The organism is Rhizobium glycinendophyticum, assembly GCF_006443685.1.
Classification (GTDB): domain Bacteria; phylum Pseudomonadota; class Alphaproteobacteria; order Rhizobiales; family Rhizobiaceae; genus Allorhizobium; species Allorhizobium glycinendophyticum.
In genome coordinates this window covers 224,545-280,635 of sequence record NZ_VFYP01000002.1, presented here as the reverse complement: position 1 = coordinate 280,635, position 56,091 = coordinate 224,545, and the positions used below count along the sequence as shown (strand labels likewise).

Genomic DNA, 56,091 nt, shown 5'->3' with positions numbered 1-56,091 from the left:
GGTCGCGGGCATTGAACGCCGCTTCCGAGATGCCCCAGGGAATGTTCAGGCGACGTCCGTGGTTCATCTGCTCGACCACAACCAGATTGTTGGTCTGGTTCAGTACGCCCCCTTGGCGCTCCTGCATGACGAGCGGCGGCATCAGGTATTCGAACATCGAACCCGACCACGAGATCAAGGCGGCCCGGGCACCGATCGGCACGACCTGGCGGCCGAGGCGATACCAGTGCTCGGTCGGCAGATCGCCCTTGGCAATGGCAAAAAGGCTGGTCAGGCGGCATTCCGACGCCAGAAGGTCGTAGCAGGCCTCGTCCAGCTCCCGGCCGTCGACGCGGTAGCCGATCGAGAGCAGTCGGCGTTCCGGACGGAAGAGGAAGGTGAAGTCCATCGAGAAGGCAATGCCGCGCGCCTTCTCGGAGAGCTGGCTCAGACGTTGGCGGAGCGGATCGATGTTCGACAGGTCGAAAGTGGTGTCGGCGATATGGGCTTCGCACACGGAGACCAGCGATTCCGTCCAGCGCACGACTTCGGCACTGGAATCGGCCCGAAGCTCGTGATGCAGGTTCGCGGCCAGCTTCTGAACGTCGCGTGCGAGAACCGCGAGATTGATGATGCGGATCGACGCGAATTCGTGCTCGCGCTTGACGGCGGCCAGCGCCGTGTTGAAGCCGATGATGCGTTCTTCCAGGCGGCGACGCAGCGGACGCACGGTCTTGCGATCATCCGGCAGCTTTTCCAGCACTTCCAGGAGGATGCCGCCGACATCGCCGATGCCGTCGATATTGCCCTGAAGATGGGCGGACGGGGCCTCGGCCCATTCGCGGCACGCTGAGGCGATGGCGATCAGGTGACCGGCAAGGTTGCCGCTGTCGACCGCCGAAATGTAGCGGGGGCCAAGTGGCTTGAGCGTATCCGTGTAGTACCAGTTGTAGAGGTGCCCGCGATATTTCTCCATCCGGTCGATGGTGGAGATCGTCTGCTCCATGCGCTCGATGGTCTGCTCGAAGCTCAGCCAGCCGAAGTGACGGGCGGAAACGACGGAAAGCAGATAAACGCCGATATTGGTCGGCGAAGTGCGATGAGCGACCAGAGGTTCTGGCGTCTCTTGGAAATTGTCCGGCGGCAGGTAGTTATCGCCGGCCGTCGTGAAGGTCTCGAAATAGCGCCAGGTGCGCCGGGCAATCTTGCGCAGTTCGGAAGACACGTGGTCGGGAACTTCGAGGCTGTCTTCGGTTTCCGCCGACTGGCTGACATACCAGGCGACCAGAGGAGACAGGACCCAGAGAAGCGCGAAGGGCAGACCGATCAGATAGCCGTATCCCCCCGGCAGGGCGGCAACCCCAACGGAGAGAATGGCCAGAATCGGAGCGTGGCGCATGTTCTGATAATAGGACGTGATCGAGCCCTGAGCTGCGGACTGCACGCTGGCTGCAGTGCGCCATTCGAGCAGCAGCTTGCGGCTGACCAGCATACGATACAGGGAGCGCGCGATCGCATCGGCCATCATGCAGGCATTGTCTGCGATGAAGACGATGCGCAGCGCCACTTGGGCGTTGATGGACCGGACTTCCGACCACAGTGTCTGGAAATGGGCCGCCGGCACGATGTCGGTCTGTCGCGGCACGATGCCGGAGAGAAGCGACAATGTCGGAGCGACAAAGAGGCTGAAGATCAGCAGCAGTTGCCAAATGGTGGCGCCGACGGGTTCCATGGTTGCCCAACCGAGGACGGAGGCCATGAACCAGGCGATCGGGGTCAACGAACGACGCAGGTTGTCGATCATCTTCCAGCGGCCGAGCGCGGTGATACCGCGGTTCGGGTCACCGATATAGGGAAGGAGTTGCCAGTCGCCGCGTGCCCAGCGATGCTGACGCGAGCTTTCGACCTCGTAGCGCGTCGGAAAGTCTTCAACCAACTCGACGTCGGTCACCAGCGCGCAGCGGGCGAAGGAGCCTTCGAGAAGGTCGTGACTGAGAACCGAGTTCTCGTCGATCCGGCCCTTGATCGCGGTCTCGAAGGCGTCGATGTCGTAGAGGCCCTTGCCGGTGAACGTGCCTTCGTCGGTGATGTCCTGGTAGACGTCGGAGACGGTGAAGACATACGGATCCAGGCCGCGGTTCATCGAGAAGATGCGCTGGAAGACGGAAGCGTCCTTGCCGGTGGTTAGTGACGGTGTGACGCGCGGCTGGAGAACGCCATAGCCGCTTCCAACTCGTCCGCTTTTCGGATCGATGACCGGGCGGTTGATCGGATGATGCATCTTGCCGACCAGCTTTGTCACGGCGTCGCGCATGAGGCGCGTGTCGGCATCCAGCGTCATGACGTAACGGACGTTTTCCGGCACCATGTTGGCACCGGTCAGATAAGACGTATCGCGATCGCCGCGCAGCAGGAGGTTCAACTCGTGCAGCTTGCCGCGCTTGCGCTCCCAGCCCATCCAACAGCCTTCCGCCGGATTGTAGAGCCGGCGGCGATGCAGGAGGTAGAAACGGGTCTTGCCGTCCTGGTCATAGCGGCTGTTCAGCTGGGCTACTTCGCGTTTTGCGTAGTCGAGAACTTCCAGATCAGCAGGCGTCTCTTCGACCTGGCTATCCTTCCAGTCGCTAAGCAGGGCGAAATAGATCTCGCCATGCGGATTTGTCAGGTGGTGCACCTCGACATTGCGGATCAGTTCGTCGACGTCATCGCGCTTGGATATCATGCAGGGGACAACTACCAAGGTGCGTGCGTCCTCGGGAATGCCTTGCTTGAACTCGTAGCCCGTCAGCCGCGTCGGCTTCATGAAGAACGTAATCAGAGTATTGAAAAGCCCGGTCGCGCCCTCCGAGACCGGAAGCGAGACCATCACCAGAAGCACAAAGACCAGCGGCGTCGATACACCCGCCTGACCCAGGTAATGCCCGATGATTGCCAGTGCCACGATGGTCAACCCGATGACGGGTGCGGCGATGGAGAGCCAGTTCAGCTTCTTGATGGCTCTGGTCAGGACGCGGGATAGCGGTTCGCTGTAGCCAATGGCCGCCTCAAGTTCGGTCCGGCGGGAACCGACCAGATAACTTCCGACGTCGAGCGTGCCATCAGGCTCTGCAGTTGCGGTGGCCAGATCGATCGCCGTCTGGGCAATCTCGATTTCGCTGAGGTCCGAGCGGCGTGCCAGCTTTTCGATCGTGTTGCGATAGGCGTTGCGCGACCCGAAATCGAGTTCCCGGTAGTCGGTATGCTGGCCCAGGATGTGGTCGACCTGGCTGACCTCCTCCACCCAGACTGACCATTCTTTGTCATCGATCTCGCGCAGACCGCGCACGATATTGCCCATCGTGACATTGCCCGAGGACAGTCGGTTGTGCTCCGCGTCCATTGCTTCCTGGGCGGTCCGGCCAGCCGCTTCCAGCCGGCCCTCCAGCCACTCGACGGCAAAGCTCGTGTTCTGCGAGCCGTTGCGGAGACGGTAGAGGAATTGGGTGGCGAAGGTGTTATCGTCGGCCAGTGGCTCGATCTGGCGCAGATAAGCGGCTGCGGCCATGGGGTCATTCAGGCGAATGATCTCGTCGGCTACCTCATTGGCCTTGCCGCGCATGCGGCGCGAACGGTCGACGCGGGTCGCGATCCGCCGCAGGTTTTCGACCAGCACGAAACGCACGATCGAGGGCAAGGCCCAGAGCTCGCCAATCTCCAGCGTCTGATGTCGCTGATAGCCATTGACCAGCGCCGTCATGCTTTCCTGGCTGACGGTCGAGTGCGTGTGTGCGACATAGAGCCAAGCCATGGCCATGGTGCGCGGAATTTCGCGGGCGCCGACCTTCATGGTCGGCAGTTGCCGGTAGAATTTCTTCGGGAAGTCGCGGCGTACTTCCTGGATGGCTTCTTCAATGACGTAGTGGTTGTCGAGCAGCCACTCGGCTGCCGGTGTAATGGTCGCGCCTGCCTCGACGTCGGCCGCCGTTGCCCGATAAACGCGCAGGATCTCCCGTTCGTTTTCCTTGTGGCGGGCGAAGAAGTCGAAATCGATCAGCCCCGGCAGTTCGTCAGCACCGTTCAGCGCGAGCGATGCCGCGCTCTCCTGCAATTCCTCGATAGTGAAATAGGCAGATCTGATCGAATCATTATGGTCGATCTGCTTGGTTTCGAGGTCGCGCGATGGGACATGCAGCGTCATGAAGGATTGAATCTCGGTTCAAAGATGGTTGATGGATCGCCCGGGCAGACCGCAGTCGTCGGAACAGTTCACGAAGCCCGGCTTTTTGGATGACAATCGAGGCAGAAAAACGCCACAATGCGCCTGAAACCTTTGGCGGTTCAACTCTATCGACTTGCTTTGGGTTCCCGGACGTTGGATTGGGCTTTTTATGCCTTATTTCAATCGGGTGGCCAAGCCCCCCACGGCCGGCCCCCTCTCAACGCACCACGGATGCCTCCCCCATCCAAGCCTGCTGTGAAAAAGGTTCAGAGAGCCAGTCTCTTCGCCAAGCATACCATTCTTCGCGCCGCCTCCTCCAGGCGTATTTCCGGTACGGTCAACGATATGCGAACGAGATCGTGGGCGCCCTCGCCAAAGGATGAACCCGGCATCACGGACACGTTTTCTTCCTCCAAGAGACGCGTTGCGAAGTCATCGCCGCTCAAGCCGGTCCCAGAGACGTCGAGCACGATAAACATGCCGCCTTCCGGGCGGTGAGGGCGAAGGGCCGGATGGGCCGAAAGGCGATCTACCATGAGATCAGCGCGGGACTGATAATTGCCGCGCATGATCCGCGATGTTTCAATCGGCTGTGTCAACGCCATCGCCGTCATGTCGGCGATGAAGGGCTGGACGCCGAAAAGCATGGTTTCAGACACCGGCAGGAGATGGTCAAAGAAGTCTGCGGGGCCCGCAGCCCAGCCGCTCCGGAAGCCGGGTGCGGCATGGGACTTCGAAATCGAGGACACGACGATTGTCCGATCGGCGAGATCGGAGTTGTCGAAGGGCGAGGCGAAACGGTCCCCAAAGGTCAATTCCTCATAAACTTCGTCGCAGACGATCCAGAGATCGTGGCGTCGACAGACTTCGCCGATGTCCGCAATCTCCGCTGCTGAAAGCACGGCGCCTGTTGGATTGTGCGGCGTGTTCAGGAGAACTACGCGGCTGTTCGGTGTGATGGCCGCCTCAAGATCGGCAGCCTGCATGTGGAAACCGTTCTCGGCTCGCAGCGGGACGGGCATGAGACGCGCTCCGGTCGCGGCTGCGACGCCTTCATAGGTCGCATAGGCGGGGTCGCCTGCCAGCACCTCGTCGCCGGCGTCGAGCAGCCCCATCATGACCACGAAAAGCGCGCTTTGCGTGCCGGGAAAGCACAGGATGTTGCGCGCCGTGATGCCCTGCCTGCGCTTTGCGTATTTCTCGACGAGTGCTTCCACCACCGAGGGCTCGCCACGGCCGTTGGAATAGCGGGTGCGGCCGGCATGCATGGCGCGCGCGCATTCCGCCAGAAGCGCCGGGTCCGGCGGAAGATCAGGCTCGCCTATGGTCAGCTCGATGACCGGGATCCCCTCTGCCGCCTTGCGCCGACCTTCGATATGCAAAGCCCACTTGCCGGAGCCAAGCCCGGCCAGACGTTTGGTTATGGCTGCGTATTTCATGGAAATTTCCGTTCAGTGCTTGTCTGCTGCAGGTCTGAGAGCAATACCGCCCAATAGCGCCTCTACAGCGTCGAGTGCGATCTGTGGCAGGCGGCCTTCGTCGAACAAGTCGCTCGCAAGCGAGTTCTCCAGCCATAGACCGTCGATCAGGCCGTTGATGGCGATGGCAAGGTGCCGACATTCTGAGGGAGACGCCGTGCGGCCATGGCTGGCCAGAAGGGAGGCAACGAGGCCTTCCAGGATGTTGAGGAAAAGCAGGTAATTCTCCCGGTGGATGCGGGCCAGTTCCTCGTCCGACCTCACACGTCCAATGAAGGCTGCCCAGAGCGAGAGCGCCTTTGGATCGGCGACTGGCGGGCTGACATTGGCAACGATGAAGCGGTGCAGGCGTTGGTGCGCATCCTCGCCTGCTGCGGTCATCGCATCGACCGCCGTCTTCGTCATGGTCGCCAGCATTTCGCGATACGCCGCCTGTACCATCTGGTCCTTGCCGGTGAAATAATGGCGGATGAGGCCGCCGGTCACTCCGGCTCTCGCGGCGATATCGCGGACGGTCGCACCTTCCAACCCATGGTCGGAAATGCTGTCGAGCGTGGCGGATATCAGGTCCTGCCGCCGTTCAGCCTCTCCGGCCCGCTGGAATGTGCGTCGCGTCATCGGCATTTCCCAACGGCGTTAAGTGACGACAAACTGTCGTCCGGTGATCAAGCGGCTTTTTATACGGTTGAACAACAAGGCCGCAAGTGCGAAAGTCGCGGCCGTTCATTTCGCCTCGTCGTCGGCCATGTCAGGAGTTTCCATGTCAATCCAGTTTGCCAATGTCATGGCGGATGTTCTGGCAACGCGGCGCCACCTTCACCAGTTTCCCGAGATCGGTCTTTCCGAATTCAAGACCTCCGACTATATCGCCGAACGCCTACAGTCACTCGGCTACGAAGTGACGCGAGGGCTCGCCGGAACGGGTGTCGTCGCGACCCTCCGTAACGGCGCAAGTTCGCGCAGCGTCGGCATCCGTGCGGATTTCGATGCGCTTCCGATTCTGGAGGAGACCGGGCTCGACTATGCCAGCAAGGTGCCTGGCGTAATGCATGCCTGCGGCCATGACGGGCATACCGCCATGTTGCTGGGTGCAGCCCAGATCCTGGCCGAGCGGCGGAATTTCGACGGGACCCTCCATCTCATCTTCCAGCCAGCGGAGGAGAATTTTGGTGGTGCGCGCATGATGATCGAAGATGGGCTGTTTGACAGGTTTCCGTGCGATGCAGTGTTCGGCCTTCACAATGATCCTGATATCGCATTCGGCCACATCGCCGTGCGCGAAGGGCCGATCATGGCCGCGGTCGATGAGTGCAAGATTACCGTCAACGGTCGTGGCGGTCATGGCGCCGAGCCGCAGGCGACAGCGGATCCAATCGTCTGTGGCGCATCGATCATCATGGCCTTGCAGACGATCGTATCGCGCAACATACATCCGCTTGATCCAACGGTAATCACCGTCGGCGGGTTCCACGCCGGTGCCGCCAGCAACGTCATTCCCGAGCGCGCGGAAATGGTTCTGTCCATCCGCTCTTTTGATGCCGCAGTGCGAGATCAGCTCGAACAGCGGATCCGGGCGGTGGCAGAAGGTCAGGCGGCAAGTTACGGCATGGGAGTCACGATCGACTACCAGCGCGGCTACAACGCGACGATCAATCACAAGGCGGAGACCGATTTTGTTCGGGATCTGGCGAAAAGCTTTGCCGGCGCCGACAAGGTTTTCGACCTGCCGCGGCCGATGATGGGGAGCGAGGATTTCGGTTACATGCTCGCCGAGCGGCCTGGTAGCTATTTCTTCCTGGGCACTAAGCGGACGGAGAACGACCCGCCGCTTCACCATCCACGTTACGATTTCAACGACGATGTGCTGCCCATCGGGACGACGTTCTGGGTGGAACTGGCGGAGCGTTATCTGCCCTTCGCCTGACGCCTGATCAGGCGGTTGCCCGCCGCCTTTCGGCAACCAGGATGATGACGCCGGCACTGGCAATCAGGACGGCGCCAGCCACCACGTTACGGCCGGGAATGTCACCCCAGATCGCGTAGCCGAGGGCGAAGGCCCATATCAGCGCCGTGTATTCGAAGGGCGCGATGATCGAGATCGGCGCGCGGCGCATGCTTTCGAAATAGGCCAGCTGACCCATCCCGCCGATCACACCGACTGCGACCAGAAGGATCTGCGCTCCTCCGGCCGGCATGGTCCAGTTGGAGAGCGCAACCGGCGCCGTCAGCGCGAGAAAGAAGACGTTGGTCATCGCCATCTGCACCATGCTGCTTGCGTCCTGCGAGGTACGGCGCAGCAGAATGGTTGCGATCGCCCAGCAGCAGGCGGCGAGAATGGCCAGATAAACCGGCCAACCGTCGGCCATGCCGGTGGGGTCGCTCGCGACGATGACGCCGACGAACCCGGTGACCACGGCGGCCCAACTCGCAAACGATACGTGCTCGCCGAGCATCGGGATTGATAAGACGACCGCGACGATCGGTGCGGCGAAGTAGAGGGTTGTGAGATCGGCCAGCGGCAGAAATTTGGCGGCATGAAAGTAGCAGAGCCAGGCTGAGAGGAGGAACAGGCTACGGATCATCATCGGCCGCCGGACGGTTGATGTCAGGGTTTCGCGGACAAGACCGCGCCCGCCCATGATCAGGCATCCGGTCAGGATGGCAATGCTGCGGCAGAACAGAATCTGCCAGACAGTCGTGGTTTCCACGAGCAGCTTTATCATACTGTCATGTACGGCAAACAGGAAATAGGACAGGCTGGACAGGACGATGCCAGCGCCGATGGTGGTCTTCACGGTTATAGAACTTTCAGGATCGGGGGGGCACCATGTCTGGTTGCCGAAGCAGGCGGGTGCATATCTGTCGCGGCTCCCTTGGTCGCTGTCAATTGCCTATGCGGCATCAAACGTTCATCATTGAGGGAAACAAAATGTTATGGCGAAAGAGCCACTCGGTGATTGTCGTTTAAATCGATTTAAGTAGAGTGCCGCCGGTTGCATGGAGGAAAACATGAACGACACAGCATCCGTCACGGCGGCGTCCCAGAGGCCTGCTCCGATCGTCACGCGGGAGAGGGCGGCGGTGGCGCTGCTATTCTTCCTCAACGGTATGGTGATGGGTGCTTGGGCACCGAAAATCCCATTCTTCTCGCAAGCACTTGGCCTGACAGAATCGATGCTGGGCCTTATGCTGTTCGTTTTCGGCGTCGGGTCGCTGGTGATGATGCCGATCGCCGGCATGCAGATCGCCCGTTTCGGATCGCGTCACGTCGTCCAGATCACGACCTTGCTCTACATCCCGACAATCGTGCTGATCACGCTGGTCGATAGCGTCTGGACCGGCGCAATCGCCATCTTCCTCTTCGGGGGCCTGACCGGCGCCATGGATGTGGCGATGAATGCCAATGCAGTTGAAGTCGAACGGCAAATGCGACGCTCGATCATGTCCTCCTGTCATGCCTTCTGGAGCCTTGGCGGGCTGTTCGGTGCTGCGACCGGCGGAACACTGATCGCGACCGTCGGGGTGATGGGCCATGTTCTTCTGCTGGCTGGTCTGGCTGTCGTGCTGTTCCTTGTGGCACGACCTATGATCCTAGCTGACGCACCGCATCCGAGCGAGGAGCCGGTGCGGGCCAGGCTTCCGCTAACCCCTTTGCCATGGCTGATCGGCCTCATGGCGCTGTTCTGCATGGTTCCGGAAGGAACAGTGCTCGACTGGAGCGCGCTCTACCTGCGCAATGAACTCAATGCGCCAACGGAAATTTCCGGCTTTGCTTTCGCCGCATTCTCGCTCACCATGGCTGCCTGCCGTTTCGCCGGCGACTTCGTACGCGACCGTTTCGGCGGAGTGAAGACATTGCGGGTCTGCGGTGTGCTTGCGACAGTGGGGCTCTTGATTGCCGGGCGTTCGGACAGCGTCGCGCTTGCGCTCGTCGGTTTCGCCATCGCCGGGATCGGCATTTCTAACATGGTGCCGATCGCTTTTTCGGCAGCCGGCAATATTCCCGGTCTGGCGCCCGGTGTCGGGCTCTCCGTCGTCACCACCATGGGTTATTCCGGCATTCTGTTTGCCCCGTCGCTGATTGGGTTCGTCGCTGAGCATACAACACTTTCGACCGTTTATACGGCGATCCCCGCCCTGTTGCTGGTAGTGCTCGCCCTGTCGCACCTCGCTCGCTACGCCGACCGGGTCAACGCGGCTTAAGCGAACGTTATCTCGGCTGACAGGGGCAGGCGCCGGTGGCGCTTGCCAGTCAAAGCGAAGATCGCGTTCACAAGTGCAGGGGCAACGGGCGGAGTTCCGGGCTCTCCTGCACCACCCAGGAAGGGTGAGTTCGGCAAAAGCGCAATCTCGATTGCTGGACACTCCACCATGCGCAGCGCATCGTGGTCGTGATAGTTGGACTGCTCGACGGCGTGATCGGCAAAGCTGATCTGCTGCTTCATCGCTGCCGACAAACCGAACACAATGCCGGACATCATCTGGGCTTCGAAGTTGCGGGGATCGAGCACCGTCCCGGGGTCTGCAGCGCAGAAGACGTGGGCCACTCGGATCGCGCCGTCGCGCTCCTCGACTTCGACCACCTGGGCGACCCAGGTGCCGAAGGACAGCGCAAAGGCAACGCCGCGGGCGCGACCTTTCGGCAGCGGGGTGTTCCAGTTCGACAGCGCCTCGATCTTTTCCAGGACCCCGATGGCCGCAGGATGCTTGGACAACAGCGTCTTGCGCAGCTGCAGCGGGTCTTGGCCACCCGCATGGGCAAGTTCGTCGATAAAGCTCTCATGCATGAAGGTATTGTAGGAGAAGCCGACGGAGCGCCAGAAACCCACCGGCACGGCAAGGTCAACCTTGCGGCCATCGATGCGATAATTCTCGATGTCATAAGGTTGGTTATAGGCCCCGTCGATCAGCGTGTTGTCCGGACCGCCGATCGGCAGATCCGGATAGTAGCGACCGAGCGCGCTCGCGACAACGGACGGCGATGCGATCGAGCCGACCAGTGCCTTTGGCATGCCTTCCTTGGCCACGAGGCCCCTGTAGCGGGACTTGGCCATAGGTCGATACGGCCCGTGGCTCATATCCTCTTCGCGTGTCCAGGTCAGTTTGACTGGCCGGCCCGTTACGTGCGCCGCAACGCGGATGGCGTAGTCTGCGTAATCCGGTTCGATACGGCGGCCGAAGCCGCCGCCGAGAAAGGTGGTGTGCACGGCTATCTTCTCCGGCGGCAGGCCAGTGATCCTCTGCGCCACAGTCTGGATGAGCGTAGGCCCCTGGTTCGGTGCCCAGATCTCGACATTGTCTGCCGTCACCAGTGCCGTCGCGTTCATCGGCTCCATGGCAGCGTGCGACAGGAAGGGCACGTCATATTCCGCTTCGACCACGGAAGTTTGGTCAGCATCGGCGAAGGCAAGGTCGGGATCGCCGAGTGCGCGTAGCGAGAAGGCTTGCTTTCCGTCAAGTGCCGCCGTGTGCAGGCTCTCCATCTCCGCCGATGTCGCCGGAATGGGCCCCGTCTCCCACTCAATTTCGAGTGCGTCGGCTGCCTGGAAAGCGCGCCAGGTGTTGTTGGCGATGACGGCGACGCCTTGGCCGTAGGGGCTGTCTATGGCGATGACATCCTGAACACCGGTCATGGCTTTGGCCGCCTGCGCATCGAAGCGCTTCATGCCGCCGCCGGGGCTGGGGTTCATTCGGACTGTGGCATAGAGCATGTCCGGCAGATTGACATCGACGCCGAAGATCGGCGCACCAGTCACCTTGGCCATCATATCCTTGCGTGGTTGTGGTTTGCCGAGGAGTTTCCATTCGGCCTTCGGCTTCAGGCTCGGGGCAGCGGAAGGTGCCAGGGCGATGGCGTCGCCAGCGAGTTCGCCGTAGCTTGCACTGCGACCGGAGGCGGCATGGATGACACGACCATGCTGCGTGCTGAGGGTATCGAGTTCGACTTTCCATCGCGCAGCCGCTGCAAGCTTCAGGCTTTCGCGGGCCTGCGCGCCGGCGTGGCGCAGCTTCTCGAAGTGGTCGATCATCGAGCTCGAGCCGCCGGTGAATTGAATCGCAACCAGTTTCGCGACGACACCGATCGTGCCGCGCAGCGTTTCGGCAACGACGCCGTCCTCGAATTTGGGGACGGGCGCGCCATCGGTCATCGCTGCAGCATTGAAATAGGCGGCGGCGGCCGGTCCGTGTTCGATCGTCACCTGATCCAGTGACACATCAAGTTCTTCGGCGAGCAATGTGGCGAGGGTCGTCTGGACGCCCTGACCCATTTCAGCGCGCGGTGCGATGATCGTGATCCGGTTGTCCGGCGCGATCTTGAGGTAGGGGTTGAAGGTGACCTCCCCATTGGCAAGCCCGTCCTGCAACGGATTGGGAAGCGGTGAGGCATAGCGATAATAACCGAAGGCGACGCCACCCGTGAGGGCTACGGCGCCGAACAGGAAGCCGCGACGGGTCAGGGTTCCGAGCTTGCCCATGGTCATGCTCCCGCCCGCTCGCGAGCGGCCCGATGAATTGCGGCGCGGATGCGGGGATAGGTGCCACAGCGACAGAGATTGCCCGACATTGCCTCATCGATTTCGGCATCCGTGGGCCTTGGATTGTTTTCGAGGAGAGCCACAGCGTTCATGATCTGCCCGGCCTGGCAATAGCCACACTGGGCAACCTGCTCATCGAGCCAGGCCTGCTGCACCGAATGAAGACCGTCGCCGGCGGCGAGACCCTCAATGGTTCTAACCGGACCCGTTATGTCGCCAATTGCGGTCTGGCAGGAGCGCACGGCCTGTCCCTCGATGATGACGGTACAGGCACCGCACAGGCCTGCGCCACAGCCGAATTTCGGGCCGAGAATTTTGAGCTCGTCGCGCAAGGCCCAGAGCAGCGGCATGTCCGCTTCTGCCTCCAGCAGATGGTCCACGCCATTCACCGTGATCTTCACAGCCTTACTCTCCCTTGATATGACGGCGTTGACAGAATGACAAAAATCGTCAATTTGTCAATCATGGCAGATGGGAACGCAGACGGGCGGCGGGCGCTCATTCTTCAGGCGGCTTACGGCACCTTCGTCAACTATGGTTTCAAGCGTACCACTATGGACGACATTGCCCAGGCTGTGGGGTTGTCGCGGCCAGCCCTCTACATCCATTTTCGCAACAAGCAGGACATCTTCCGTGGTCTGATGCTGGCCATGATGGAGGACACGCGCCTGAAGGTCAGCGTCTGTCTCCGGCAGGACCTGCCGCTGGGGGACGCGCTTGCGCTTGCCTTGCATGAAGGCATCATCTTGCCGCACCAGCAAATCCTGGAGACAGCGCATGGGGCCGAATTGTTCGACACCAGTCATGAGTTGGCAGCCGACCTGTTTCTCGCTTGGATGAAGGCGGTCGAGGCGGAAATCGCGCTCGCGCTCAATCGTGCCGCAGAGACCAGAGAGATCACAATTCCGTCAGGACTTTCTGCCAACGTCATCGCTTCGCTGCTGATCGATGCCATCCAGGGGATGAAATCCCGCCGCCAGAGCATCGAAGAGGTGGCGGAAGCCATCCCGCAGCTCCTCGCACTGATCCTCGGTCCCATTCTCTCCCGCTGATTTGACTGGTCATCGGGGAGGAGGTCCGGTTGACAAGCAGCGAGCTTTGATCCACCTCCAGAGCAACGTTCGAAGGTGCGCAGAGATTGAGCCATGTTCGCAGGAACCATTCCATCCGCCAATGCCTATGATCCGAAGCCACGTCGTGCCTCTGTCGCCGTCGATGTCGGTGGCGTGATCATCGGAGGTGGCGCTCCCGTCGTCGTTCAGTCGATGACCAACACCGATACAGCCGATGTGGATTCGACCGTTGCCCAAGTGGCTGCGCTGTTTAAGGCGGGGTCGGAAGTCGTGCGCATCACTGTCGACCGGGACGAGAGTGCTGCTGCCGTCCCGAAGATTCGTGAGCGCCTGTTGCGGCTTGGCATGGATGTGCCGCTGATCGGCGACTTCCACTATATCGGGCACCGACTGCTCGCCGATCACCCCGCTTGTGCCGAAGCGCTGGCCAAATATCGCATCAATCCGGGCAATGTCGGTTTCAAGGACAAGAAGGACAAGCAGTTTGCCGAGATCGTCGAAATGGCGATCCGCTACGACAAGCCGGTGCGCATTGGCGTCAATTGGGGCTCGCTCGATCAGGAACTGCTGACTCGGTTGATGGACGCCAATGCCGAGAATGGTTCGCCGCTGTCGGCGCGCCAGGTCACGCGCGAGGCGATCGTGCAGTCAGCGCTACTGTCGGCTGAGCTTGCCGAGGAAATCGGTCTGCCGCGCAACCGCATCATTCTGTCTGCCAAGGTCAGCCAGGTGCAGGATCTGATTGCCGTCTATCAGATGCTCGCCGATCGCTCGAACCATGCCCTGCATCTCGGTCTCACGGAAGCCGGCATGGGCACGAAGGGCATTGTCGCATCGTCCGCTGCCATGGGCTACGTGTTGCAGCACGGGATCGGCGACACGGTTCGCGTGTCTCTTACGCCGGAACCGAACGGGGATCGTACCCGAGAAGTGCAGGTGGCGCAGGAACTTCTGCAGGTGATGGGTTTCCGTCAGTTTGTGCCAGTGGTTGCCGCTTGTCCCGGCTGCGGACGCACGACGTCGACCGTTTTCCAGGAACTTGCGCAGAAGATCCAAGACGACCTGCGCAAGAACATGCCGGTCTGGCGCGAGAAGTATCCCGGCGTCGAAGGCTTGAACGTCGCCGTCATGGGATGCATCGTCAACGGCCCCGGTGAGAGCAAGCATGCCGATATAGGCATCTCGCTGCCGGGCACGGGCGAAAATCCTGCTGCGCCCGTGTTCATCGATGGCGAGAAGGCGATGACCCTGCGGGGTCCCAACATCGCTGCCGATTTCGAAGCACTGGTCGGCGACTACATCGAGAAACGATACGGCCGACGCTCGGCAGCAGAATGAGGCTGTGCGGCAACTTTTTGTTGCCGTAATTTCCCTGTTCAGGAATCATCAGCCTGTTCTTGGAGGGACATCGAGCATGATCAAGAAGATCGCCATCGTCGCGCTGTGCGCGACCTATCTGAGTGCCTGCACGACGACGGACCCGTATACGGGACAGCAGAAGGTCTCGAACACTGCCGGTGGTGCAGCGATTGGCGCAGCTGTTGGTGCGCTGGGCGGTCTGGCCGTCGGCGGTTCGCCGGTGGGACGGCGCAATGCCGCTTTGATCGGTGCCGGTATCGGTGCACTGGCCGGTGGCGCCATCGGCAACTACATGGATCAGCAGGAATCGGAGCTTCGTGCGCAGCTGCAGGGCACCGGCATCTCAGTCACGCGCGTCGGTGACCGAATCATCCTCAACATGCCGTCCAACATCACCTTCGCCACGGATCAGGATGCGGTCATGCCGCAGTTCTACCCGACCTTGAACTCGGTTGCGATCGTTCTGCGCAAGTTCGACAAGACCCTGATCGACATCAATGGCCACACCGATTCGACCGGTAGCCTTGCGCATAACCAGGCGTTGTCGGAGCGTCGCGCCATGTCGGTCGCCAGCTACCTCAACGGCCAGGGCGTCGACCCGCGTCGCGTCTCCTCGCTCGGCTTCGGCCCGAGCCAGCCGATCGCGTCCAACGCTACCCCGGACGGCCGCGCCCAAAACCGCCGCGTCGAAATCCAGATCTCGCCGCTCAAGCAGGGCTGATCGAACCGTTTCGGTCAAAATCACAAGGGCGCTGCCACAAGCGGCGCCCTTTTTCGTATCAGTGCTGGAGAAGCAGCCGCGCGCCGGCCGCCGTGAACAGGACGGCAAGTGTACCTTCGATATAGCGGCGTGCGGAGCGGTAGGCTCTGAGTGCGCCGGGCAGGGAGAACAGCCAGGCATATCCCATGAATACGGTGAAGCCTGTCGTTAGGCATCCTGCCACGATCACTGCAACCGTTCCGCCTGTGGCGCCAGCCGGCAGTCCAAGGGACAGAATCGCGAGCCAGGCGAAGATCGCTTTCGGGTTGGTCAGGTGGATTGCGTAGCCGCGCAGGAAGGTGTGTCTGAAACTCTTCGCGGCGGTGTCCCTCGCCATCGGGTCCGTCGTACTCGCCGCCGAGCGGAAGGCGCGCAAGGCCAGGTAAAGCAGATAGAGGCCACCGACAATTCGCAACACGGTCACGGCATGGGCGTAATGGGTCAGGACGGTCGCCAGACCAGCCGAAGCGGCCAAGGCCCAGGTCATCGAGCCACAGAAAATGCCGGCAGCCATGGTAAATCCGTGCCGCCGTCCCTGACCAAGAGAAGCGGATGCAATCGCCATGGTCGCCGGACCTGGGCTGAGTACGGCTACCAGATAGACCAGATAGGCGCTGAAGACCTGCGGCAGGTTTTCCAGAATGACTTGCATGGAACGCTCCGATGGTCGGGAAAGGGCTTACAGACTAGCCCGCGTACGTTCCATGCACACGTCAGATGATTTGATCGATGGCGGTCAAAAACTGATGGCATTCCTCGGCAGTGCCAATCGTCACGCGCAGAAAATCGGAGATGCGTGGTTTGGCGAAGTGGCGTATCAGCACTGCGCGTTCGCGCAAGCCTCGAGCGAGATCGGCGCCCTGATGAGCCGGGTGACGGGTGAAGACGAAGTTGGCCGAGGACGGCAGCACTTCGAAACCACGCGCTTTCAGGGCTCCTGTTACCATGTCACGGTTGGCGATGATCTGGTCTCGGGTTTGCTTAAACCAGGCTTTATCCTCGACGGCCGCCGTCGCAGCGGCCTGGGCAAGTGTATCCAGCGGATAGGAATTGAAGCTATCCTTCATGCGCTCCAGCGCCTCGATCAGCGAACGTTGTCCGAGAGCGAAGCCGATGCGGAGGCCGGCGAGGGAGCGAGATTTCGAGAAGGTGTGAACCACCAGCAGGTTCTCGTAACGCGGAATGAGGCTTGCGGCCGTTTCGGCTCCGAAATCGACATAGGCTTCGTCAATCACCACCACCTGATCCGGATGAGATGCGACAAGTGCCTCGATCTCGGAGAGCGGCAAGGCAATGCCTGTAGGGGCATTCGGGTTTGCAAGGATGATCGCGCCGCAGGGCCGGTCATAATCGCCAATGTGGATACGCATGGCATCATCCACCGGCACTTCATCGACGGTGATCTCGAAGAGCCGGGCATAGGTCTTGTAGAAGCTGTAGGTGATGTCAGAGCAGAGCAATGGCTTGTCGTGCTTGAGAAGGGCTGCGAAGGTGAAGGCGAGAACCTCGTCCGAGCCATTGCCAACAAAGACCTGCTCAGCTTCAAGGCCGAAGTTTCGGGCAAGCGTTTCGCGCAGGCGCGACGATGACGGGTCCGGATAGAGCCGCAAACGATCATCGGAGGCTGCTGCAATCGCCTCGAGCACGCGCGGCGAGGGGCCGAATGGGTTTTCGTTAGTGTTCAGCTTTACCAGCCCCGGAATTTTCGGCTGTTCACCGGCCACATAGGGTTCCAGATCGTGGACGGCAGAGGACCAGAAACGGCTCATATCAGTTCTTCCTGTATGCGATGAAGCGGGCTGCTTCGATGAGGACCGTGGCCGTCTCTCCATAGGTGGCGAGTTCGTCGCTGGCAGCGGTCACCAGACGTTTGAGCTCGGCTTCTGCCCAGGCCTGACCTTTGAGGGCCACAAGCGTACCTTTGCCTTTTGCCGCGTCCTTGCCGGTTGCCTTGCCCATGGTGGCCGCATCGGCCGTCAGATCTAACAGATCGTCCGCCAATTGAAACGCGCGCCCGATCACTTCTCCAAACCGGCGCAACTTGGCCCGGTCTTCGGCGCCACGACCAGCGATGACCGCGCCGGCTTCGCAGGCAAACCGCAGGAGAGCGCCGGTCTTCATCGATTGCAGCAGCACGATCCCGGCTTCGTCGGGCGCTTGTGTTTCTGCTGCAAGATCGAGCGCCTGACCGCCTGCCATGCCGCCCACGCCGGCTGCACGGGCAAGTTCGAGCACGAGCGTTGCCTTCGCGCCATCCTGCAAAGGCGTTTCCGGTGACGTGATAATGTCAAAAGCATAGGTCAGCAGGCCATCGCCCGCCAGAATTGCGGTGGCATAGTCATAGGCGATGTGAACGGTCGGCTTGCCGCGACGCAGGTCGTCGTCGTCCATCGCCGGAAGATCGTCATGGACGAGCGAATAGCTGTGCAGACATTCCAGCGCGCAGCCCACTAGAAGAGCGGCTTCTTCATCGCCGCTGAACAGTCGCGTGGCCTCCAGAACCAGATAGGGCCGCAGGCGCTTGCCGCCGTTCAATGCACCGTAATGCATGGCCTCGATCAGTCTCTGTGGGCGTGCGATCTCTCCAGCGCGAGGCCGCGCATCAAGCAGCAAGCCGAGGCGCGCTTCCACCGTAGCAGCATGACGTGCAAGATTCTGTTCGAAAGTGGTCGAAGACGGGCTCATGCGGGCTATTTCGCACGGCACCCCGGGAGTGGCAACGGGAAATTCCGTCACAGGTATGGGAGTTTGGCCGTCCTCTACTGGTCAATCGTCAAGAGGATGCGTATGACAGACGAGCCCCCGGGACGAGTGGATCGATCTTCTTTGACAGTGGACGTGCAGACTTTGGAGCAGGAGACGGAGGAAGCCCCGGTCGAGGAAGGCCAGGAGCGCGCGAGACTATGGCGTCGGATCGCCATCGGTGTCGTCGCCTTCCTTTGCGCGCCCTATTTTCTGATCCTCGTCTACCGGCTCGATTTCATCCACCCCGTCTCCACCCTGATGCTGGCAGATCTCCTGACCTTCCAGGGTTATGATCGTCGCTGGGTGGATTTCGAAGATATCTCGCCGAATGTTGTGCGCGCCGTGATGATGTCGGAAGACGGCCAGTTCTGCATCCATAATGGCGTCGACTGGGGACAGCTTAAGGGCGTCGTCGATGATGCGCTCGCTGGCGAGGCAACCCGGGGTGCCAGCACGATCCCCATGCAGACGGCCAAAAACCTGTTCCTCTGGAACAGCCGCTCATTTGTGCGCAAGGGCCTCGAATTGCCACTGGCGCTGGCAACTGACGCCGTCTGGCCCAAGGAGCGGATCATGGAGGTCTACCTCAATATCGCCGAGTGGGGGCCCGGCATCTACGGCATTGAGGCAGCCGCCCGATATCATTTCAAGACCTCCGCCGCCAAGCTCAGCGCCCGCCAGGCTGCATTGCTCGCAGTCGCGCTCCCCAACCCGATCGACCGGGTGGCCAGTAAACCGGGCAAGGGCATGCAACGGCTGGCCAATGTCGTCGACCGCCGCGCAAAGCGATCGGGTGAATACATCACCTGTCTCTATGATTGAGATCAGAGTCTCGTTGGTCGTTTGCATCAGATGCGGCTAACGTCGCTTTCATCTGAAAGGGAAGGTGCCCATGTCCGATCTCGTCCTCTACATCGCCAACAAGAACTACTCGTCCTGGTCCTTCCGTCCCTGGATCGCCATGACAGTAGCCGGCATTCCCTTTCGTGAACAGTTGATCCCGTTCGGCCCTGGGGCGACGAGCCCGCAGTTTCGCGCACTGTCTCCCACTGGAAGGGTTCCGGTCTTGCACCATGGCCCTGTCAGGGTGTGGGAATCGCTCGCCATCATCGAATATGTTACCGAGCTTTTCCCCGACGCGGGTCTTTGGCCGGACGATCCTGCCCGGCGCAGCATGGCGCGGTCGATCTCGATGGAGATGCTGTCTGGTTTCCGCTCTTTGCGGGGCGCTTGCCCGATGAACATGCGCCGGCCGGTGAGGGCCATCGACCTGCCGGATGGGGTGAAGGCTGACGTGCAGCGGATCGAGGAGATCTGGCGAGAGATGAGGCAGATGTCAGGCGGTCCCTTCCTGTTCGGCGCATTCGGTGCTGCGGATGCGATGTTTGCCCCGGTGGTCAATCGCTTTGCCGTCTATGATCTGGTCAAGGATGCGGATACGCTTGATTACATGGCTGCCGTCAAGGCTCATCCGGCGTGGAGGGCATGGGAGACTGCGGCGCTGGCCGAAAGCTGGATCGTGCCTGAAGACGAGGCGTGAACCGCCGCTCCGGTGCGTCTGAAAAAATGACGGCAGGGACTGGTCAAACCCCTCCCGGACATGTATAAGCCCGCCAAAATCCGAGTTCGCGACAGGTTCTGTCCGGCCTCATCGAGGCCGCTCAACCTGTTTTGCACCGTCACGTGGAGTAACGAAAATGGCTGTACCGAAGAGAAAAACAAGCCCGTCGAAGCGCGGTATGCGCCGTTCTGCGGACGCCCTGAAGGCCGCGACCTATGTCGAGGACAAGAATTCCGGCGAACTGCGTCGCCCGCACCATATCGATCTGAAGACCGGTATGTATCGTGGCCGTCAGGTTCTGACGCCGAAGGAAAGCGCATAATTTCTGCGCGACATCCTGATTGTTGAAGGCCGGCCTTAGCGCCGGCCTTTACTTTTTTAGTCAAGGCATTGTTAACTCACGCAGGAGAAGGCCGCCGGATTGGCGTGAACTCCAGGTGAGGAAGGATGTCTGATGTTTGTCGCCATACCCCTGATGATCGTGCCGTTCGTGTTCTACAACGCAGTCATGCTGGGAAGTGGTCTGCCTTCTTTCGCTTCCACGCTTGTCACGGTGCCGATGCTCTCGGGCGCCCTCTGGACAATCACCCTGGGTGATGTCGTCATTCTGGTTGCTCTGATTGCGCTGTTTTTCGAAGTCCTGAAGGCGACGATGAGCAATCGAAACTCGTTGCTCAATCACATGCTCTCCATGCTGGTCTTCGTCGTTTTCCTCGTCGAGTTCCTGCTGGTCAGGGATGCGGCCACGCAGCTTTTCTTCACGCTGATGGTCGTCGCCTTCATTGACGTCGTGGCTGGTTTCACGATTTCCAACCGGGCCGCCGGGCGTGACGTGTCGATCGGGCTGTGACCCGATCGACAATCTAAAAAGGCCCCGGAGCGAGGCCTTTCGTTTCAGAGATTGTCAAGCTTGCTTTGCAAGGAGCGCAACTGCTCCTTCAATTCATCAATGTCTTTGGCCTCGGCCTTGCGAGTTTCCTTGGCAGGCTGCTGGCCGCCGAGGAAGGGCGAGAACATCTGCATCGCCTGCTGGAACATTTCGGTATTGCGCTTGACCTGCTCCTCCATCAACTGGATTGGCATTTGCAGATTCTTAGACAGCGGATGATCGCCAAAGGCCTTGGTCATCTGCTCGCGCATCTGGGTCTGCTGCTCGGTGAAGGCCTTCATCGAGTGCTCGAGGAAGCTCGGCACCACCATCTGCATCTGATCGCCGTAGTAGCTGATCAGCTGGCGCAGGAAAGAGATCGGGAGCAGCGTATTGCCCGTCTTCGACTCCTGTTCGAAGATGATCTGGGTCAGGACCGAGTGGGTGATGTCCTCGCCGGACTTGGCGTCCTGGACAATGAAGTCCTCGCCCTTCTTGACCATCTTGGCCAAGTCCTCAAGCGTCACGTAAGTGCTCGTGCCGGTATTATAGAGGCGTCGATTGGCGTATTTCTTGATAACGATTTCGCCATCGGCTTTGGCCATTGCGGTCTCCTAACCCGTCGTTTTTCGGTTATTTTTGCTCTTCCCAATGATGAATGTAAGCGCAAATGAGAGCTGGTGACAATCTCTTTGTGCAATGCACGAAACCGAATTGACGAAAGACAGGAGCTTGCAACCAAAGAACGATCCGGCGGGGTTTATCCTGTTTGACACCGGGAGCAGTCTTTGACAGTTTCTTTCGAAACACAAACATTTCGGAGGAGACGTCCATGACCAGTCCGTCCATCGTCATCGCCAGCGCCGCCAGAACGCCGGTCGGTTCGTTTAACGGCGCCCTGTCGTCCGTCGCCGCGCATGATCTGGGCGCCGTGGCCATCAAGGCTGTGCTGGAGCGTGCGGGTGTGGAGGCCGGCGAGGTCGACGAAGTCATCCTCGGGCAGATCCTGACGGCAGGCCAAGGACAGAACCCCGCTAGGCAGGCCGCGATGAAGGCCGGCATCCCGCAGGAAGCGACTGCCTGGGGCCTCAACCAGCTGTGCGGCTCGGGCCTTCGCGCCGTTGCCGTCGGCATGCAGCAGATCCTCACGGGAGACGCGAAAATTATCATTGCCGGTGGGCAGGAATCCATGTCCATGGCACCGCATTGCGCGCATCTGCGCAACGGCACCAAGATGGGCGACCTGAAGATGGTCGACACGATGATCAAGGACGGCCTGACGGATGCCTTTTACGGCTATCACATGGGCACGACCGCGGAAAACGTGGCGCGCCAGTGGCAATTGACCCGCGACGAGCAGGACGCGTTTGCTGTCGCCTCCCAGAACAAGGCGGAAGCCGCTCAGCTTGCTGGCCGCTTCAAGGACGAGATCGTGCCGGTCATCGTGCCCGGCCGCAAGGGTGACGTTACTGTCGACCAGGACGAATACATTCGCCACGGAGCTACCCTGGATAGCATGCAGAAGCTGAAACCTGCCTTTGACAAGGAAGGCAGCGTGACAGCCGGCAATGCGTCGGGGATCAATGATGGCGCCGCCGCCGCCCTGCTGATGACAGAGGCTGAAGCCTCGCGGCGCGGCATCGCTCCACTTGCTCGCATCGTTTCCTGGGCGACCGCTGGCGTCGATCCGAAGATCATGGGCACGGGCCCGATCCCGGCATCGCGCAAAGCCCTTGAAAAGGCCGGCTGGAAGATCTCCGACCTCGATCTGGTCGAAGCCAACGAAGCGTTCGCGGCTCAGGCCTGCGCGGTCAACAAGGACCTCGGCTGGGATACCTCGATCGTCAATGTCAACGGCGGTGCCATTGCAATCGGCCACCCGGTCGGTGCGTCGGGTGCGCGCATCCTCAACACGCTTGTATTCGAGATGAAACGCCGAGGCGCCAAGAAGGGGCTTGCCACGCTCTGCATCGGCGGTGGCATGGGCGTCGCCATGTGCCTCGAGGCCCTCTGAGGGCGATGGCGTGGCGTTTTCGCCGGCAGTTCATCCATTGATATTGTCCTTCCCGGTCGAGAACCGGGGGGCACCCTTGTGCCAAGGCGGAAGATATCGCCTGACACACACCACGGAACGGGAACGCTAAGAACCGATAAGGGGAGGACTGACGATGAGCAGAGTTGCTTTGGTGACCGGAGGCACGCGCGGGATCGGTGCGGCGATTTCAATTGCCCTAAAGGACGCAGGATACAAGGTCGCAGCGAACTTCGCGGGTAATGAAGAAAAGGCCAAGGCTTTCGAAGCCGAGACCGGTATTCCCGTGTTCAAGTGGGATGTCTCAAGCTACCCGGCTTGCGCCGAGGGTATTGCCGCCGTCGAGGCGGCGCTCGGCCCCGTTGAAGTCCTGGTCAATAATGCAGGCATCACGCGGGACGCCATGTTCCACAAGATGACGCCCGAGCAGTGGGGTGAGGTCATCGGCACGAACCTCACCGGTCTGTTCAACATGACCCATCCGCTGTGGAGCGGCATGCGCGATCGCAATTTCGGTCGCGTCATCAACATCTCCTCGATCAACGGCCAGAAGGGTCAGATGGGGCAGGCAAACTATTCTGCTGCAAAGGCGGGTGACCTGGGCTTCACCAAGGCGCTAGCCCAGGAGGGTGCCGCCAAGGGAATTACAGTCAACGCCATCTGCCCCGGATATATTGGTACGGAGATGGTGCGCGCGATCCCTGAAAAGGTCCTGAACGAGCGGATAATCCCGCAGATCCCGGTTGGGCGCCTCGGAGAGCCTGAGGAAATTGCGCGCTGTGTGGTCTTCCTCGCTTCCGATGATGCTGGCTTCATCACGGGATCGACGATCTCTGCCAATGGTGGTCAGTTCTTCGTCTGATCACAATCGGCCGCACGCTGTTAAGGAACAGGGGCCGAGGACTGCGGCTAGAACTCTTAATATCCACCAGGCCGTATGGTTAACCAATTGTAATTCCACATTATCTAGCGGTGAACGAAACGAGAAAACATCTGCGTCTGCGATTCGTCGCTGATTCGTTCCGGGTTTGGTCGAGAGGTTAACGTTAAAACAGAAAAGGCCGCCGAACGTCGGTTCGGCGGCCTTTTCTGTGACGTCAGCGCTGTTAGCGGCAACGAGCTTCGTAGGTGCGGCCGTAGCGATCGCGATATACGCAGTAGCCGGCACGTTCCTGCGAGTTGCCGATCAGCGCGCCGGCGACACCGCCGACCGCTGCGCCGACTGCTGCACCACGGACATTGCCGGTTGCGACACCACCGATGATGGCGCCGGAAGCGGCACCGATGCCGGCACCGCGTTCAGTCTGCGTGCAGGATGCGAGAGGGGCGATCAATGCCAATGCCAAAAGGGTCTTTTTCATCGTCGTTTCCTTTTCCCTAGAGTTTAAATTCGACCCATCAACATCAGGATGATGAGGATGAGCAGTACCAGTCCGAGACCTCCCGACGGTCCGTAACCCCAGCCGCGGCTATAGCCCCAGCTCGGCAGTGCGCCGATCAGCAGCAGAATCAAAATGACGATGAGAATTGTACTCATGGGGGGCCTCTCCTAGCCGATGTGGAACATTGCGTCTTGTGCGGAGTGAACGCGACCGGGAGAACTTTGTTCCCGCCGGCGCGCTGCCCCCGCAAGCAGCCGCAGCGTTTGGCTCGCAGCGTTGCGAGTGATCAAAGGGTTGTTGTCTTGAGGGGTCTGCGGGGACAGAACCTCCAGCCCATCGACGAAAGCGCCGATCACCTTGTCTGTCCGCTCCCGATGCTCCACCATGGGGAGGTGTCCGCAGCGGCTGAAGACGACGGTTTGAACACGTTGCATCAAGCGAGAAACCCGCAACTGGTGCTCCGGTGGAACAATGGCGTCATTGGCGCCAATGATGTTGAGAACCGGCACCCGGATGCCATTCAGATCCCTCAGAAGCGTGGTATCCGACATAAAACGGATGCAGGCAGCGATGTCTTCCGGCCGGGCCTGCGCCAGTTGCTGGCGGACCTCTTCCATCGCATTGACAGCTTCGTCGCCCTGCCAAGGACAATTGCGGTCAAAGACGCATTCGATCGAGCCCCAGCGAAACTGCTCCGGTGTCGAAATCCAGCGCCTGAAAAATTGGCGAAACAGGAACGGCCCTATGTGGGGTGCGCGGAGCAGGCGGGCGGCGAGCCTCTCCTGCCCCTCAAAGCGGCCGCAGGCAAAGCCGCCGATCATAACAACTGAGCGAACCAGTTCCGGATAATCGCGGGCGATCAGCAGTGCCACGAAACCGCCGGTCGAATGGCCGATGAGCGTGACAGGGGCACCTGCGAAATCTCGCCTGATGGCTTCGGCATAAGCTTGAGCGACCTCACGCGCTTCAGGCGGCTGGCCGGGCTCGTCGAGATGCCATGGGTGATGCCCGGGCAACGGATAGCCGAGTGAATGTCCTCGACGCACGACCTCGGGCGCATAGGCCTCCCAAAAAGAAGGAGCCATGACCATTCCATGGATCAGCACGAAGTTCTGATCGGTTTCTTTTGATCCGATCGAATGGGGGGGCGGGGGCGTTAGCGTCATGATCATCACCTCAACCCCGCAACGTACGGAACAAGATCGAGGTTCCCTAGGCGGAACGCCGTGCCGATCGATCTCCATGACTGGTCGTGCAGATTCAGCATCTGGTGGCGCAAAGACCGGCGTGTTTCCACATCTAGCCGTGAACAAAATCGGATTCGGACGAGTGAGCGATTCGTCTCCGATTCGTTCGCCCGTTGTTCCTTGAGGAAAATACCGAGTCGGATCAGAGGTTTGAGATCAATTGTCCCGCCTATGGGACAAGCAGCTTGCCTTTGCCGGTGATCGTCGCCATGTGTTGGCCAAGGTCTGCCGGTGTCGAGGAGACAGGCGTCCGACAAGTTGGAGCGGTCATTGAATACCCACCCCATGATTTTGAGCGGTCGCGGCGTCTCTGCCGTTCTGGGGCCGACAAATACGGGCAAGACCCATTTTGCGATCGAACGCATGGTTGCGCATGGCTCGGGCATGATTGGCCTGCCGTTGCGCCTGTTGGCGCGCGAGGTCTACACCCGTGTGGTCGAGCGCGTCGGTGTCAAAAATGTCGCCTTGGTGACCGGCGAGGAAAAGATCAGCCCTCCGAACGCACGTTTCTCGGTGTGCACTGTCGAGGCCATGCCCCGCGAGACAAAGGTCGCCTTTGTCGCAATCGACGAGGTCCAGCTCGCCGGCGATCTGGAGCGCGGACACATCTTTACCGACCGGCTCTTGCATCTGCGTGGCCGCGAGGAAACGTTGCTGCTCGGCTCGGCGACGATGAAATCGATCCTGCTCCAGCTCCTGCCCGGGATCACCATTGTCGAGCGGCCACGCCTTTCGCAGCTCTTCTATGCGGGTCAAAAGAAGATTACGCGGCTGCCGCAGAGAACGGCCATTGTCGCCTTCTCCGCTGATGAGGTCTACGCCATCGCCGAACTGATCCGCCGACAGCGCGGCGGCGCTGCGGTTGTGCTCGGCGCACTCAGCCCGCGCACCCGCAATGCTCAGGTCGGTCTCTATCAGGAGGGCGATGTCGAATATCTGGTTGCCACCGATGCGATCGGCATGGGCCTCAACCTTGACGTGGACCATGTTGCTTTCGCCCAGGATCGAAAGTTCGATGGCTATCAGTTCCGCAATCTGAACTCCGGTGAGCTCGGTCAGATTGCCGGTCGCGCCGGCCGACACATCAAGGATGGCACGTTCGGCGTCACCGGACGCGTCAATCCCTTCGATGATGAACTGGTCGAGCGTCTGGAAACGCATGTCTTCGATCCGGTCAAAGTTTTGCAGTGGCGGACGGCACAATTCGACTACTCCTCGGTTACTGCTCTGCAGCGCAGTCTCGATGCCGCGCCGAGGATTGAGGGGCTCACTCGGGCGCTGCCGGCGACGGACCAGCAAGCCTTGGAGTTTCTCTCTCGCTATCCGGAGATCGCGGATATCGCAGATCGCCCCGATCGCGTGGAAAAGCTGTGGGAGGCCTGTGCTCTGCCCGACTATCGGCGCATTACGCCGGCACAGCATGCGGACTTGATTCAGAGTCTTTATTTCGATCTGGTTCGGCGCGGCACGGTGAATGAAGATTTTCTCGCCGATCAGGTCCGCCGAGCGGATCGCACAGACGGCGAAATCGATACATTATCTGCACGAATCGCGCAGATAAGAACTTGGACTTACGTGTCGAATCGGCCCGGCTGGCTTGCCGATCCGACACACTGGCAAGAAAAGACGCGGGAAATCGAAGACCGATTGTCCGATGCGTTACATGAACGGTTGACGAAACGCTTTGTTGATCGCAGGACATCTGTGCTCATGAAGCGCTTGAGAGAGAATGCAATGTTGGAAGCTGAAATCAGTGTGAACGGCGATGTCTTCGTGGAAGGCCATGCCATGGGACAACTCTCCGGTTTCCGGTTCACGCCGATCTCCGGCATGGAAGGTCCGGATGCGAAGGCCGTGGAGGCTGCGGCCCATCGTGCGCTGGCGCTGGAATTCGAAGCACGTGCTGCGCGGCTGCATGCGTCCGGCAATGGCGATCTCGCCATCGGCTCCGATGGTCTGGTGCGCTGGGTCGGTGATCCGGTAGCTCGCCTCATTGGCACCGACCACATCCTCCATCCGCGTGTGATCGTTCTCGCTGATGAACAGCTGACGGGTGCTGCCCGTGATCACGTGGCCGCCCGCATCGAGCGCTTTGTCAATCATCACATCTCGACTGTCCTCAAGCCGCTCGACGATTTGTCCCGTGCGGAAGACCTGCAGGGTCTTGCAAAGGGTCTTGCCTTCCAGCTTGTCGAGAATCTCGGTGTTCTCTTCCGCCGCGATGTTGCCGACGACGTCAAGTCGCTGGATCAGGATGGGCGTGCCTCCATGCGTCGCTATGGCGTGCGCTTCGGGGCCTATCACATCTTCATGCCGGCCCTGCTGAAGCCGGCACCAGCCGAGCTGATCACCTTGCTCTGGGCGTTGAAGAATGACGGCCTCGACAAGGCAGGCTACGGGGATCTGATTCCGGTTCTGGCCGCTGGTCGTACCTCCGTCGTGACTGACACGACCTATGAGCGCATGTTCTACAAGCTCGCCGGTTTCCGCTTCCTCGGCAAGCGCGCCGTGCGAATCGACATCCTGGAACGTCTGGCAGACCTCATCCGTCCGCTTCTGCAGTGGAAGCCGGGCACAACTCCCCGTCCCGAAGGTGCCTATGACGGCCGTCGTTTCGTCACCACCACGGCGATGCTCTCGATCTTGGGCGCCACGCCCGACGACATGGAAGAGATCCTGAAGGGTCTGGGCTACCGGGCCGATAGCGTGAGTGCCGAGGAGGCCGCAGGCTTCCTCGCGGCACAGAAGCCAAGCAGCACAGAGACCGCAGAGGTTACCAAGCCGGAAGCCGAAAGCGTCGATGACGCAGATCAGTCGACGGTTGACGGCGAGACCGACGCGACCGCTTCCGAAGTTGTTGCCGAGACCTCTGCGCCGACGGAAGCTCCTGTGGCCGACGTCGCTACTGCGGAAGATGCTGCTGCCGCCGAGCCGACCGAGCCTAAGCCGGTTCTCTTGTGGCGCCCCGGTGGTCGTAACGACAACCAGCGTCCTGCTGGACGCCCTGCGGGTGACCGTCGAAGCGCCGGCCAGGGCCAGCGGACTGCGGGTGGCGAACGCACTTCGTCCGCCGAGCCGCGGAACGATCAGCGCCGCGACGACCGACGTCCTGATAACCGCGGCGAACGGCGCGACGACAATCGCGGCAAGTTTGCTGGCAAGGGCGAACGGCAGGACCGTGGCGACCGAAAGGATCGCGGTCCACGTCCAGAGCGCGACAACAACAAGTCGCAGCCGGCTCGTTTCGAGGCGAAGCCTCCGCGCAAGGAGAAGCCTGTTGATCCGGATTCGCCGTTCGCGAAGCTGGCCGCGCTCAAGGAACAGATGAAGAAGTGATATGGACGATAAGCAGCCACAAAGCGGTTCGCGCCAGCGCATCGACAAGTGGCTGTTCTTCGCCCGTGTGGCAAAATCACGCAGCCTTGCTCAGGAGCGCGTGTCGGCCGGCCATGTGAAGGTCAATGGCTCTACTGTCCGCCAGCCGAGCCACGGACTGAAGATCGGTGACCGGCTGGAGATCGCCATGCCGGAGCGGGATCTTGTGTTGGTCGTTAAGCTTCCTGGCGAACGGCGTGGTCCTTACGAAGAAGCGCGCCTTCTCTATGAGGATCTGAGCCCTCCCAGGGAGAAAAAGCCCTTCACGGCACTTGAGCAGGCGGTCCGAGCTCCGGGATCAGGTCGCCCCACCAAAAAAGAGGGCCGAGCCTTGCGGGATCTGCGTTCAGGGCCCAATTGGTCGGACGATTAGAAAATTTGTCCGCCTGCGGCAGAATTGCGAATTGTTTATCCTTGCCTTGATTCCGATAACACAGTAGCTCACAACGCTGTCCGACAGATACCCGGTGGGGCGCAAGCTCCCGTTCCGGCTTTTCCAGCCTCGACGGAACACCGCGTTTGTTCTCTTTCTGTCGTTTGCGAACGTCATTCTGGAGTGCCGCATGACCTATATCGTCACTGACAACTGCATACGCTGCAAATACACCGATTGTGTCGAGGTCTGCCCTGTCGATTGCTTCTACGAGGGCGAGAACTTCCTCGTCATTCATCCGGACGAATGCATCGATTGCGGCGTTTGCGAGCCGGAATGTCCTGCTGAGGCCATCAAGCCGGATACCGAACCGGGCCTCGACAAGTGGCTCAAGATCAACGCTGAATATGCGAAGATCTGGCCAAATATCACGGTGAAGAAAGAGCCGATGCCGGAAGCCAAGGAAATGGACGGCGTTGATGGCAAATTCGAAAAGTACTTCTCCGAACAGCCGGGTTCTGGCGACTGAGCCTCTCGTTGTCACCAGTGTTGCCCGGCTAAGCTGCCTTATTTTTCATCTCCCTCGACAGAATCTGGCGCCGAGTGCGCCAGCTTTATGGCGCGCTGCACTAAAATATTGATTTCCTCGTCTTTTTGTGATAGCGTCTTGGAACTGTTCCACTTTGTGGCACTTCTGTGCCCTAAGCCATCACGAAAGCAACTTCACCACCGACGCGGTTCACGTGACATAGACGACACTTCGTGTCGTGTCGCCGTCGCGACGAGGGTGATGTTTTTCTGTGACGGACAGGATCAGGATGGCAGACCTAGCGGCTTCTCCATCTCATCCGGGCCTGACCGACCCGGCGCCGGCATCATGCCGGGAGCAAAACAGGGAGTGTTTGAATAGAATGACGACCCAGCAGAAGAAAAATTCCTCGGCGCGCCATGGCTTCAAAACCGGTGAGTCGATCGTATACCCGGCCCACGGCGTCGGTACCATCACCGCAATCGATGAGCAAGAAGTCGCGGGCATGAAGCTCGAACTTTTCGTCATCGATTTCGAGAAGGACAAGATGCGCCTGAAAGTTCCGGTCGCCAAGGCTGTGAGCATCGGCATGCGCAAGCTTTCCGAGACCGACTTCGTCGAGCGCGCGCTGAAGGTCGTGCAGGGAAAGGCCCGCGTCAAGCGCACCATGTGGTCGCGCCGCGCCCAGGAATATGATGCCAAGATCAATTCCGGTGACCTGATTTCCATCGCCGAAGTCGTGCGCGATCTCTATCGCGCCGAAAACCAGCCGGAGCAGTCCTATTCCGAGCGTCAGCTGTACGAAGCCGCTCTCGACCGTATGGCTCGCGAAATCGCTGCCGTGAACAAGATGTCCGAGACGGAAGCCGTTCGCCTCGTCGAGGTCAACCTCGCCAAGGGTCCGAAGCGCGGCAAGTCCATCGAAGAAGACGATACGCAGGAAGAAGCCGCGTAAGCGTCGCTTCATTCGCCTGCATTCCTGAAAAACCTCCGGTGTGAGCCGGAGGTTTTTTTGTACCGTCAGCCGACCTGCGTTGCAGCGGCTTTGCCGTAAGACAAAGAAAAACCCCGCCGAAGCGGGGTCTAACTTGTTGTCACGCTCTTCCGGATCAATCGCGATTTCCGAGGAAACGGAGCAGGAAGAGGAAGAGGTTGATGAAGTCGAGGTAGAGCCGCAGCGCGCCCATGATGGCCAGACGGCCGCTGGCTTCGCTCGAATGCGACTCGTGATAGGATTCCTTGATCGACTGCGTATCGTAGGCGGTAAGGCCCGCGAAGATCAGTACGCCGATGACGGAGATGGCAAAGTCCAAAGCCGAGGACGCCATGAACAGGTTGACCAGCGACGCGATGATCAGACCGAACAGACCCATCATCAGGAATGAGCCCATGGCCGAGAGGCTACGCTTGGTGGTGTAGCCATAGAGCGACAGGGCGCCGAACGACGCGGCCGTGACGAAGAAAGTCTGAACGATGCTGGCGCCCGTGTAGATCAGAAAGATCGACGACAGTGACAGGCCCATTAAGGCTGCATAGACCCAAAAGGTTGTCTGTGCAGCTGAAACGCTCATCTTCTCGATGCGGAAGCTCAGGAAGAAGACCATGGCGACCGGCGCCAGGATTACAAGCCACTTCAGCGGGCTCAGGAAGATGGCCTGACCGAAGCCGGTCAGCTGTCCATTCGATACAGCGAGCTGAAAGGTTGCGAAGGCTGCGATACCGGTGATGGCAAGGCCCAGAGCCATCAGGTTATACACCTTCAGCATATAGGCGCGCAGACCTTCGTCGATCATCGTGGCCGACTGGGCTTGGCCCGTGCGGCTCTGATAGTTGCGAAGTTCGGACATGATTTCCTCTCTCAAAGCTTCAATGTTTGACGATGGGGCCGGAATGACCCCCGCGCCGCTGCGAAGCCCAGCATGCGTGACATCAATATGAGATGGAAAGGCCTGGGGAACAAGACCCGTAGTCTTAATTCGCTGTAATGCTTAAGCGACGTTTGTCGGTGGTCATCAGAGTTCTCGCAGTACCGGCGCTGCCTTCTGGCCCAGGATCCGCCAGGTGCCAGCCAGTCCGATTCCGATGGTGATGACAAGCGAGATCACGATCGTCATGACCGCTACGTCTGCAAGAAAGTTCGACGGCAATTTCATGATCTGGCTCAGCACGTACCATGCAATACCACCGCCCGAGACCAGGGCGAAGACGGCGGTCGCCCCACCAAGAAGCATGTACTCGTAAGTAAATGCCCGGATGAGCATTGCGCGCGTCGCCCCGAGCGTCTTCAGGATAACGGCGTCGTGGGTGCGGGCGCGATTGCCGGCGGCAAGGGCTCCCGACAGAACGAGAACCGAGGCGATCAAGGCTACGGCGGCTGCCGCACGGATCGCGGTCGCCAACTGCCCGACCAGCTTGTCGATCATGTCGAGCGCGTCCTTGACACGTACCGTGGTAATGGTGGGAAAACGCTGAGTTACCGAGCGCAACACAGCGGCCTCGTCGGTGGCCGATGCGTTCGGCTCGATCAGCGTGGCAAGCCATGCATGCGGGGCGCCGGCGAAGGTGTTTGGCGAAAACACCATGACGAAGTTCATCGACAGGCTTTCCCATTGTACGGCTCGGAAGTTCGAGATCTTTGCTGTGATGTTCCGGCCGAGCACGTTCACCGTCAGCGTATCGCCGATCTTCAGTCCCAGTTCCTTGGCCTCCCGCTCGGAAAACGACACCAGGGGCTCACCGGCATAGTCCTTTGGCCACCATTCGCCTTCAGTCACGGAGCTATTCTCCGGGATGTTCGTCGCATAGGTCAGGCCGCGATCGCCGCGGAGGACCCATCTGCCACCCGGAGGCACGTCCCTCTTGGCGACGTCGGTGCCATTCAGCTCGAGAATACGCCCACGCAGCATTGGCACCTCGACGAGCTTGCCCTCTGGAGCGAGCCCTTCGACCAGCGTGCGGAAGTCGTCGACTTCGCTGCCTTGAATGTCGACGAAGAAGAAGTTGGGTGCGCGGTCCGGAAGGCTGCCGGTCAGCTCGCGGCGCAGATTGCCGTCGATCATGGCGAGCGCGACGAGCAGGCTGAGGCCGAGGCCTAGCGAGAGAGTGACGGAGGCCGTCAACGAGCCGGGGCGGTGTATATTGCCGATGGCAAGCCTGAGCGCTGCCGAACGGCTCCGCGGACTGTGGCGGGCGAGCCAGGCAATCAAATAGGCAACGAGGCGCAGCAGGACAAAGCCTGCGGCCATGGCGGCGAGGAAGATCGCGGCGATGCGGCGTTGATCCGAGGTGAAGATGGCCAAGGCTGCCAGCGCACCCAGGGAGAGCGCCATGGCCACGAGGTAAGGCCATGACGGCAGACCTGAGGCCTCAAAGCCCTGTTCGCGGAAGAGAGCGGTGGCCGGGACCTTCCGGGCATGGCCGAGGGGCAGGATGGCAAAGGCAAATGTCACGAGCATGCCGAAGATCGCGGCCAGGGCCAGGGCCTGCGGATAAAGCCGTGCCTCGGCGGAGATCGGCAGAATGCCAGCGAGGTAACTTGCGGTGATCGGCGGTGCGATGGCGCCGAGCACGAGGCCGACCAGGATGCCCACCAGAGCGACCAGAGTGATCTGGATGAGATAGACCAGAACCACGACCGAAGCAGGGGCGCCCAGGCATTTCAGCGTCGCGATGACGGTGCGCTTGGAATCAAGGAAGGCGCGCACGGCATTGGCAACGCCCACACCGCCGACGACCAGAGCCGTCAGGCCGACCAGCGTCAAGAACTGTGAGAACCGCTCGACATTCTCGGTCAGGGCCGGAGCTGCACGATCGCTGCTGCGGATCGACCAGCCGGCGGACGGGAACTCCGCCTGGGCTCGGCTGCGGATCGTGTCCGGATTTGTCGTGGGGTCATCGTAGCGGATCTTGTAGGCGTGTTCGACCAGACTGCCGGTCGCGACGAGGCCGCTTGCAAAGAGTGCCTTTCGACTGGTGAGAAATCGCGGCGCAAAACCGAAACCATCGGAAACCGCGTCGGGCTCAGTGACAATGGTGCCGGTGATGCGGAAACGGGCATTGCCCAGAAGAAATTCGTCGCCGACCCTGCTGTTCATCCGCTCCAAGAGGAGCGGCGCGACGATGGCGCCGTAGACATCGCCATCAGCCGCGAGCAGTTCTGCCAGAGGACGGTCGGGCGCGGCAATGAGGCGGCCGTAGAGCGGGTAGGCGTCGTCGACGGCCTTTACCTCGACCAGCGACTGGTCGGAGCCATCGGCCAGCCGCGCCATGGAACGCAACCCGGTCGTGACCGACACGCTACCGAAACCCTGCATGAAGGCGAGTTCTTCAGGCGTGGCCTCCCGGTTGTCCAGTTCCAGCCTGATATCTCCTGCCAGAAGAGATTGGCCCTCCGACGAGATGGCATCGGTAATCGCTGTTGATACAGAGTTGACCGCCGCGATTGCGCCGGTGCCGAGCGCAATGCAGGCGAGAAAAATGTAGAAGCCTCTCAGCCCGCCCCGCAATTCGCGGAGCGCGATGCGGAAGGCAACGGACAGCCGGGTAGTCAAGCCGGTCATGCGGACACCGTGGCAAGACGCATCTGCTCGGCCTGGCTGTCGCCGGCAATCTGGCCCGAGGCAACCCGGATCTGGCGCGAGCAGCGGGCAGCCAGCGAGGCATCATGGGTGACCAGCACCAGAGTCATCCCGCGCTCCTGCTGCTTGGCAAACAGGAGATCCGCAATCTGGCGTCCGGTCTCGGTGTCGAGGTTGCCTGTCGGCTCGTCGGCAATCAGAACGGCGGGCGAGGGGGCAAGGGCGCGGGCAATGGCGACACGCTGCTGCTCCCCACCCGACAGTTGTCCCGGATAGTGGCTCAGTCTCTCGCCAAGGCCGACGGCTTGCAGTTCCTTGCGGGCGATGTCGAAGGCATTCTTGACGTTGGCGAGTTCGAGCGGGATCGCAACATTTTCCAGCGCCGTCATATTGGCGATCAGATGGAAGGACTGGAAGACGATACCGATATTGCGGCCGCGGAAATCTGCCAGCCGGTCTTCGCTCAGCGAATGCATGGGCGTGTTGCGGACAATGATCTCGCCGCTGTCCAAGCGTTCAAGCCCGGCCAGCACCATCAACAGCGTCGATTTGCCCGACCCAGAGGGGCCTACGATGCCCACTGCCTCGCCTTCGCTGATTGCGAGATCGATGCTCCGCAAAACGTGAACGGAGGCGGCGGCACTGCCAAGGGTGAGATCAGCGCTTTTCAATTCGATGATGGTGTTTCTCACACTCGGCCATCCTATATCGTTGAGATCAAAGGTTTGCCGGTGATCGGCACTTCGGGCAATCTAGGAAGGTCGGCATGACATTTAAAGCTGCGCTGCTTCATTTCGCCGTGATGCTCTCGGCAACGCTCGTGGGGGCGACGGCGTCGCTTGCGGAGCCTCTGAAGCTGGTCGGCTTCGGCGACAGTCTCATGGCCGGTTACCAGCTGCCGCAGGAGGACGCTCTGCCGGCGCAATTGCAGCGCAATCTTGTCGCCAAGGGTCACGATGTGGTCATCACCAATGCCGGCGTTTCCGGGGACACAACGGCCGGCGGCCTGTCGCGCGTCGACTGGTCTGTGCCTGATGGCACCGACGGGGTCATCCTCGAACTTGGCGCCAATGATGCCTTGCGCGGCATTCCGCCAGAGCAGACAGCTCGCAATCTCGACCAGATCATCGCCCGCCTCAAGGCGCGCAACATCCCTGTTCTTCTCGTCGGAATGCTGACGCCTCCGAACATGGGTGGCGACTACGGTAAGCGGTTCAATGCTATCTATCCCGATCTCGCCAAGAAATACGACCTGCCGCTTTATCCTTTTGTACTCGATGGTGTGATTACCGATCGAAGCCTTCTTCTTGAGGACGGCATGCATCCGAACACGAAAGGCCTTGCTGTCATGGCCGAACGCATGCTGCCTCTCGCTCAATCTTGGGTGTCGAGCATCGAGGGTAAGCGGAATTAATCACTTGCGCCTTATGCCAATGCGTGATTCGCTGTGAGCACCTGCAAAAGATTCGGGGAGCGCTCCATGCCGAGATTGTTCACTGCCCTCGAAATTCCGCGCAACGCTGCCATGAGCCTCTCATTGCTGCGCGGTGGCCTCCCAGGGGCCCGCTGGATCGATGTCGAAAACTATCACATCACTCTGCGCTTTATCGGTGACGTCGATGGTCGCACAGCGGATGAAATCGTTGACCGTCTTGATCGCATCGACCGTCCCGAGTTTTCGCTTACCCTCAATGGCATAGGCTCCTTCGGGTCGAAGAAGCCGCATTCGATCTGGGCTGGTGTTTCGGCTGTGCCGGAGCTTCATGCTCTTCAGGGTGAAATTGAGCGCATTTGCCAGCGGCTGGGGCTTGCGCCCGATCCCCGCAAGTTCACACCGCATGTGACGCTGGCTCGGCTCAAGGCCTCACGCCTTGATGACGTTGTGCATTATCTGAGCGGTCGAGGGGATTTCCAGACGTCGCCCTTCAACGTGTCTCGGTTTGTGCTTCTATCCTCCAAAGAATCGGTCGGTGGCGGCCCTTACCTTACGGAGGAAATCTTTCCACTTAGAGAGATGGCTGGCGCCTCAAGCTATGGCGTCAAGCGATTGCAGCCGGAAAAGAGCCTGCTGTAGTCGGCCCCTGGTTTCTGATAGAATCTGCGGGACTGCTGAACCTTGTCCATGAGCACCAAGGTCGGAGGAGAGCGACCCATGATCCGTCAAAAGCTGGATGCGGCAGCGATCTCCACCCGCCTTTCCGAGTTGCAGGGATGGACACTCACAGATGATGGAACTTCTATCGAGAAGCACTTTGTTTTCAGGAATTTTTCCGAAGCTTTCGGCTTCATGACCCAGTGCGCGCTCGCCGCCGAGAAACTCGACCACCATCCAGAATGGTCCAATGTGTACCGCAAGGTGCATGTGAAGCTCACCACGCATTCCGCCGATGGACTGACGGAACTGGATTTCCAACTGGCCGTTCTGATGGACAGGGCGGTCCGGGACGCCGCTTGAGCGTGAACTCGAGCAATTGAATTCTCCGGTCGTGGATCACATATGATTGATAGGGTCCGCACGAAAGGATCGTTGGCTCATGGATGATGTGAAGATCGGTGAAATTCTGCTCCCGGGTGACGAAGAAACCCAGGATAAGCAGGAGGCAAAAGTTCGGCGCCGGTTCTGGCCGACTTTCAAGAAGGCAGCGCGCCAGATCCCGTTTTCGAGGGATCTTGCTGCAGCCTATTATTGCGCGATGGATCGTGAGACGCCCTTGAGGGTCAGGGGTATCCTGCTGGCTGCACTCGGCTACTTCGTGCTTCCCATCGATGCCATCCCGGATGTGTTGGCCGTGGTCGGCTTCACGGATGATATCGCGGTACTCACCACGGCCTTTACTCTGATCAACCGGCATATCAAGGAGCGGCACTATGAAGCCGCAGACCGCGTGCTCGCCGATGACGCTACGCAAGCGTGATCCCGGCGCCGCCTTGGCAAAACAAATGTCAGCCCAACTCTTGCCCGATTCTTTGCCTCTACATCCGAACGAGGACGACGCGGTGCAAAGCCGCGTTTCGCCGTATCTTGCGACGGCTGATCATGGCGACGATGCAGATTGCGACAAGAAACTGCGTCTCGTTCATGGTTTGGTAAGGTAAATTAAGTCAAACTGAACACAGGTTTTGACGATGAGCGCCCGGCCGTTCGGCTGGGTGATGGATGGAAACAACCGGCAGGAAGACATGTTCGTAAGAAGTAGCGTAGCCGCACTGGCAATCATCCTGGCGAGCAGCGGTCTCGCCTTTGCTCAATCGCCGACGCGGATCGAGCAGTTTAAGGCTTGGGGTGCCTATTCCTACAAGTCCAATGGCGGCACCGTTTGCTACGTGCTATCCGTTCCGACAACCAAGGAACCGGCCAGCGTCAATCACGGCGATATCTTCTTCGTGATCTCGCAGCGTCCCGGGCAGAACATCTCCTACGAACCGCAGGCGATGATGGGCTACCCGATGAAGGGCGATTCCAAGGTCAACGTGACGATCGACAACAAAAACTTCGTCATGTTCGTCAAGGACACCTCGGCCTGGGTCGAAAACGCTGCCGAAGAGCCGGCCTTGGTCGCGGCCATGAAGGGCGGTTCGTCGATGACGGTCAAGGCCACCTCTGCCCGTGGTACACCGACCAGCTACACCTATTCGCTGTCCGGTATCTCTGCCGCCCTGCAGAAAATTCAAGGCTGCAAATAACCTTGTCGATCTGATCTTCCGAAGGGCTGGCAGGCGACTGTCGGCCCTTTGTCATTTGTTCCCCGACCGCGGTCTCCGGCCTTGGGGTGACGGAGAGCAAAAAAGCTGCTATTGGCCGCTGCAGATTAGGACATCGGGCTTTCCCCTGTCCCACATGATCCATGAATTCATATCTGCCAGCCGGGAAGCGCTCGATCGAAGCCTGCTTGCCGCTATGGCCCTGAGGTCCTAAGATGACTGTCACAGTGACGCTTCCCGAACGGAGCCAGACGGCCACTCCCGTTCGCCCTGCCGCATTCGTCGAGAAGCCGAGCCTGATCGGCCTTGATCGAGAAGCTCTGGGGGCGGCTCTGCGGGAAAAGGGCGTGCCGGAAAAGCAGATCAAGATGCGCGTCGCGCAGATCTGGAACTGGATCTATGTGCGCGGCGTCGCCGACTTCGATCATATGGCCAATGTCTCGAAGGACATGCGTGAAATGCTGAAGACGCATTTCACCATAGCCCGTCCGGAGATCGTGGAAGAGCAGGTTTCGAACGATGGCACCCGCAAGTGGCTGCTGCGTTTCCCGCCGCGCGGTGCCGGCCGTCCGGTCGAGGTCGAGAGCGTCTACATTCCCGAAGAAGGGCGCGGCACGCTGTGCATTTCCAGCCAGGTCGGCTGCACGCTGACCTGTTCCTTCTGCCACACCGGCACGCAGAAGCTGGTGCGCAATCTGACGTCGGAAGAAATCCTGTCGCAGCTCTTACTCGCGCGCGATCGGCTGGGCGATTTCCCGGACCGGGAGACCCCTGTCGGCACCATGATGCCGTCGAGCGATCGCAAGGTCACCAACATCGTCATGATGGGCATGGGCGAGCCGCTCTACAATTTCGAAGAGGTGAAGAAGGCCCTGCTGATCGCGACCGATGGCGATGGCCTGTCGCTGTCCAAGCGCCGTGTCACGCTCTCGACCTCGGGCGTTGTACCGGAAATCTATCGGACGGGTGAAGAGATCGGCGTCATGCTGGCGATCTCGCTACATGCCGTCCGCGACGAGTTGCGCGACATGCTGGTGCCGATCAACAAGAAGTATCCGCTGAAGGAGCTGATCGAAGCCTGTCGCAACTATCCGGGCCTGTCGAACGCCCGCCGCATCACCTTCGAATATGTGATGCTGAAGGACGTCAACGACAGCCTGGAAGATGCCAAGGGACTGATCCAGCTCTTGAAGGGCGTGCCGGCAAAGATCAACCTGATCCCGTTCAACCCGTGGCCGGGCACCAACTACCAGTGCTCCGACTGGGCGCAGATCGAAAAGTTCGCCGATTTCATCAACCAGGCCGGCTATGCCTCGCCGATCCGCACACCGCGCGGCCGCGATATCCTCGCCGCCTGCGGTCAGCTGAAATCGGAATCCGAGCGCATGCGCAAGACCGAACGGCTGGCATTCGAGGCTATGATGATCGCCAATCACGGTGAAGACGACGATTGAGGTCGGCGGTAGCCAGCCAATCGGGCGCCTTCGTCACTTCGCCTGGGTCATGAGGATCTTGACCGCGAAGATCGAGAAGACCCCAGCGAACGTATAGTCGATGCCGCGCAGAACCTTGCGGTTCGCCTGCAGCCAGTTCGACATGAAGTCCGCCCCATAGACGATACCGACCCCGATCGGCAGCGAGAGGATAATCGACCAGAGGCCGAGGAAGATCAGCTTGCCCGTGACATGCGGGTCGGTTGCCGTGACGAATTGCGGCAGGAAGGTCATGAAGAAGATGATGACCTTGGGGTTCAAGAGATTGACCCAGAGCCCATTGAGGAAAGCGCCTTTCTTCGAGACGACTGCCTCGCCCTCCGCCTTGATGACGAAATTCGAACCATGACGAACTGCCTGCAAAGCGAGCCACAGCAAATAGGCAGCACCGCCCGTCTTTAGCAGCAAGAACGCTGTCGGCGAGGCTACGATGAGCGCCGAGATGCCGAAAGCCACCAGCATGGTGTGGATCGAGATGCCAAAGCTCGTGCCAGCAAGTGTCATTAGACCTATAGCGCGACCATCGCGCAGGGATCGGCTGATCCAGAGCGTCATATCCGGGCCGGGCGTGATGGCCAGCAGGAGCAGAGCGAGACTAAAGGCGAGAAAGACGGGAAGGCTCGGAACGAAATCCATTGATAAACCGCATGATGAAGCGCCCGCGATCTGCGGATGCTTCATCCTTAGCGGCCTTTGCTCGCCTTGCCAATCAGCCTTGCGGAAGAGAGAGATAGGTCCTGAAGGCGTCGGAGTAATCCGGATGCCAGCGCGAGAGTGGTGGCCGGTTCTCAATAATGTCGCCGGCGGCCCAGGCGATGCGTTTTTCGTCCAGCGCGCGCGGCACTTCGTTGTCAGGGCAGAGAATGTAGAAATCTCCGCGCTCCAGGCTCTCGAACATAAAGGCCACCGTCTCTTCCGGCGTCCATGCGCCTGCCGGTTTCTCAGTACGACCATTTGCGGTGAGCGAGGTGAAGACGAAGCCGGGGATGAGCAGGTGCGCGGTTACATTGCAGTCCGGCGTGTTGCGCAGCTCGTGCTGCAGGGCCTCTGTGAAGGCCTTCACGCCGGCCTTGGAGACGTTGTAGGCCGGATCGCCCGGGGGCGTGGTGATGCCCTGCTTGGATCCGGTGTTGATGATGAGCGCTGAGTCCTTATGAGCACTCATGCCCGGACCGAAAGTCCGCGTCCCATTGATCACACCCATCAGGTTCACGCCCAACACGTTTTCCCAATTGGATTGCGGGCCGAAGAGCGCGCTGCCCGGCTGGATGCCGGCATTGTTCATAAGGACATGGACGCGGCCGAAGCGCTGGATGACGGCACGTTCGAGCGCTTCCAGTTCGTCGAGTTTCGATACGTCCGTCCCAATCGCGACCACATCGGCTTCTCCGCCAGTCGCAAGAGCCGTCACTTCGGCGGCTGCACTTGCCAGCCGGTCCCCCTCCAGATCGACGAGCACGACGCAGGGACCCATGCGGGCAAAGGCTTTTGCAGCGGCGAGACCGATGCCGGATGCTGCACCCGTGATGACGGCGACATGACCTTTCACGAGCGCGGGATGCTGGATCGTCATGGGCGAACTCCTTCTAGGTCAACGTCTTTGACAGTGACGACGATATGGTACCCGTGTTCGGCTTCGTCAACATGACGGCAAATCGGTCCCCGCCTTACCCGGCTATCGTACCCAACCGATCTTGGCCGCCACCTCAGGCGGTCGATGCCCTTGCACACCAGCGGAATCTCGCTAAAAGTGCCGCCATTCTTGATCCAGGCGGGGTTTGAGCCTCGCTCCTTCCAGACGGAACATCGACATGGCACTCCCCAAAGACGTGAAGAAAGTCGTCCTCGCCTATTCCGGCGGCCTCGACACCTCGATCATCCTGAAATGGCTGCAGACCGAACTCGGTGCTGAGGTCGTCACCTTCACCGCCGATCTCGGCCAGGGCGAAGAGCTTGAGCCGGCGCGCAAGAAGGCCGAGATGCTCGGCATCAAGGAGATCTTCATCGAGGATGTGCGCGAAGAATTCGTGCGCGACTTCGTCTTCCCGATGTTCCGCGCGAATGCCGTCTATGAAGGCGTCTACCTGCTCGGCACCTCGATTGCGCGTCCGCTGATTTCCAAGCACCTGATCGATATTGCCAAGAAGACGGGCGCTGATGCCATCGCCCATGGCGCTACCGGCAAGGGCAATGATCAGGTCCGCTTCGAGCTGTCGGCCTATGCGCTGAACCCCGACATCAAGATCATCGCGCCCTGGCGTGACTGGGCCTTCAAGAGCCGTACCGATCTTCTTGCCTTTGCCGAGCAGAACCAGATCCCCGTCGCCAAGGACAAGAAGGGTGAGGCGCCGTTCTCGGTCGACGCCAACCTGCTGCACTCCTCCTCCGAGGGCAAGGTTCTCGAAGATCCTGCCCAGGAAGCACCGGAATACGTGCATATGCGCACGATCTCGCCGGAAGCCGCACCGGACAAGGCGACCATCATCAAGGTCGGTTTCGAGAAGGGCGATGCCGTCTCGATCAATGGGGTTCGCATGAGCCCTGCCACGCTGCTCGCAGAACTCAATAATTACGGCCGCGACAATGGCATCGGTCGTCTCGACCTCGTCGAAAATCGCTTCGTCGGCATGAAGTCGCGTGGCGTCTACGAGACCCCCGGCGGCACCATCCTCCTTTCGGCACACCGCGCCATTGAATCGATCACGCTCGACCGGGGTGCAGCGCACCTCAAGGACGAGATCATGCCGCGTTACGCCGAGCTCATCTATTACGGCTTCTGGTTCTCGCCTGAGCGCGAGATGCTGCAGGCGCTGATCGACAAGAGCCAGGAACATGTCGAAGGTGAAGTGACGTTGAAGCTCTACAAGGGCAATGTCATGGTCATTGGCCGCGAGTCGTCGAAATCGCTTTATTCCGACCAGCTCGTCACCTTCGAAGACGACCAGGGCGCCTATGACCAGAAGGATGCAGCCGGCTTCATCAAGCTGAATGCGCTGCGCCTGCGCACGCTCGCCAAGCGCAATCTCGGCAAGTAAGTCGACCTAACGGGCATATCCAACCCGTCTGCTTTGCGGCAGGCGGGTTTTTCTTTGCCCGGTCAGCAGCGCCTAGTCAGGAAGCGTAGCCAGAGGAAACCGGCAACGGCCGAGAATTCCATGGTCGGGATGATGATGCCGAAGGCATGCAGCGGGTCGCCGATGGCCGCTGCCGCGACACCGCCGAGAAAGCCGGCACTCATCTGCAGGAAACCGGTCGTCGCCGAGGCAGAGCCGGCGATATGTGCGAAGGGTGCCATGCTCACCGTGACCACATGCGGGGTCAGAAACGCGATCCCGAAGGTGCAGATCGCAACCGGGCCCATGATCGTCAGATAGCGAGGCTCGATGAAGGCCACGGACAGCGCCATGACAAGACCGCCGAGCCCGCACAAACTAATGCCGATCCGTGCCGCGTTTGGCCCGCCGAGCCGGGAAGCCACCAACTTCAAGGTCAGCGATCCAAGTAAATAGGAGCCGGACTGCATCAGCATGCCGAGACCGAACTCGGTCGGCGTTAGCCCGACACGATCGATGAGGATAAAGGGCAGCATGGTCGATTGGGCATAGAGCGCCCCAATCGAGCCGCTGAGAACGAGGGAAGCGGCGAGGAAGCGCGTATTGGCGGCGACCTCCAGATAGCCGCGCATCAATCGCATGGGCCGTAGGCGGCCGAGATCACGTGTAACGGTCTCGCGCATGAAGAGGAGCGTGCACGCTCCCGCCGAAAGGCCGAAGCCAACCAGAAGAAGGAAGACCGCGTGCCAGTCGAATGCCGCCAGGGTTAGTCCGCCGAGCGTCGGACCCATCGCGGGGCCAATAGCGAGAAAAATGCCGATGGTATTGAGGATGCGTGCCGCATCTGAACCGACGAAGAGATCGCGGACGATGGCGCGCCCGACCACGACGCCGACGGAGGCGCCGATTCCCTGAATCAGCCGGGCAACGAGGATGAATTCGATCGACGGCGCCATTGCGGCGAGCAGGGAGCCTATAATGTATATGGCGAGGAAAATGAGGGTGGCGGTCTTTCGCCCCAGAGCATCGGACAGAGGTCCGGCGACGAGTTGTGCCATGGCGAAGCCGCCGAAGAAAAGGGAGAGGCTGAGCTTTACCGAAGCTGCCGTCGTCGCAAAGGCCTCAACCAGTTGCGGCATGGCCGGCGTGTAAATGGCCATGGAGATCGGGCCGAGCGTGGTCAGCAGCGCACCCAGAAAGGTCGTCCGCCGTTCGCTCATCCGCACTGTCGTCATTTTCCGTCGCCTCGATCGTGGAAATCGGCGCAGGTAGCGCTGCGACCACTTACGGCGAAACGGTGTGGGTATCGAACCCCAAAAAATGAGAAGCCCCCGGCTGACGCATCAACTGGTTCGAGTGAAGAAGTCCAGGACTTTTGAGTAGGAATCGGCCATGTCCATGTCGCCGATCATTTCGGCCAGGGACTGCTGCGTCTTGTAATATTCCGCATAATCGAAGTGCGTGTCGTCGGTCAGTGTCGAGAGGTCTGCCACGTTTCCGTTTCGGTCGACTGCCTGCAATGGCAGCTCCGTTGAGAGTTCCCGGAAGGTGCCTTCGTCGATCTCGTCCTTCTGAAAGCTCTCGCTCGCGATTTCCCGAAGGCGGCGCGGAGTCATGCTCGCAAAGACGGAGAGGGCTTCCTCGAAGACTTCTTGATCTTTGGATGTTGGCGCCTTAGACGCCAGATCAGACATTTTCACATCCGGCTGTGGGCTGCTTTCCCGCAGTTTCAGCGGCGAAATGCCAACCGGCTGAATTGGAAAGATTTCCATGGCGGTGACCGTCCTTTCATAGGATGATTCGATCTATCGCCTTTAGCGAAAATTCGTCAATCGTCATGTTCGGGTGGAGTGGAATAATCTATTCTTGTTCACCGCTTTTTGCCTGCTTGCCACAGCTCCGTCGCAATAGCATATCGAAGATAGTTGCTTCGCCGATCCCAGGTGCCGCCGCAGGAGGTTTTCATGACAGGTTCGCCCGCACTCAATCCCGCCGTTGTCGAATGGGATGGCCCTCACGGACTGCCGCAGTTCGAGCAGATCATCGATAGCGATTATGCGCCGGCTTTCGAGGTGGCGTTGAAGCAGCACGAGGCCGAAATCGAGACCATCGCCGGTAATTCGGAGGCGCCGACTTTCGCCAATACGATCGTTGCACTGGAGGTGGCGGGTGATGCCCTCTCGCGCGTGTCGGCGCTTTTCTGGAACCGGGCCGGCGCGCATACCAACCCTGAGATCCAGGCCCTTGAGCGCGAAATCGCACCGAAGATGTCTCGCCACTATTCGAAGATCGGGACGAACATGCCGCTCTTCCGCCGCATCGACGCTCTTTGGGAGCAGCGTGACACGCTGGGACTGACGCTCGAAGAAACGCGCGTCCTGGAGCGGCACTGGAAAGGTTTCGTCAAGTCGGGCGCCAAGCTGGAAAAGGTGGAACAGGATCGGCTGGCTGCCATCAACGAACGCCTTGCAAGTCTCGGGGCCAGCTTCGGCCAGAACGTGCTGGCTGACGAATCCTCATGGGTGCTGCCGCTTGCCGGCGAAGAGGATCTCGCGGGCATTCCAGCCTTCTTGCGCGATGCCATGGCCTCTGCCGCTCAGGCGCACGGCGGCGGCCATTCGCATGTCGTGACATTGTCGCGTTCGATCATCGAGCCTTTTCTCACCTTTTCCGAACGGCGTGACCTCCGGGAGATTGCCTTCAAGGCCTGGACGTCGCGCGGCATCAATGGTGGGGAGACGGACAACCGGGCGATCGTCACAGAGACGCTGGCGCTGCGCGCCGAGAAGGCAAAGCTGCTGGGTTACGCCGACTATGCGGCCCTCAAGCTCGACAACACAATGGCCGAAACCGCGGAGGCCGTGAACGGCCTCCTGATGCAGGTCTGGGAGAAGGCTGTTGTTCAGGCCCGTGACGAAGAGCAGGCCTTGGCAGAGATCATAGCCGAGGAAGGGCGCAACCACGTGGTCGCCCCCTGGGACTGGCGCCACTATGCAGAAAAGCTTCGCACGCGGAAGTTCGATTTCTCGGAAGCGGAACTCAAGCCCTACCTGCAGCTGGAGAAGATCATCGAAGCCTGTTTTGACGTTGCGGGTCGAATCTTCGGCATTCACGCCGTGCCGCTCAAGAATGTGGTCGGCTATCATCCCGACGTGCGGGTGTTCGAAATTCGCGACCGTGAGGACAAGCTCGTCGCGCTCTTCCTCGGCGACTATTTTGCGCGTCCGTCAAAACGATCCGGCGCTTGGATGAGCAGCTTCCAGTCGCAGCATCGCTTGCCGCTCGCCAATGGCCGGCTCGGCGAGATCCCGATCATCTACAATGTCTGCAACTTCGCCAAGCCGGAGCCGGGCAGACCGGCACTTCTGTCGCTCGACGATGCGCGGACCCTATTTCACGAGTTCGGACATGCGGCGCATGGAATGCTGTCGAACGTGGCCTACCCGACCGTATCAGGCACGGGTGTCTCGCGTGATTTCGTCGAACTGCCGTCGCAACTTTACGAGCACTGGCTGACAGTGCCCGAAATCCTGAAGACCTATGCTGTGCATTACGAGACAGGCGCGCCGATGCCGCAGGCCCTGCTCGACAAGGTGCTGGCTGCTCGCAACTTCAATGCCGGCTTCAATACAGTGGAATTCACCTCATCCGCCCTGGTCGACATGGCCTTCCACACGCGCGACGCGGTCGAGGACCCGATGGCGGTGCAGGACGAGGTACTCAAGGAAATCGGCATGCCGTCCTCCATCGTCATGCGTCATGCGACCCCGCACTTCCAGCATGTCTTTGCCGGTGACGGTTATTCTGCCGGATACTATTCCTACATGTGGTCGGAGGTGCTCGATGCTGACGCGTTCTCCGCCTTCGAGGAGACCGGCAACGCCTTCGATCCCGAGACGGCGCGCAAGCTGAAGGACCACATCTATTCTGTCGGTGGATCTGTTGATCCGAAGGATGCCTATCGGGCCTTCCGCGGCAAGATGCCGAGCCCAGAGGCGATGCTGAGGAAGCGGGGCCTTGCCGCCTGACACGGCATTACCCGCGTAAATCTCGGCGTCGGCGGTAACCATCGCCGGCGCTCCGGGCGTTTCCCCCTTTCGCAATTGCAAAAAACAGGGTATGAGCGCGCCAAAGTAAATCGGCGCTTCCTCCTGTCTAGCGCCCTAGCCGCCAGAGATCCAAATCATGAAAATGCGTAACATCGCGATCATCGCGCACGTCGACCATGGAAAAACGACGCTTGTCGACGAGCTCTTGAAGCAGTCCGGTTCGTTCCGTGAGAACCAGCGCACTGCCGAGCGCATGATGGACTCGAACGACCTGGAAAAGGAACGCGGGATCACCATTCTCGCCAAGGCGACCTCGATCGAGTGGAAGGGTCACCGCATCAACATCGTCGACACCCCCGGCCACGCCGACTTCGGCGGCGAAGTCGAGCGTATTCTCTCGATGGTTGACGGCGCGATCGTTCTGGTCGACTCCTCCGAAGGTCCGATGCCGCAGACCAAGTTCGTCGTCGGCAAGGCGCTGAAGGTCGGTCTTCGCCCGATCGTTGCGATCAACAAGATCGACCGTCCGGACGGCCGCCACGAGGAAGTCATCAACGAAGTCTTCGACCTTTTCGCCAATCTCGACGCGACCGACGAACAGCTCGACTTCCCGATCCTCTACGGTTCGGGCCGCGATGGCTGGATGAACGTCAACCCGGAAGGCCCCAAGGAGCAGGGTCTGGCCCCGCTCCTCGACCTCGTGCTCGAGCATGTGCCGGAGCCGACGGTTGAAGAAGGTCCGTTCCGCATGATCGGTACGATCCTTGAAGCCAACCCGTTCCTCGGCCGCATCATCACCGGCCGTATCGCGTCAGGCTCGATCAAGTCCAACCAGGCCGTCAAGGTCCTGAGCCAGGACGGCAAGACCATCGAAAGCGGCCGTATCTCGAAGATCCTCGCCTTCCGTGGCATTGAGCGTACCGCGATCGATGAAGCCCATGCCGGCGACATCGTTGCGATCGCCGGTCTCTCCAAAGGCACGGTTGCCGATACCTTCTGTGATCCGTCGGTGACGGAAGCCATGAAGGCTCAGCCGATCGATCCGCCGACCGTCACCATGTCCTTCATCGTCAACGACAGCCCGCTTGCCGGCACCGAAGGCGACAAGGTCACGAGCCGCGTCATCCGTGACCGCCTGCTCAAGGAAGCCGAAGGCAATGTCGCGCTGAAGATCGAAGAAGCCGAAGGCAAGGATTCGTTCTTCGTCTCGGGCCGTGGCGAATTGCAGCTCGCTGTTCTGATCGAAACCATGCGCCGCGAAGGCTTCGAACTGGCCGTCTCGCGTCCGCGTGTCGTCATGCACAATGACGAAACGACCGGCCAGCTGATGGAGCCGATCGAAGAAGTCGTCATCGACGTCGACGAAGAACATTCCGGCATCGTCGTGCAGAAGATGTCCGAGCGGAAGGCCGAGATGACCGAGCTTCGTCCGTCGGGCGGCAACCGCGTTCGTCTGAAGTTCCTCGCGCCGACCCGCGGCCTTATCGGCTATCAGTCGGAGCTGCTGACCGACACGCGTGGTACTGCGATCATGAACCGCCTGTTCCACGACTATCAGCCTTACAAGGGCCCGATCGCCGGTCGCGTCAACGGCGTGCTCCTGTCGAACGGTTCGGGTGAAGCCGTGGCTTACGCCATGTTTAACCTGGAAGATCGCGGCCCGATGATCATCGAGCCGGGCGAAAAGGTCTACCAGGGCATGATCATCGGTATCCATACCCGTGACAACGATCTGGAAGTCAACGTTCTCAAGGGCAAGCAGCTCACCAACATCCGCGCCGCTGGCAAGGACGAAGCCGTCAAGCTGACCCCGCCGATCCGCATGACGCTTGACCGCGCCCTGTCGTGGATTCAGGACGACGAACTTATGGAAGTCACGCCGAAGTCGATCCGTCTGCGCAAGATGTTCCTCGATGCCAACGACCGCAAGCGGTTCGAAAAGCAGCGTGCATCGCAGGGCTGAACCTGCTGAAAAATCTGAACTATTCAGAACCCCGGTCAACTTGGCCGGGGTTTTTGTCTGTGTAGCGCGTGGCTCCGCGCTTGCGAGGATGATTAAAAAAGCGTTAAATTTCCAAAAAGAACAGTTAGACTGTTTCTCGCGGTCGCCGGCATGACGTCGGTGCCGGTCCAACGAGGCGGAAGTGACGTTATGAAGACGTTGTCGATAGACATGCGGTTGGCCGGCCCGACAGATGCCGCGGCGATTGCCGATGTGCACCGCACTGCCTGGCAGCAGGCCTATTCAGGGATCATTCCACACAGAGCTCTCACCCGCATGATCGAGCGTCGCGGCGAAGCATGGTGGCGCAAAGCAACCCGTGGGCCAGCCACGATCCTCATCGTCGAGGTGGCCGGAATGGTCGCCGGCTATGCGTCGCTCGGTCTCAATCGCGCGCGCGCCCTGCCGCATGAAGGTGAGATCTACGAACTCTATTTGCGCCCCGAATATCAGGGCATCGGCCTTGGCCACTCGCTTTTTCACGAAGCGCGTCGGCTGCTCAAGTCCCTCGGCTGCGAGGGTATGGTCGTCTGGTGCCTGGAAGACAGCGAAATCGCCGCCAACTTCTTCCGCTCGAACGGCGGTGTAGACGCCGTGGAAGGCATGGAGGATTTCGACGACGTACAGCTGAAAAAGCTCGGCTTCATCTGGAACTGACGCCGTCTGTTTTCCTCTCATTCGACCACGTAACCTTCCGGCCAGCTGAATGTTCGTTCACTGACGAGGTCACCGCGCTTGCCTACCCATTCCGGCTCCTGCATGCCACAGGCAAAGTCCTGCGCGGTGTCATCGGCGATTTGGCGGGCTTTTACGTTGGCATCCGCATTGGCCTTTGCGTCCACGAGAGCCACCATGCAGGACCCGCCATAGTCCGAAGTGCCGACGCGGGACACGACAAGGATTTCGCCGCGAGATGCTTTGGTCGAGCCGCCCTCAGGCCCGGGATTGTCGATGAACCAGCGCAGGATGGCGGCGAAGGGTTCGCCCGCATCATTGAGCCGCCACTCGATCTTTGTATTTATGTGGTTGAATGCCGAGAAACTTTCGAACGCGCCTTCAATCAGTTCCTTGTCGACCCGACCGTAGAACACGCTTTGTCTAAGGTCACCTTCCTTGAAGTAGACCGGCTCGCCGCGGTAGCCCCTGCATTTGAGGGAAACGCCCATCTGATCTTCTGCCAGGGTCTGGCATTGGTCGAGATCGAGGTCGGTATAGACGCTGTCATTGGCCCTTGCAGCTTCAGGCAGGACGAGGACGGCGATCGTCATTATAACGAGCGACAGAATGCTGGACATCTTCACGGCGTGTTTCTCCTCCCGGAACGGCTGTGGCAGTTTTGTCATCCAGGCTTCACCCAAAGCCGTGTTGCATTGCGCCATATTTCGCATTAGGTAGCGCGAGAATTCAACACTCTACGGGGTCCAGACATGCGTATCGATGCAATTGCCATTGGCAAGAACCCGCCGGAAGACATCAACGTGATCGTTGAGGTTCCGGTCGGCGGCCAACCGATCAAGTACGAAATGGACAAGGACGCAGGTACGCTCGTCGTCGACCGCTTCCTTTACACCCCGATGACCTATCCGGGCAATTACGGCTTCGTGCCGCACACGCTCTGCCTCGACGGCGATCCGCTGGACGTTCTGATCTGCAATACCCGTCCGCTGGTGCCGGGTTGCGTGATCAATGTACGCCCGATCGGCGTCATGATGATGGAAGATGATGGCGGCATGGACGAGAAGATCCTTGCCGTTCCTGTTCCGAAGCTGACCCGCCGCTACGACAAGATCGCCAATTACACCGATCTTCCGGAAATCACCCTGAAGCAGATCCAGCACTTCTTTGAGCACTACAAGGATCTGGAGCCCGGCAAGTGGGTGAAGATCGGTGGCTGGAAGGACGTTGATTATGCCAAGCAGATCATCTTGGAATCGATCCAGCGCGCCAAGGACGAGAAGTAAGCCTCACCGGGCACTTCCCTCTTGCTTCTGAAATTGCAAATCCTCCGAATCAGATCGATCCGGAGGATTTTCTTATACTCAGTGTCGCGATTCCATAGCCGGCTAACTCAGGCAACCAGCGGGAAGATGCTGTTCCAGAGGAAGGAGCGCAGGAAGAAAATGATCAGCAGCACGATGATCGGCGAGATGTCGATGCCGCCCAGATCCGGCATGAAGCGGCGGATCGGGCGAAGCACGGGCTCGGTCACATTATAGAAGAATTGGCCGAGCGAGGCGACGAAGCGATTGCTGGAATTGATTACGTTGAACGCATACAGCCACGAGAAGATCGCGCTCCCGATCAAGATCCAGGTAAAGATGCTTAAGGCCAGGTCGATCGTCTGAAAGAGGGCAACCATTCAAGTCTCCATTTCTTGGTTGACAGAGATGTAGACATTGGCGACTTAACGGACAAGTGGATGGGGCCCACGCAATCCGAATCATGTTTAACGCAGGGGCGTTCGCCCGCATTTCAAGGTTTTTTAGACCATGCACCCGTCCTCGGCCGACGATCGTTTCGCGGCGTTCCGACATTCCTCCTATGCCCGCTTCTTCTTCGCCCGCTTTCTTGGTGCCTTTGCCACCCAGATCCTCAGCGTCTCGGTCGGCTGGCAGATGTATGACAAGACCGGCAGCGCTTTCTATCTCGGCCTGATCGGGCTCGTGCAGTTCCTGCCGTCGCTGCTGTTGATCCTGGTCACGGGTTCAGTCGCCGACCGGTATAACCGGCGGGTCATCGTCGCGGCCTGCATGGTGCTGAGTGCGGTCTGTGGCGGCGCTCTTCTGGCGCTGACTATCACGGATGCCTTCGAGCCGACGATCGTCTTTGCCATTCTCGTCGTCTTCGGCATCGAACGCGCCTTTGCTGCTCCCGCCGTCCAGTCGCTCAGCCCCAATCTGGTGCCGCCCAAGGACTTGTCGAATGCCGTCGCCTGGAACTCGTCCTCTTGGCAGACAGCCTCCATCGTCGGCCCGGTTGCAGGTGGCCTTCTCTATGGAGCAAGCCCGACGGTCGCCTATTCCGTCTGCTTCCTGTTCTTCGTTGCGGCCGCTATCCTGGTGTTCACCATTCCGCGTCCGCCCCAGCGTGTCTCCAACAAGGCGGTCACGCGCGACAGCCTGCTTGCCGGCTTCCGGTTCATCTTCGGTGAAAAGGTTGTGCTCGGCGCCATTTCGCTCGACCTCTTCGCCGTGCTTCTCGGCGGTGCCATCGCGCTGATGCCGGTCTTTGCGCGGGACATCCTGACGCTTGGCCCATGGGGCCTCGGTCTTCTCCGCGCCGCGCCCGGTGTCGGAGCTATTCTGGTCGCCATCGCCCTGGCAAGCTTCCCGATCCGCCACAACGCCGGCACCTTCATGTTTGTCGGTGTGGCCCTGTTTGGCGTCGGCACGGTGCTGTTCGGCCTTTCGGAGACTGCTTGGCTGTCAATCGCAGCGCTGATGTTGATGGGGGCGGCAGACATGGCCTCGGTCTATGTGCGCGAGACGCTGATTGCGCTTTGGACACCGGACGAGGTGCGTGGCCGAGTGAATGCCGTCAACATGGTTTTCGTCGGGGCATCGAACGAGCTTGGAGAATTCCGTGCTGGCACCATGGCCCATTTCATCGGCCCTGTTCCGGCTGTCGTCGTCGGCGGTATTGGGACGCTAGCGGTTGCCGTTATCTGGGCGCTCGGTTTCCCGCAGCTGCGCAAGATCGACGGGCTTGAGGCGCCGGAACGTCACGAAGCGCGCTGAGGCGTCTCGAAGATGAGGTCAAGGAAATCTGAGAGCCAGGCCTTCAGTGGCGCATCGAAGATCATGCGGCCTTCGAGATGCTCGCGGCCCTGCTGAGCATTGGGCAGGACGAAGCGATGCGCGCCGTGTACCACCCAGCGGTGCATCATGGCTCTCGTTAGTTCGGCATGGAACTGAACGCCCCAAGCATTCTCACCATACCGAAAAGCCTGATTTGGATAGATGTCGCCAGTTGCCAGAAGCTTGGCGCCATGTGGCAGGGAAAATCCCTCCCGGTGAAAATGATAGACCATTTTTGGCCACGGCATCAGCAGACGCCCATGCTCGGTTGGACGGATCGGATACCACCCGATTTCGGTGCGCTGTTCGCGGTCCGCTTCGACCTTCCCGCCGAGCTGGCGCACCAGCATTTGGGCGCCAAGGCAGATGCCGAGGAACGGCTTGTTCTCCTTCAGCGGCACGTTGAGCCAACTGATTTCCTGTCGAACGAACTCTTCGGGATCATTGGCACTCATCGGCCCGCCGAAGACGACGGCGCCGGCGTGACCTGCCAAAGTGTCTGGTAGCGATTGCCCGAGAACCGGTCGCCGGATATCGAGAGGGTATCCCTTCTCCTCCAGCATCTGGCCCACCCGACCCGGGCTTGACCGCTCCTGATGCAGGACGATGAGTACAGGCTGCTTGCCGCTTCTGGTGAGCAGCCGGCGGTCAGGATGCATCGTCGGTGGCTCCAAGGCCCGCCCGGTGGGCAGCCTCTTGCCTGAGAGCGATGCGCTCTCGACCCGAGACACCCAGCAGATCCGCCACGCGCCAGATAGCGTGATCTTCCATCTCGCTGCGCGTGCCGTCAGCGTAGACGATGTCCCATAGGATCCCGACCAGTTGCTGCCGCTGGGCCTCATCGAGGTGACGTTTGAGGTCGTTGGTGAAACGGTAATAGTCGACCGCCTCGTTTTCGGCGTCTTGGCCGGCTCGCAACATCGCGTCCAGCTGCTCGCCATCGAGGCCGTATTGCTGCCGCAGGATGTCTCGCAACTTGTCGCGCTCGACATCGAGCACGACGCCGTCCGCTTCCATGACCTGAAAGCACAGAGCCGCGACTGCAATGCGTGGATCGTCCGGTGCAAAGACCGATTTCGGATGGTCTTGCATCACGGATTGGAAAAAAGTCTGGAGACGATCGAGCAGCATCGGGTTCCTGTCAGAACAGCTTGAGACGCGTCTTGGGTTCGGCCGTCGCCACCAAGGGATCCTTGACGCCTGGGTCATCCGGCGGACGGCCGAAGAAGGGCTCAGGTGTCATCGGCTCCGCCTTCGTGGCCTTCGGAGGCTCCGCAGTCGCTCTTGTCGGGGCCTCGTCGGCTGCGGGCTCCGCAACCGTCTCCGACTGGTGGATCACGACCACCTCCGGCTCGATCACCTTGGCTGGCTTCGCCTCCGTCTTGGGAGAGCTGCTTACCGGCGGAAGTGAGGCAAGCGCCTGCTCTCCTTGGGAAAGGCTACCTTCTTCAATCGGGCCTGCAAGCTGGTCAATGGGAACCTTCCACTCGAAGGCATCGAGGCCGCCCGTTACGGGCGAGATCGGCAACCAATGATCCGAGACATGACCGTCTGCCACCCAGGCCGGGTCACGGGGCGCCTTGAGCGCCTGACCCATCCAGTGCCGGATACGACCCTGATCACCGGTTTCGGCTTCCTCGATGTCGGCAAGAAGCAAATAGACCCGTTCGCGGGACCCCATGCGGGCAGCGGCTTCCGCCTTGGCCCGGGCACGTTTGAAATCCTGGGCGTCGAGAGCCGCCTCTGCAACTGCGAGCAGCGATTCGATGTTGTTGGGCTTCAGCGCTTCCAGCTTTTCAGCCTTCTTCAGGCGGTCTGCCGCACTGTCGCCGCTGCGTGATCGCATATAAGCCGCCGCGATCTCTGGATGGGGTTCGATTTTCCAGACTTGTTCCAGCGTGCTTGCCGCCTTGCGCAGGTTGTCTTCCCGAATATAGGCTTTCGCGGCAACGATTGCCGCAGGCACCAGATCCTTGGCCAGCTTCAACGCTTTCAATGCGCTATCGCGGGCCGCAGTCGGTTCCGCCTCCAGCTGGTCCTGGGCGCGTGCTGTCAGGAGTACCGCCTTCAGTCGGTCGGCTTCGTGGCGCTCTATGACATTGGCAATGCGCTGCTGATCGAGCAGGCGGATGGCGTCATCCCAATGGCCGGCGCGGCAGCGATATTCCAGCGTGGCCTTGGCGGCCCACGGCAGATAGGGCGCATGTTCGGCCGCCGTCTCGGCATATTGGCGTGCCGCCTCGTGTGCACCGAGCCTGCTGGCCTCGACATAGAGACCCCGCAAGCCGAGTTCTCGGGTTTCGGGATCTTCAGACATCTCTTGATAAAGCCGTCGGGCCTCGTCGTGACGTCCTTCGATTAGGGCCGTCTGGGCGTCCAGAACGCGGATCAGCGGCTCCTGATCGGCGCGGATCAGGCCGCGGGCGCGGGCGCTCATCTTGCGAGCCAGCAGCGCATTGCCGGCGCCGGCCGCGATCAGGCCCGTCGACAGCGCCTGATACCCACGATCACGCTTGCGAGCACGGAAGAAACGGCGAACAGAATGCGGTGAGGTCCACAGAGTGCGGATCATCCACCAAAAGGCCATCACCAGCCCGATCAGGGCGACAAGGGCCGTCAGCGCCACCATTAGGGTTGTCTGGTAGTTCTGGCCCTCCCACTCAAGCGAGAGATTGCCGGGGCGATCGGCAATCCAGGAAAATCCGAAGGCGGCGGCGAGGATCAGGGCGAGAAAGAACAGTACCTTGAAGATCGTCGTCATGCCATCAGCCCCCATTTCCAGCGATGGTCTTGGACAAGGCGCCCGCCACCACCTCTTCCGCCTCGATGCGGTTTTTCAAGGCCTCGCCGAAGTCAGCCGAGGCTGCCTTGCCGGCTTCCGGCAATGTCTCCCATTCAAGAGCGGCGCCCTTCAGGTCGCCGTTCTGCAGTTTGTTCTCAACGCGGGCGACAATGGCCTCAGGCGTCTCGCCCTCGACATTGCCGACCGGGCGAACCTTCACCAGAGACTTCGCGCTGGCAAGCAAGCGGTCTGTCCAGCCTTCGCCGACATCGGGCTGGTTGATCGCAGTAAGGATATCATCGGAAACCTGGCTGAAGTCGCGTGAGAGCTCCGAGCGAGACTGAAGGCCAGCCGAGGCCATGCGCGACAGAGGGGTGATGGCCGGGTCTTCGGGCGAAACGCTCTTCAGCGCATCAAGTTCAGAGAGGAAAGGACCGCCACGGTCAATCGCTGTCTTCAGGCCGGCCAGAGCTATTGCACGCGCCATTTCGACATCGCTGCGCGGTTCATCAATCTTGCGCTCCGCTTCGCTCAGCCGTGTCCGGCTCTCGTCCAGAGCTTTTGCATTGCTGGCGATCTGGTCGCGAAGGGCCGCGATCGACTGTTCGGCGCCGGCAAGCTGGGTGCGCAATTCCTCGACGATCGATGGATCGACACTCGGGTTCGCCTCGCCATTGGCAGCCTTGGCTTCCAATGCTGCGATGCGTTCGACGAGCGCTGGATCCGCAGCGGAGCCTGGCGGGGCATTCGCCAATCGGGCGACTTCAGCCCTCAGGGCTTCCAGTTCGGTGCCGTCGCTCGCTTCGGCCGGTGCCTGCTGTTGAGGTCCGATGCCCGGAATGACGCCGGCATATTGCATGCTGCCGGCGAGTGCCAAAGCGATCAGACCCCCGAATATACCGGAAGCGATGAGCGCAGAGGTGGAGGGCGAAACGGTCGTGACCGTGCTGTTGCCGGAGGTGTCCGGGCTGGCGGGGGGAACCGTGGCGCTGTCCGAAGTCGTTGGTTCGGCAGCAGTGTCTGCGCGCGACGTCTCATCCAAGGGGCTCGTTTCGGCAGTGTCGCCAACGCCCGGCTCAGCGATTGGCGTCATATCCTCGGTGCGAGCGACGTCTGGCGCCTGTGCGGCCTCGTCCGTCGG

54 protein-coding genes (2 of these 54 cut by a window edge) are annotated in these 56,091 nt (G+C 60.3%); 28 read left to right on the top strand and 26 right to left on the bottom strand.

What is annotated here, in order from left to right:
* The 3 genes from FJQ55_RS15980 to FJQ55_RS15970 form a co-directional block, all read right to left on the bottom strand.
* Positions 1–4,156, bottom strand: the 5' portion of a protein-coding gene (locus tag FJQ55_RS15980) for a glycoside hydrolase family 94 protein (RefSeq protein WP_140829681.1). The gene continues 4,340 nt to the left of window position 1, outside the view; 4,156 of the gene's 8,496 nt are visible here — the first part of the coding sequence; its start codon is at positions 4,154–4,156; its stop codon lies off the left edge, out of view.
* Between the two features lie 287 nt (positions 4,157–4,443).
* Positions 4,444–5,616: a pyridoxal phosphate-dependent aminotransferase gene (locus FJQ55_RS15975; protein WP_140829679.1), complete on the bottom strand. Its 1,173-nt coding sequence runs from the start codon at positions 5,614–5,616 to the stop codon at positions 4,444–4,446.
* A 12-nt stretch (positions 5,617–5,628) separates the two neighbouring features.
* On the bottom strand, positions 5,629–6,273 hold the full coding sequence (locus FJQ55_RS15970; protein WP_140829677.1) for a TetR family transcriptional regulator C-terminal domain-containing protein: 645 nt from the start codon (positions 6,271–6,273) through the stop codon (positions 5,629–5,631).
* Between the two features lie 142 nt (positions 6,274–6,415).
* Between FJQ55_RS15970 and FJQ55_RS15965 the strand changes: the two genes are divergently transcribed.
* Positions 6,416–7,579: a M20 aminoacylase family protein gene (locus tag FJQ55_RS15965; protein ID WP_425467538.1), complete on the top strand. Its 1,164-nt coding sequence runs from the start codon at positions 6,416–6,418 to the stop codon at positions 7,577–7,579.
* A gap of 7 nt (positions 7,580–7,586) precedes the next feature.
* Here the strand turns inward: FJQ55_RS15965 and FJQ55_RS15960 are convergent, their stop codons facing one another.
* Positions 7,587–8,450 carry a DMT family transporter gene (locus FJQ55_RS15960; protein WP_140829675.1) on the bottom strand — a complete coding sequence of 288 codons (864 nt, stop codon included), beginning with the start codon at positions 8,448–8,450 and terminating at the stop codon, positions 7,587–7,589.
* A gap of 214 nt (positions 8,451–8,664) precedes the next feature.
* Between FJQ55_RS15960 and FJQ55_RS15955 the strand changes: the two genes are divergently transcribed.
* The gene (locus tag FJQ55_RS15955; RefSeq protein ID WP_140829673.1) at positions 8,665–9,858 is read left to right on the top strand and encodes an MFS transporter; all 1,194 of its coding nucleotides are present in this window, start codon (positions 8,665–8,667) and stop codon (positions 9,856–9,858) included.
* Here FJQ55_RS15955 and FJQ55_RS15950 read toward each other — a convergent pair.
* On the bottom strand, positions 9,855–12,131 hold the full coding sequence (locus FJQ55_RS15950) for a xanthine dehydrogenase family protein molybdopterin-binding subunit (RefSeq protein ID WP_140829671.1): 2,277 nt from the start codon (positions 12,129–12,131) through the stop codon (positions 9,855–9,857). The genes FJQ55_RS15955 and FJQ55_RS15950 overlap by 4 nt on opposite strands.
* Before the next feature lie 2 nt (positions 12,132–12,133).
* A complete protein-coding gene (locus FJQ55_RS15945; RefSeq protein WP_140829669.1) occupies positions 12,134–12,592 on the bottom strand; it encodes a (2Fe-2S)-binding protein in 459 nt (152 codons plus the stop codon).
* 36 nt (positions 12,593–12,628) lie between these two features.
* On the opposite strand from FJQ55_RS15945, the gene FJQ55_RS15940 reads away from it, so the two are divergent.
* From FJQ55_RS15940 to FJQ55_RS15930, 3 genes are all read left to right on the top strand, one after another.
* Positions 12,629–13,243 carry a TetR/AcrR family transcriptional regulator gene (locus FJQ55_RS15940; protein WP_140829667.1) on the top strand — a complete coding sequence of 205 codons (615 nt, stop codon included), beginning with the start codon at positions 12,629–12,631 and terminating at the stop codon, positions 13,241–13,243.
* 93 nt (positions 13,244–13,336) lie between these two features.
* Positions 13,337–14,602 (top strand): flavodoxin-dependent (E)-4-hydroxy-3-methylbut-2-enyl-diphosphate synthase, encoded by a 1,266-nt coding sequence (ispG, locus tag FJQ55_RS15935; RefSeq protein ID WP_140829665.1) that lies wholly within the window; start codon positions 13,337–13,339, stop codon positions 14,600–14,602.
* 76 nt (positions 14,603–14,678) lie between these two features.
* Positions 14,679–15,344, top strand: a complete 666-nt coding sequence (locus tag FJQ55_RS15930; RefSeq protein WP_140829663.1) for a YiaD family glycine zipper/OmpA-like lipoprotein — start codon at positions 14,679–14,681, stop codon at positions 15,342–15,344.
* Between the two features lie 58 nt (positions 15,345–15,402).
* Here the strand turns inward: FJQ55_RS15930 and FJQ55_RS15925 are convergent, their stop codons facing one another.
* The 3 genes from FJQ55_RS15925 to FJQ55_RS15915 form a co-directional block, all read right to left on the bottom strand.
* Complete coding sequence (locus FJQ55_RS15925; RefSeq protein WP_140829661.1) at positions 15,403–16,035, bottom strand: LysE family translocator; 633 nt, start codon at positions 16,033–16,035, stop codon at positions 15,403–15,405.
* Positions 16,036–16,096: 61 nt separating this feature from the next.
* Complete coding sequence (hisC, locus tag FJQ55_RS15920; protein ID WP_140829659.1) at positions 16,097–17,152, bottom strand: histidinol-phosphate transaminase; 1,056 nt, start codon at positions 17,150–17,152, stop codon at positions 16,097–16,099.
* Between the two features lies 1 nt (position 17,153).
* Positions 17,154–18,068: a polyprenyl synthetase family protein gene (locus FJQ55_RS15915; RefSeq protein WP_140829657.1), complete on the bottom strand. Its 915-nt coding sequence runs from the start codon at positions 18,066–18,068 to the stop codon at positions 17,154–17,156.
* A 102-nt stretch (positions 18,069–18,170) separates the two neighbouring features.
* Between FJQ55_RS15915 and mtgA the strand changes: the two genes are divergently transcribed.
* From mtgA to FJQ55_RS15895, 4 genes are all read left to right on the top strand, one after another.
* Positions 18,171–18,950, top strand: a complete 780-nt coding sequence (mtgA, locus tag FJQ55_RS15910; RefSeq protein WP_140829656.1) for a monofunctional biosynthetic peptidoglycan transglycosylase — start codon at positions 18,171–18,173, stop codon at positions 18,948–18,950.
* Positions 18,951–19,020: 70 nt separating this feature from the next.
* The gene (locus tag FJQ55_RS15905) at positions 19,021–19,668 is read left to right on the top strand and encodes a glutathione S-transferase family protein (protein ID WP_140829654.1); all 648 of its coding nucleotides are present in this window, start codon (positions 19,021–19,023) and stop codon (positions 19,666–19,668) included.
* Positions 19,669–19,825: 157 nt separating this feature from the next.
* Positions 19,826–20,011, top strand: a complete 186-nt coding sequence (rpmF, locus tag FJQ55_RS15900) for a 50S ribosomal protein L32 (protein WP_016556742.1) — start codon at positions 19,826–19,828, stop codon at positions 20,009–20,011.
* A 132-nt stretch (positions 20,012–20,143) separates the two neighbouring features.
* Complete coding sequence (locus tag FJQ55_RS15895) at positions 20,144–20,539, top strand: hypothetical protein (RefSeq protein WP_140829653.1); 396 nt, start codon at positions 20,144–20,146, stop codon at positions 20,537–20,539.
* 44 nt (positions 20,540–20,583) lie between these two features.
* Here FJQ55_RS15895 and phaR read toward each other — a convergent pair whose 3' ends face one another.
* A complete protein-coding gene (gene phaR / locus FJQ55_RS15890; protein WP_110791207.1) occupies positions 20,584–21,162 on the bottom strand; it encodes a polyhydroxyalkanoate synthesis repressor PhaR in 579 nt (192 codons plus the stop codon).
* 227 nt (positions 21,163–21,389) lie between these two features.
* On the opposite strand from phaR, the gene FJQ55_RS15885 reads away from it, so the two are divergent.
* Positions 21,390–22,571: an acetyl-CoA C-acetyltransferase gene (locus FJQ55_RS15885; protein WP_140829652.1), complete on the top strand. Its 1,182-nt coding sequence runs from the start codon at positions 21,390–21,392 to the stop codon at positions 22,569–22,571.
* Between the two features lie 154 nt (positions 22,572–22,725).
* Complete coding sequence (gene phbB / locus FJQ55_RS15880) at positions 22,726–23,451, top strand: beta-ketoacyl-ACP reductase (protein ID WP_140829650.1); 726 nt, start codon at positions 22,726–22,728, stop codon at positions 23,449–23,451.
* 244 nt (positions 23,452–23,695) lie between these two features.
* Here phbB and FJQ55_RS15875 read toward each other — a convergent pair whose 3' ends face one another.
* The 3 genes from FJQ55_RS15875 to FJQ55_RS15865 are packed head-to-tail and all read right to left on the bottom strand — an operon-like array spanning position 23,696 to position 25,215.
* Complete coding sequence (locus FJQ55_RS15875) at positions 23,696–23,950, bottom strand: YMGG-like glycine zipper-containing protein (protein WP_062282159.1); 255 nt, start codon at positions 23,948–23,950, stop codon at positions 23,696–23,698.
* Positions 23,951–23,973: 23 nt separating this feature from the next.
* Positions 23,974–24,126 (bottom strand): DUF3309 family protein, encoded by a 153-nt coding sequence (locus FJQ55_RS15870; protein ID WP_082511155.1) that lies wholly within the window; start codon positions 24,124–24,126, stop codon positions 23,974–23,976.
* Positions 24,127–24,138: 12 nt separating this feature from the next.
* Positions 24,139–25,215: an alpha/beta fold hydrolase gene (locus FJQ55_RS15865; RefSeq protein ID WP_246085160.1), complete on the bottom strand. Its 1,077-nt coding sequence runs from the start codon at positions 25,213–25,215 to the stop codon at positions 24,139–24,141.
* Positions 25,216–25,503: 288 nt separating this feature from the next.
* Here FJQ55_RS15865 and FJQ55_RS15860 point away from each other — a divergent pair, with 288 nt between their 5' ends.
* From FJQ55_RS15860 to FJQ55_RS15845, 4 genes are all read left to right on the top strand, one after another.
* Positions 25,504–28,554 carry a helicase-related protein gene (locus FJQ55_RS15860; RefSeq protein WP_140830047.1) on the top strand — a complete coding sequence of 1,017 codons (3,051 nt, stop codon included), beginning with the start codon at positions 25,504–25,506 and terminating at the stop codon, positions 28,552–28,554.
* 1 nt (position 28,555) lies between these two features.
* Positions 28,556–28,966 carry an RNA-binding S4 domain-containing protein gene (locus FJQ55_RS15855; protein ID WP_140829648.1) on the top strand — a complete coding sequence of 137 codons (411 nt, stop codon included), beginning with the start codon at positions 28,556–28,558 and terminating at the stop codon, positions 28,964–28,966.
* Between the two features lie 190 nt (positions 28,967–29,156).
* Complete coding sequence (fdxA, locus tag FJQ55_RS15850; protein ID WP_140829646.1) at positions 29,157–29,495, top strand: ferredoxin FdxA; 339 nt, start codon at positions 29,157–29,159, stop codon at positions 29,493–29,495.
* Positions 29,496–29,877: 382 nt separating this feature from the next.
* Complete coding sequence (locus tag FJQ55_RS15845; protein ID WP_140829644.1) at positions 29,878–30,450, top strand: CarD family transcriptional regulator; 573 nt, start codon at positions 29,878–29,880, stop codon at positions 30,448–30,450.
* A 154-nt stretch (positions 30,451–30,604) separates the two neighbouring features.
* Here the strand turns inward: FJQ55_RS15845 and FJQ55_RS15840 are convergent, their stop codons facing one another.
* The 3 genes from FJQ55_RS15840 to FJQ55_RS15830 form a co-directional block, all read right to left on the bottom strand.
* Positions 30,605–31,342: a Bax inhibitor-1/YccA family protein gene (locus tag FJQ55_RS15840; RefSeq protein WP_140829642.1), complete on the bottom strand. Its 738-nt coding sequence runs from the start codon at positions 31,340–31,342 to the stop codon at positions 30,605–30,607.
* 165 nt (positions 31,343–31,507) lie between these two features.
* A complete protein-coding gene (locus FJQ55_RS15835; RefSeq protein WP_140829640.1) occupies positions 31,508–34,054 on the bottom strand; it encodes an ABC transporter permease in 2,547 nt (848 codons plus the stop codon).
* Entirely contained in the window at positions 34,051–34,764 is a 714-nt protein-coding gene (locus tag FJQ55_RS15830; protein WP_140829638.1) for an ABC transporter ATP-binding protein, read from the bottom strand. Before FJQ55_RS15830 ends, FJQ55_RS15835 begins: the two co-directional genes overlap by 4 nt.
* A 74-nt stretch (positions 34,765–34,838) precedes the next feature.
* On the opposite strand from FJQ55_RS15830, the gene FJQ55_RS15825 reads away from it, so the two are divergent.
* The 7 genes from FJQ55_RS15825 (at position 34,839) to rlmN (ending at position 39,228) form a co-directional block, all read left to right on the top strand.
* On the top strand, positions 34,839–35,486 hold the full coding sequence (locus tag FJQ55_RS15825; RefSeq protein ID WP_140829636.1) for an arylesterase: 648 nt from the start codon (positions 34,839–34,841) through the stop codon (positions 35,484–35,486).
* Between the two features lie 66 nt (positions 35,487–35,552).
* The gene (thpR, locus tag FJQ55_RS15820) at positions 35,553–36,146 is read left to right on the top strand and encodes an RNA 2',3'-cyclic phosphodiesterase (RefSeq protein ID WP_140829634.1); all 594 of its coding nucleotides are present in this window, start codon (positions 35,553–35,555) and stop codon (positions 36,144–36,146) included.
* Positions 36,147–36,224: 78 nt separating this feature from the next.
* Positions 36,225–36,527 (top strand): 4a-hydroxytetrahydrobiopterin dehydratase, encoded by a 303-nt coding sequence (locus FJQ55_RS15815; RefSeq protein WP_140829632.1) that lies wholly within the window; start codon positions 36,225–36,227, stop codon positions 36,525–36,527.
* 79 nt (positions 36,528–36,606) lie between these two features.
* A complete protein-coding gene (locus FJQ55_RS15810) occupies positions 36,607–36,987 on the top strand; it encodes a YkvA family protein (RefSeq protein WP_140829631.1) in 381 nt (126 codons plus the stop codon).
* Entirely contained in the window at positions 36,941–37,168 is a 228-nt protein-coding gene (locus FJQ55_RS15805; protein WP_140829629.1) for a hypothetical protein, read from the top strand. The genes FJQ55_RS15810 and FJQ55_RS15805 overlap by 47 nt, the downstream gene beginning before the upstream one ends.
* A gap of 84 nt (positions 37,169–37,252) precedes the next feature.
* Positions 37,253–37,756 (top strand): invasion associated locus B family protein, encoded by a 504-nt coding sequence (locus FJQ55_RS15800; RefSeq protein WP_062282799.1) that lies wholly within the window; start codon positions 37,253–37,255, stop codon positions 37,754–37,756.
* Positions 37,757–37,989: 233 nt separating this feature from the next.
* Positions 37,990–39,228 carry a dual-specificity RNA methyltransferase RlmN gene (gene rlmN, locus FJQ55_RS15795; RefSeq protein ID WP_140829628.1) on the top strand — a complete coding sequence of 413 codons (1,239 nt, stop codon included), beginning with the start codon at positions 37,990–37,992 and terminating at the stop codon, positions 39,226–39,228.
* Between the two features lie 33 nt (positions 39,229–39,261).
* On the opposite strand, the gene FJQ55_RS15790 is transcribed toward rlmN, so the two are convergent.
* Both FJQ55_RS15790 and FJQ55_RS15785 read right to left on the bottom strand, forming a co-directional pair.
* Positions 39,262–39,903, bottom strand: coding sequence for a LysE family translocator (locus tag FJQ55_RS15790; protein ID WP_140829627.1), 642 nt, complete (start codon positions 39,901–39,903; stop codon positions 39,262–39,264).
* Between the two features lie 73 nt (positions 39,904–39,976).
* Positions 39,977–40,840, bottom strand: coding sequence for an SDR family NAD(P)-dependent oxidoreductase (locus FJQ55_RS15785; RefSeq protein WP_140829625.1), 864 nt, complete (start codon positions 40,838–40,840; stop codon positions 39,977–39,979).
* Positions 40,841–41,078: 238 nt separating this feature from the next.
* On the opposite strand from FJQ55_RS15785, the gene FJQ55_RS15780 reads away from it, so the two are divergent.
* Positions 41,079–42,302 carry an argininosuccinate synthase gene (locus FJQ55_RS15780; RefSeq protein ID WP_140829623.1) on the top strand — a complete coding sequence of 408 codons (1,224 nt, stop codon included), beginning with the start codon at positions 41,079–41,081 and terminating at the stop codon, positions 42,300–42,302.
* A 62-nt stretch (positions 42,303–42,364) separates the two neighbouring features.
* Here the strand turns inward: FJQ55_RS15780 and FJQ55_RS15775 are convergent, their stop codons facing one another.
* A complete protein-coding gene (locus FJQ55_RS15775) occupies positions 42,365–43,555 on the bottom strand; it encodes a multidrug effflux MFS transporter (protein ID WP_208758218.1) in 1,191 nt (396 codons plus the stop codon).
* A 108-nt stretch (positions 43,556–43,663) separates the two neighbouring features.
* Entirely contained in the window at positions 43,664–44,092 is a 429-nt protein-coding gene (locus FJQ55_RS15770; RefSeq protein ID WP_140829621.1) for a hypothetical protein, read from the bottom strand.
* Positions 44,093–44,284: 192 nt separating this feature from the next.
* Here FJQ55_RS15770 and FJQ55_RS15765 point away from each other — a divergent pair, with 192 nt between their 5' ends.
* The 3 genes from FJQ55_RS15765 to FJQ55_RS15750 all read left to right on the top strand — a co-directional run bounded on the left by FJQ55_RS15765 (position 44,285) and on the right by FJQ55_RS15750 (position 49,028).
* Positions 44,285–46,348 (top strand): M3 family metallopeptidase, encoded by a 2,064-nt coding sequence (locus FJQ55_RS15765; RefSeq protein ID WP_140829619.1) that lies wholly within the window; start codon positions 44,285–44,287, stop codon positions 46,346–46,348.
* 157 nt (positions 46,349–46,505) lie between these two features.
* Positions 46,506–48,332 (top strand): translational GTPase TypA, encoded by a 1,827-nt coding sequence (typA, locus tag FJQ55_RS15755; protein ID WP_140829617.1) that lies wholly within the window; start codon positions 46,506–46,508, stop codon positions 48,330–48,332.
* Between the two features lie 189 nt (positions 48,333–48,521).
* Positions 48,522–49,028, top strand: a complete 507-nt coding sequence (locus FJQ55_RS15750) for a GNAT family N-acetyltransferase (protein WP_140829615.1) — start codon at positions 48,522–48,524, stop codon at positions 49,026–49,028.
* Positions 49,029–49,045: 17 nt separating this feature from the next.
* Here FJQ55_RS15750 and FJQ55_RS15745 read toward each other — a convergent pair whose 3' ends face one another.
* Positions 49,046–49,672, bottom strand: coding sequence for a hypothetical protein (locus FJQ55_RS15745; protein ID WP_425467537.1), 627 nt, complete (start codon positions 49,670–49,672; stop codon positions 49,046–49,048).
* Between the two features lie 126 nt (positions 49,673–49,798).
* Here FJQ55_RS15745 and ppa point away from each other — a divergent pair, with 126 nt between their 5' ends.
* Positions 49,799–50,332, top strand: coding sequence for an inorganic diphosphatase (gene ppa, locus FJQ55_RS15740; RefSeq protein WP_062282223.1), 534 nt, complete (start codon positions 49,799–49,801; stop codon positions 50,330–50,332).
* A gap of 107 nt (positions 50,333–50,439) precedes the next feature.
* Here ppa and FJQ55_RS15735 read toward each other — a convergent pair whose 3' ends face one another.
* Positions 50,440–50,730 carry a YggT family protein gene (locus FJQ55_RS15735; RefSeq protein ID WP_062282226.1) on the bottom strand — a complete coding sequence of 97 codons (291 nt, stop codon included), beginning with the start codon at positions 50,728–50,730 and terminating at the stop codon, positions 50,440–50,442.
* A 130-nt stretch (positions 50,731–50,860) separates the two neighbouring features.
* On the opposite strand from FJQ55_RS15735, the gene FJQ55_RS15730 reads away from it, so the two are divergent.
* The gene (locus FJQ55_RS15730; protein ID WP_140829613.1) at positions 50,861–52,108 is read left to right on the top strand and encodes an MFS transporter; all 1,248 of its coding nucleotides are present in this window, start codon (positions 50,861–50,863) and stop codon (positions 52,106–52,108) included.
* Here FJQ55_RS15730 and FJQ55_RS15725 read toward each other — a convergent pair.
* The 4 genes in view from FJQ55_RS15725 to FJQ55_RS15710 are tightly spaced (at most 13 nt apart) and all read right to left on the bottom strand, a layout consistent with a single transcriptional unit that may run on beyond the window.
* A complete protein-coding gene (locus FJQ55_RS15725) occupies positions 52,093–52,827 on the bottom strand; it encodes a glutamine amidotransferase (RefSeq protein ID WP_140829611.1) in 735 nt (244 codons plus the stop codon). The genes FJQ55_RS15730 and FJQ55_RS15725 overlap by 16 nt on opposite strands.
* Complete coding sequence (locus tag FJQ55_RS15720; protein WP_140830040.1) at positions 52,817–53,296, bottom strand: tellurite resistance TerB family protein; 480 nt, start codon at positions 53,294–53,296, stop codon at positions 52,817–52,819. Before FJQ55_RS15720 ends, FJQ55_RS15725 begins: the two co-directional genes overlap by 11 nt.
* A 13-nt stretch (positions 53,297–53,309) precedes the next feature.
* Positions 53,310–54,929 (bottom strand): heme biosynthesis protein HemY, encoded by a 1,620-nt coding sequence (locus tag FJQ55_RS15715; RefSeq protein ID WP_140829609.1) that lies wholly within the window; start codon positions 54,927–54,929, stop codon positions 53,310–53,312.
* Positions 54,930–54,933: 4 nt separating this feature from the next.
* On the bottom strand, positions 54,934–56,091 hold the 3' portion of the coding sequence (locus tag FJQ55_RS15710) for a COG4223 family protein (RefSeq protein WP_140829607.1). 81 nt of this gene lie beyond the right edge of the window; 1,158 of the gene's 1,239 nt are visible here — the last part of the coding sequence; its start codon lies beyond the right edge, outside the window; the stop codon is at positions 54,934–54,936.

Bases quoted from the DNA above. Each gene is read 5' to 3' on its own strand.
- rlmN (WP_140829628.1), top strand. From the start codon at position 37,990: ATGACTGTCACAGTGACGCTTCCCGAACGGAGCCAGACGGCCACTCCC.
- FJQ55_RS15870 (WP_082511155.1), bottom strand. From the start codon at position 24,126: ATGAGTACAATTCTCATCGTCATTTTGATTCTGCTGCTGATCGGCGCA.
- FJQ55_RS15810 (WP_140829631.1), top strand. From the start codon at position 36,607: ATGGATGATGTGAAGATCGGTGAAATTCTGCTCCCGGGTGACGAAGAA.
- FJQ55_RS15715 (WP_140829609.1), bottom strand. From the start codon at position 54,929: ATGACGACGATCTTCAAGGTACTGTTCTTTCTCGCCCTGATCCTCGCC.
- FJQ55_RS15735 (WP_062282226.1), bottom strand. From the start codon at position 50,730: ATGGTTGCCCTCTTTCAGACGATCGACCTGGCCTTAAGCATCTTTACC.
- FJQ55_RS15800 (WP_062282799.1), top strand. From the start codon at position 37,253: ATGTTCGTAAGAAGTAGCGTAGCCGCACTGGCAATCATCCTGGCGAGC.
- FJQ55_RS15725 (WP_140829611.1), bottom strand. From the start codon at position 52,827: ATGCATCCTGACCGCCGGCTGCTCACCAGAAGCGGCAAGCAGCCTGTA.
- FJQ55_RS15875 (WP_062282159.1), bottom strand. From the start codon at position 23,950: ATGAAAAAGACCCTTTTGGCATTGGCATTGATCGCCCCTCTCGCATCC.
- FJQ55_RS15905 (WP_140829654.1), top strand. From the start codon at position 19,021: ATGTCCGATCTCGTCCTCTACATCGCCAACAAGAACTACTCGTCCTGG.
- FJQ55_RS15950 (WP_140829671.1), bottom strand. From the start codon at position 12,131: ATGGGCAAGCTCGGAACCCTGACCCGTCGCGGCTTCCTGTTCGGCGCC.
- phaR (WP_110791207.1), bottom strand. From the start codon at position 21,162: ATGGCCAAAGCCGATGGCGAAATCGTTATCAAGAAATACGCCAATCGA.
- FJQ55_RS15780 (WP_140829623.1), top strand. From the start codon at position 41,079: ATGGCACTCCCCAAAGACGTGAAGAAAGTCGTCCTCGCCTATTCCGGC.
- FJQ55_RS15885 (WP_140829652.1), top strand. From the start codon at position 21,390: ATGACCAGTCCGTCCATCGTCATCGCCAGCGCCGCCAGAACGCCGGTC.
- FJQ55_RS15895 (WP_140829653.1), top strand. From the start codon at position 20,144: ATGTTTGTCGCCATACCCCTGATGATCGTGCCGTTCGTGTTCTACAAC.
- FJQ55_RS15940 (WP_140829667.1), top strand. From the start codon at position 12,629: ATGACAAAAATCGTCAATTTGTCAATCATGGCAGATGGGAACGCAGAC.
- FJQ55_RS15785 (WP_140829625.1), bottom strand. From the start codon at position 40,840: ATGACGATCCAGCATCCCGCGCTCGTGAAAGGTCATGTCGCCGTCATC.
- FJQ55_RS15865 (WP_246085160.1), bottom strand. From the start codon at position 25,215: ATGGAGATCGATCGGCACGGCGTTCCGCCTAGGGAACCTCGATCTTGT.
- typA (WP_140829617.1), top strand. From the start codon at position 46,506: ATGAAAATGCGTAACATCGCGATCATCGCGCACGTCGACCATGGAAAA.
- FJQ55_RS15925 (WP_140829661.1), bottom strand. From the start codon at position 16,035: ATGCAAGTCATTCTGGAAAACCTGCCGCAGGTCTTCAGCGCCTATCTG.
- FJQ55_RS15815 (WP_140829632.1), top strand. From the start codon at position 36,225: ATGATCCGTCAAAAGCTGGATGCGGCAGCGATCTCCACCCGCCTTTCC.
- FJQ55_RS15965 (WP_425467538.1), top strand. From the start codon at position 6,416: ATGTCAATCCAGTTTGCCAATGTCATGGCGGATGTTCTGGCAACGCGG.
- ppa (WP_062282223.1), top strand. From the start codon at position 49,799: ATGCGTATCGATGCAATTGCCATTGGCAAGAACCCGCCGGAAGACATC.
- FJQ55_RS15840 (WP_140829642.1), bottom strand. From the start codon at position 31,342: ATGTCCGAACTTCGCAACTATCAGAGCCGCACGGGCCAAGCCCAGTCG.
- FJQ55_RS15915 (WP_140829657.1), bottom strand. From the start codon at position 18,068: ATGAGCCCGTCTTCGACCACTTTCGAACAGAATCTTGCACGTCATGCT.
- hisC (WP_140829659.1), bottom strand. From the start codon at position 17,152: ATGAGCCGTTTCTGGTCCTCTGCCGTCCACGATCTGGAACCCTATGTG.
- FJQ55_RS15860 (WP_140830047.1), top strand. From the start codon at position 25,504: ATGATTTTGAGCGGTCGCGGCGTCTCTGCCGTTCTGGGGCCGACAAAT.
- FJQ55_RS15770 (WP_140829621.1), bottom strand. From the start codon at position 44,092: ATGGAAATCTTTCCAATTCAGCCGGTTGGCATTTCGCCGCTGAAACTG.
- thpR (WP_140829634.1), top strand. From the start codon at position 35,553: ATGCCGAGATTGTTCACTGCCCTCGAAATTCCGCGCAACGCTGCCATG.
- FJQ55_RS15730 (WP_140829613.1), top strand. From the start codon at position 50,861: ATGCACCCGTCCTCGGCCGACGATCGTTTCGCGGCGTTCCGACATTCC.
- rpmF (WP_016556742.1), top strand. From the start codon at position 19,826: ATGGCTGTACCGAAGAGAAAAACAAGCCCGTCGAAGCGCGGTATGCGC.
- FJQ55_RS15805 (WP_140829629.1), top strand. From the start codon at position 36,941: ATGAAGCCGCAGACCGCGTGCTCGCCGATGACGCTACGCAAGCGTGAT.
- FJQ55_RS15790 (WP_140829627.1), bottom strand. From the start codon at position 39,903: ATGGATTTCGTTCCGAGCCTTCCCGTCTTTCTCGCCTTTAGTCTCGCT.
- FJQ55_RS15930 (WP_140829663.1), top strand. From the start codon at position 14,679: ATGATCAAGAAGATCGCCATCGTCGCGCTGTGCGCGACCTATCTGAGT.
- phbB (WP_140829650.1), top strand. From the start codon at position 22,726: ATGAGCAGAGTTGCTTTGGTGACCGGAGGCACGCGCGGGATCGGTGCG.
- ispG (WP_140829665.1), top strand. From the start codon at position 13,337: ATGTTCGCAGGAACCATTCCATCCGCCAATGCCTATGATCCGAAGCCA.
- FJQ55_RS15970 (WP_140829677.1), bottom strand. From the start codon at position 6,273: ATGACGCGACGCACATTCCAGCGGGCCGGAGAGGCTGAACGGCGGCAG.
- FJQ55_RS15845 (WP_140829644.1), top strand. From the start codon at position 29,878: ATGACGACCCAGCAGAAGAAAAATTCCTCGGCGCGCCATGGCTTCAAA.
- FJQ55_RS15975 (WP_140829679.1), bottom strand. From the start codon at position 5,616: ATGAAATACGCAGCCATAACCAAACGTCTGGCCGGGCTTGGCTCCGGC.
- FJQ55_RS15855 (WP_140829648.1), top strand. From the start codon at position 28,556: ATGGACGATAAGCAGCCACAAAGCGGTTCGCGCCAGCGCATCGACAAG.
- FJQ55_RS15825 (WP_140829636.1), top strand. From the start codon at position 34,839: ATGACATTTAAAGCTGCGCTGCTTCATTTCGCCGTGATGCTCTCGGCA.
- mtgA (WP_140829656.1), top strand. From the start codon at position 18,171: ATGACAGACGAGCCCCCGGGACGAGTGGATCGATCTTCTTTGACAGTG.
- FJQ55_RS15750 (WP_140829615.1), top strand. From the start codon at position 48,522: ATGAAGACGTTGTCGATAGACATGCGGTTGGCCGGCCCGACAGATGCC.
- FJQ55_RS15775 (WP_208758218.1), bottom strand. From the start codon at position 43,555: ATGACGACAGTGCGGATGAGCGAACGGCGGACGACCTTTCTGGGTGCG.
- FJQ55_RS15835 (WP_140829640.1), bottom strand. From the start codon at position 34,054: ATGACCGGCTTGACTACCCGGCTGTCCGTTGCCTTCCGCATCGCGCTC.
- FJQ55_RS15765 (WP_140829619.1), top strand. From the start codon at position 44,285: ATGACAGGTTCGCCCGCACTCAATCCCGCCGTTGTCGAATGGGATGGC.
- FJQ55_RS15955 (WP_140829673.1), top strand. From the start codon at position 8,665: ATGAACGACACAGCATCCGTCACGGCGGCGTCCCAGAGGCCTGCTCCG.
- fdxA (WP_140829646.1), top strand. From the start codon at position 29,157: ATGACCTATATCGTCACTGACAACTGCATACGCTGCAAATACACCGAT.